Genomic DNA, 57,341 nt, shown 5'->3' with positions numbered 1-57,341 from the left:
TCTTCTTCCTGTATAGGAGCCAAATTCACTAAAGTTCAACTTGGCTTTTCCATTTTTTATATGCCGGGCCATCATCCATCCCGGCGGCTGAATATTTGCATACCAGGGATAGCGGGTGTTGTTGCTGTGACAATCATAGCAGGCAACCTGAAGAGATGTCTGGACATTAACTGGCACAGAATAAATTTTGCCAAAATCCCCCGGCGACACCTGCCCATTTATATTATGGGCAGGTTGTATAAACTGGATGGCAATCAATACCACAGCCACAAATAATATTATTTTTTTATTGCGGGTCATAGTTATTTAATTGTTTCCTTTAGAGTACCGCAGGTGGGCATTTTAGTTCCCAGGTAAGGGTTTTTAATATCCTTTGTTTCACTTACCCAGGTTGCTCCTTTGCCATTATTGTACATAGGACAATAGTCTTTATAAAGCGTCTGCTGCGCTGGAAATGCTTTTACCAGGTCATAGATGTCTTTGCTCAGTGTCTCGAAATGTTCGCGCTGGTGCGCTATCTTATCAGCATTCATACCGATGTGTTCAGCATGTTCTGTAGCATCACCTACAATATCAGCGTAGGTTTTCTTTTGTTCGGGTATAATTGAAGCCTGGTCAAATTTCGCAAAGGCGTCCGCCAATGCTTTACCACCATTGGCAGCGTCTTTTCCATCATCTTTTGTCAATGCGTTTTTTATATGCAGGTAATGTTCAACAATTTCTTTCACAGAAGAACCACCTGTTGCGGGTGCAGGCATTGCTGCCATGTGAGTGGTATCTGCACTTTTCTTTTCTTCTGTCGTGTTATTATTGTTGTTGCATGCGGTAAGTGCAATGGCAATAAATGCCACACCTATGAATATCTTTTTCATAACGAATGATTAGGGATAAATAAATAGTTTTTACAAAGTGGCTTTCACGCTGCCACATGTAAGCATAGAACTGCCGTAATAAGGATTTTTGATTGCCTGCTGGCTACTTAACCAGGATGCTTTTTTCATCGGGCAATATTGCTGGTACACCGGGTCAGCAGAAAGCTTTACAGTTTTCGCAAGCGCAATCATGTTATCAGAAAACGGTGCAAAGTGTACACGTTGCTCTTTGAGATCTTTTGTTTTTGCAATGGCGTCGATGTCTTTCAACAGGGCATCACGATTTGCGTCTCCGATTGTTTTCGCGTCCGCATCATTAATTGCCTTTACAAGATCAGTTGCTTTGTCTGATGCTGCATTTGCGTTACCGGCGACCAACGCATCCTTGATCTCATAATACAAACTAAGTAATTGCGAAGGACCTGTTTTTGGACTGGTTTGACCAAAGGAATAACCCAGTGTTGTTGCGAGGACGGCAACAAGAAATAATATTTTTTTCATTTTCTTTGATTTGATAAGAATAAATCTGTTACACGCATAGGCATAGCTATACGGATCTAACGGATAACATCAAATCAAATCTGGAATGACTGTATGGCAATACGGATATCTTGTATGGGAGGATGGTGACATCGGACAAATTGCTTGATGTTCTTTTCTCTGTCCGAACCGTATTCAGAAATATTAAAATGATAAAATGAAACGGGCAGCGCTGAAGAGTGCAAAGGTACAATAACACCTATAGTGGATGCGGGTCTTGATTTATCAGCCTGCTCCATTTTTACAACTTTATCCTTACAGCAATTGTCTTTACTGTCAGATTTTTCGTGGGCTTGGGCTTTCCTGCTATGGGCATGTCCACCGGTTTTTTTGTGTACATGCTTTTTCCCATCTGCATGCACATGTATAGGGGGAGAAACTGGGGTTTCGTTATGATGTTTGGCATTAAAACCCATATCCACGCCAATTGCACATGCAAAACCAACAGCTGTATTCAAAAAGAATACAGCCAGCAGGAAAGCCGCTCTAAAACGTATGGATATATTTTTTATCATAGGGTCCCCGGAAAGCTTGCAATTTATGTAAGAACATAAAAATGCGAGAACATAAAGTTAAGCTTCTAATCCGGTTACTTTTTACATAATTTTGAGAAATATTTACACAATTCCTGTTTTCTGTCCTAAACACCTCATTTTCACTATAGTTTCAATTAGGTCTTAAGCAAGGTGTTTGAGACAGCCATTCAAAATTTTCAGGTTATTATTATCGCCAGAAGCTGAAGAAACAGGTAAAATCCTATCTATCATTCAATTTTGTTTATCGTCGATTTGAAACAAGCCAGTTGCTCAGTTCTTGGATTTCCTTGGGCTGGGAAGACATTATATTCGTAGCTATCTGTTTAAGCTGTGAGTGATTTCCATGATGCAAATAAGCAGATGCATTGTCTAGGGCACCCTGATGATGTACAATCATTAAGGTAGCAAAATCATTGTCAATATCACCAGTTATAACTTGAATATCGGCAACTTTTGCCCCTTTCATCATGTTTTCTTTTTGCTCTGCAGTAAAAGAGGGATCAGTATTGTCATTGGAAAGGCTGGCAAGTATCAAATTCAATTGTTGAATCTCCATTTGCTGCGCAGTGATAATTTTCTGCGCTGTTTTCTTTAATGTGTCACTTGTTCCGGACTGTAGTTCGATCCCGGCCATGTTTATAGCGCCTTGATGATGCATAATCATCATCTTAACAAAATCAATTTCTGGATCGTTGGTGGGTGTCATCGCATCCATCCGGGCCATCATAGAATGCATACTATCCATCATCCTATTTTCATTATGGGCCTGGAGTTTTAACCCATTCTCGTTTTTACTACATGACAAAGCAAAAAGGGCAAAAATGCTTGCGGCGGTAAAAAAATGTTGTTTTTTCATCTTGAAAGTATTTAAATAATTTAGAGATAAAAAACATGCCTGAGATCGGACACTTATATTGTAGAAATTCATCCACTATAGAAGATGATAAGGTATGAAATAAAGTAAGGGCAGTCGTATCCTATCAATACACAATATATTTGCGCTATGAAACTTTATATCAAAAATATGGTTTGCGACAGGTGTGTGATGGCAGTTCGCAGGCAGCTGGAAGATCTTCATATTGGTTACAACCAGATCCAGTTAGGCGAGGTTGAGCTAAGCGAGGAGATTACTGATGATCTTTTGCCGGTTTTAGGTTCCGCCCTGGAAAAGATGGGTTTTGAACTGCTTGATAACCGGAAAGCAAAAATTGTTGACAAGATCAAAAATACCATCATTCACCTGGTTCACTATGAAGCCGAAGAATTGAACTTGAAATTTTCAGCATTTCTCGCTGATAAACTCAACCTGGAATATCACTATTTATCCTCCTTGTTTTCTTCCATTGAAGGTATTACCATTGAGAAATATATCATTCTGCAAAGGATCGAGAAAGCAAAAGAGCTGCTGATGTATGATGAGCTTACTTTAAGTGAAATTGCCGATCGCCTGGGATATAGCAGTGTACAACATCTTTCACAGCAGTTTAAAAAAACAACCGGCTTGACTCCTTCACATTTCAAACAGCTACGCGAGAATAAAAGAAAACCCATCGACAAGGTTTAGCTGCTATCATACAATCCTATACATCTTAGTGATAATTCTGTAACAATGCGATTACCTGCCTGCATGAGCTTTGCACAAAACAAAGATTATGTCAGAGAATTACATAAAGGAAACCTTTCCTGTTCTTGAAATGACCTGTGCCGCATGTGCGATCAGCGTTGAATCCATGTTGAAGTCTGTTACAGGGGTAAAAGATGCAGGCGTCAATTTCGCCAATCAATCCGCATGGGTTAATTATGACCCTTCCATCCAATCCCCTGAAACCTTACAGAAAACCGTTCAGTCCATCGGGTATGATTTAGTGATTGATAAAGAGAACGGTGATGAAATAAAAGAAAAAGCGCAACAGTCTCACCTTAGAGAGGTCAAGCACAGAACGATCTGGTCATCCTTACTTTCCCTACCAATTGTAATTATCGGGATGTTCTTTATGGACCTGCCTTACGGCAACTGGATCATGATGGCGCTGGCTACCCCAGTGGTTTTTTATTTTGGCAAAACATTTTTTATCAATGCATGGAAGCAGGCAAGGCATAAGAAAGCTAATATGGATACGCTTGTTGCATTAAGCACCGGTATTGCCTATTTGTTTAGTGCCTTCACTACCCTTTATCCGGATTTTTGGCATAACAGGGGATTACATGCGCATGTATATTTTGAAGCGGCGGCTGTTGTAATCGCTTTTATTTCTCTTGGAAAATTGCTTGAAGAAAAAGCAAAATCTAATACATCTTCTTCTATAAAGAAATTGATGGGTTTGCAGCCTAAGACAGTTACGATTGTTATCGGGAATGATCAATTCAAAGAAATTCCTATCAGTGAAGTTTCTGTAGGTGACATCCTGCTGGTTAAACCGGGAGAAAAAATACCGGTTGACGGGATAGTTGTCAGTGGATTTTCATTTATTGATGAAAGCATGATCAGTGGAGAACCCATCCCGGTTGAAAAGAAAAAAGGCGGGCCGCTTTTCACCGGTACGATCAATCAGAAAGGTAGCCTCCAATTCAAGGCAGAAAAAGTTGGGGGAGATACCGTTTTAGCACAGATCATTAAAATGGTACAGGAGGCGCAAGGTAGTAAAGCGCCGGTTCAAAAACTGGTTGACAAAATCGCCGGCATTTTTGTCCCGGTAGTGATCGGTATTTCCATGCTGACCTTTATTGTATGGATGCTATTAGGTGGTGACAATGCGTTTACCCATGCACTACTCTCAGCGGTAACTGTTTTGGTTATCGCATGTCCTTGTGCTTTGGGGCTGGCAACACCCACGGCTATTATGGTGGGCGTTGGTAAAGGAGCAGAAAACCAGATACTGATCAAAGATGCAGAAAGCCTTGAACTGGCGCACAAGGTTACAGATATCATACTTGACAAAACCGGAACGATCACTGAAGGCAAACCTAAGGTGACTGATGTTTATTGGGATGCAGCAGAAAACGAAACCGAATTGAAGGCCCTATTACTCGGAGCCGAAGTATTATCAGAACATCCGTTGGCGGAAGCTGTCACCACTTACCTGGCTGCAGAGAATGTTAAATCGCTTCCTATCAGTGCTTTTGAAAGTATCACGGGCAAAGGTGTTGCGTTTATGTATGGCAGTACACCATTCTTAGTAGGCAATCATAAATTACTTAGCGAAAACAATATACCGATCACAGGCCCATTGTCTGTTCATATCAATCGGTTACAACAGGAAGCAAAGACAGTTATCTTTTTTGCCAGGAATCAAAAACTGGTCGGGGTAATCGCCATCGGCGACAAAATAAAAAACACATCTGCTGAAGCAATCAAGACCTTAAAGGGACTAGGGATCAATGTCTATATGTTAACGGGTGACAATAAACAAACTGCTCAGGCGATTGCAGATGAGGTTGGGATCAATCATTTTAAAGCAGAAGTGATGCCGTCAGAAAAAGCTGAATTTATTAAACTGTTGCAGAACCAGGGAAAGATTGTTGCGATGGTAGGGGACGGAATTAATGACAGCCAGGCGCTGGCACAGGCCAATGTAAGTATTGCCATGGGAAAAGGCTCTGACATTGCCATGGATGTAGCAAAAATGACTTTAATTACCTCTGATCTCAATGTTATTCCAAAGGCAATTACGCTGTCGCGTAAAACGGTTGCAACCATCAAACAAAACCTGTTCTGGGCCTTTATTTACAACCTCATCGGCATACCGATTGCTGCCGGAGTGCTGTATCCAGTCAATGGCTTTTTACTCGATCCCATGATCGCAGGTGCTGCAATGGCGCTAAGTTCGGTAAGTGTAGTAAGTAATAGTTTACGGTTAAAGTTTTCTTCGCTTAAATAAAAAATGACACTCGTTGTATGATTCAAATTTGGAAAACAGAAAAGGTGATACAGGAAACTTCTGATACGAAAACAATTGTTTTCAATCCCGGCAATGAATCGTTCACTTATAAAGCCGGGCAGTTTATTAACCTAAGTGCGAAGATCAATGGGGTTACGCAAAGCCGTTCCTATTCACTTTCTTCCAGTCCCGGCGAAATTTTTCCATCAGTTACGATAAAAAGGATCGAAGGTGGCTTGGTGAGCAACCACATTCACGAATATGCAGATACGATCACGGAATGGAATGTAGCGGGTCCGCAAGGCCTGTTTCATATCAACGCCGAATCTTCAGCCCAATATGTATTTATTGCAGGTGGCAGCGGTATTACCCCTATTTATTCAATGGTTAAGGATGTTTTACGAAACAGCGCAGCGGAAATATTTTTACTATACACAAGTAAGAATATCGAAAGCAAAATCTTTCATTCAGATCTGCAAAAACTTGAACTGCAATACGCCAAGCGATTGCGGATACAGTATATACTTACATCCGGGCAGGCCCAAAATACACCTGGGACTGGATACTTACCGGAAAGATTAAACCGTCTTATGCTAAAGAAGCTATTAAAAACTCATCTTGGGGAAAAGATCAATGAAAGTCAATTTTTTGTTTGTGGCCCCCCTGGATTAATCTCCCTTTCAGAAGAAGTGTTTTCCACTTTACAGATAGATCCCATACAAATACACAAAGAATATTTTCAACCACCTGTTGTTGAAGCGCCCACTATTAAGATACCGGAATCAATTTTGGAAGTTTTATTACATGTCAGGGAGCAAACTACTTTATTAAGTATTCGGCCGGGCACATCTATTCTTGATTCGGCACTTGAAGATAAGATTGAAATGTCCTATTCCTGCAAATCAGGGACATGCGGCAAATGCGTAGGCAAACTGCTGGCAGGAAAGGTTCACATGCATCATAATTATGCGTTGAACGAAGATCAGTTAAATCAAGGGTACATTCTTCTCTGCCAAAGTATTCCCTTAAATGAGTCGGTTGAGATCGAAGTTGGATGAAACATATAATTATATAACAAACACGCTCCATTCTATAACAAAATATATTATGCCTGCTGGTAGCTTTGTATAAATAAATAATTAAAATAAAATTTACATGGAAACGATCAAATTTAAAACAAACATTAAATGTGCGGGTTGTATTGCCAAAAACACTCCATTTTTGAATGAGGCCGTGGGTGAAGACAATTGGGAAGTCGATGTGCAATCGCCTGATAAAATCTTAACCGTGGTGACTGAAGAGAAAATTTCTTCGGAAACCGTGATCAAAGCGGTAAAAGATGCCGGTTATACTGCGGCACTTGCAGATTAATGAATGAATTATAAGGAGCAGGAACTTTATTCTCGAAGGATATCAGGCATTCCCCGAAATAGAAGAACACATCAAGCCCGGATAGAATTGTCACCTGAACAGAAAACCCGCCTTGAGAAGATTATACACCAGACCATTATTCATGCAGGCGACAATAACACTATGAGTATGGGCAATGACAATAGCTTTAGTTCCTAAAGATCATTGATTGACATTGTTCCGGAAATTTTCTATCGCATCAAAGGGACTGGTAATCTTTAATAGCTGCCTCAAGTTCAGGGGTAAAAGTGGAGTTAGTATCTTTTACAGTGAATTCGCCAGTTGCTGACAACCGCCTCTTTAGACTCAAAACATCGGGGAAATTTTTCCCCGTAATAAATTTGGTTTTAGTTAGCTTAATAGTATCCCAGTTACCTTTTTTTGCTATAGCAACGTATTCCCCGAGCGCATGTTTCAGTCCATGATAAAGTGGATTTAATTTCGCATACTTCTCGTTATCCTTATTTTTATTGGATAAGATCGAATCAGCCAGTTTGAGCATTGGCTGCTTCTTTATTGGTATAAAAGTTTCCAGATCCTGGACATTTATATTTTCATCTTTATACGCATCAAGGATAAACTGAACGAAGTTATATCGTTCAATTCCAAAAAATATTTCGAATCAGACTAGGCAGGTGAAACAGGCAATTACAGGCAAATAAGCTATATTTAAGTTGGGCAAATAACCAGCGCCCATCCACTGCTTATGTTGTATCAGATAAGAACCATTCTTGGGGGCGTTATGATCCTTTTAGGAGTGATCCATATTGGATTTGCCTTTCCGATCACAACCTTTGACGAAGGCGTTTTATGGTTCATCGGATCAGGTTTGGCGGTTGTGTTTAGCGGTGCTTTCAACATAGCGGCTGTCGTTAACTGCAGGCAGCGTTGGTTTGCATATGTAACTCTGGCTGTTAATCTGGTTATGCTCGGCCTCATTATTTCGGCATTGAGTCCTATCAGAGAGCCGCAGGTGTATGCAGGGATATTTCTATACCTGACCGCGACTATTATCCTTGCCATTCAAACTTTTCACAGGGAAAATAAAAAGGAAAAGTACATAAATCATACAAAAACAGGTGATGATCACTTGAAAGAAGTTCTCAGCGAAACCGAGGCTATTCCCATGCTTCGCATTTTCGACAAAAAGAAAGCAGAAGAATTTTATATTGACTGGCTTGGATTTAACCTGGAATGGGAGCACAGGTTTGAAGAAAAGCTGCCGGTGTACATGGAAATTACTAAAGCTTGCATCAAGCTTCATTTAACAGAACATCACGGCGATTGCAGCCCAGGTGGAAAGGTGTACATCGTTTGCGCCGGACTTGCAGATTATCACGAACAACTGCTAAGTAAAAACTATTCTGCAACAGACCCGGACTTGGGAAAGCGTCATGGGGATCGCTTGAAATGACCGTCATTGATCCATTCGGTAATCAACTACTCTTTACCGAAAGAAAGGAAGAAGAAGATTAAATATTTTTGTACTCAATTTTTAGAGCAACATGATGCGCCAGCCTGAATCGGTGGGCATTTAACTGTACCATAGCTGCAAAATACGCAGCAATCACCCTGTTTTGGTTTTAAAATCGTTTCGCAATTAGTGCACTTGTAAAAATACATGCAAGCATCTGTTGGCATTGTTTCAGCCTTTGCAAAATTGCATTCTGGACAAGTAATGGTCGAGGTAAGTATGACTGTATTTTCCATGAATTAGTTGATCATTTATTTTTTAGGTTCTTGCGTTACTGCAACGGAGCCGGTAACCACGTAGCCTGTTTTATTGATTGCACTGATAATGGTTTTGTCGCTCACTTTTGAAGGATCATAAGTCACTACACTCGTGCCTTTCCCGTAAGAAGTGCTATAAGCAACAACCCCTTGTAATTTGGATAGCTCGTTATTGATCTCTCCTTCACAACTCTGGCATGACATGCCCCTTATCGAAAAGGTTGTTTGCTTTTTATCTGGTGTTGCAATTCCCGTGGCAATTTTCGCATCAGGATTAGAATAAAAAATTCGTGCATAAAGTGGAAAGGTCATCATCAAAATTGAGAAGACAGTAACAATGAACAATAACAGCCTAGACTGAAAGAATGATTTTTTTCCGGTATCGCAGTGACAATCATCGGGATTATTTTTTACCGGTTTTAATTGCTGATACCACGCAAAGCCAAGAACAGCAATAGATAAACCGATCAGGTAAGGACGCGCTGGTTCGATCCAAGAAAAATTAGCTGCGATGCTGCTGCTACCTGCAAGCAATGCGATAACCGGTGTAATGCAGCAGATGGAAGCGGCCAATGCTGAGAGCACACCTGTGCCGATTACAGTTGCCGACGATTTAGGATTGGTCATGCTGTTTGCAATTTTTCTGTGTGCAGGTTAAGATGCTTGAAAAAAGGTTTCAGGATCTTTATATTCTGTTGCGCCAGTGAATAATAAATTGTCTGACCTTCCTTCCTTGATACAATCAAATTTCCGTCTCTCAACTTACGCAGATGCTGAGATATGGCAGGAACACTCATGAAAAGGATATCGGCAAGATCACATGGACATAATTCCCGTTCTTCCGAGAGTAGGTAAATGATTTTAAGGCGGGCTTCGTTACCTGCTAATGCAAGTATGGAAGACAGTTGCCCAAATGAATTTTTCGCCACAGCAAGTTTTATCCGGCAATCTTTGATTTGTTCCTGGTCAGCGAACAACCGAATGCATGTATCGTTATCCATAAGGCGAAGATAAGGCTCACTTCGTATTTAAGCAAATACTTAAATAAGCCGAAAATTGAACCGGACGTTGAACTGACTGCGACGCAACGATGATCAACACAAGCACAACCGCTGGAGCCACCACTCAGGTTTCCTGTATTTTTTTGTGCTTCTTCGCGTGGCGCTTTGAGATTGGCGAACCATTCAACCCGGCATTATTGTAGCGCTCCAGTTTTATTACCTGTTCCTTTTTTTGGGTTTTACGTTTTTCTTTTTGTTCGTCTTTCTTTGTTTTTGCATTGGAAACATTTTGTTCATCGACAATCGTTGAAAAACCTTGTTTGTTTTTGAGCACACCAAATATTACCCGGAGCAACTTGTGCATTACCACGCCCATTGAACTAAAATGGTTCTTTCCTTTTGCACGCGCATTGCTGTATATATTTCTAAACAATTCGCTGTACCGGATTGCAGTTAATCCGCTCATGTAAAGAACCGCCCTGATTTCAGACCGTCCTTTCTTACTCATGTGGTTGCCCCATTTTCCATCACCACTTTGTTTGAACACCGGATGCAGACCAAAGTAAGCACTTAGTTTTTTCGCGTTTTCAAAACGATGAATGTTTTCTATTTCAATCAGGATCTCGACTGCACTTTGATTTCCAAGAACAGAGATAGATGTCAGGAGTTTTACTTCTGCGGTGTCAATGCACAAACCGATTTCGTTGACCACTTCAGTCCGATTTTGACAAAATCCCCAAAACGATTGAACTTTTAAGTTTTGTTTGATGCATTAAAAAAACAATTCTATGCCCCATCGTTGCTTATAAAGTTGTGTGACTGTTTCGGCATTTACTTTAAGGTTATTCGTTAATAAAACAAAAGTCCTGTCATACTCTGAATCATAAAATTTTATACGGCGTAATCGTTCGGGATATCGGTGGCTACTATTAATTCCGGTTAGTAAAATATCCTGATCACAGAGTATTCCAAATTTTCTGTTTTTGGGTCTTGATTCGATTCGTTTAAATTGAAGATTTTCTTTGGCGCGGACAACAAAATAAGCTTTGTCTTGCTTTAAGTTTTACAGTCTGGCAAAATCGACGTAAGCCTTATCCATTACATCAATTCCGGTACGAGGGGGTCAACGCGATTGGATTTTGCACATTATATCTTTTAACACAAACTTTAAAAATATCCTGAGAAGCAAAATCCATAATTTGAGTAAATACCATTCGTCCTTGGTTCATTATCAATCGTTTACGCAAAGGACGATAAAGAACTAAATTCAAATCAACGCCGACCTAAATTCGGCTCAAACAATGACCCATCAAGTGTTTCAAAGAACTTTTATAATAAACAACGCAACGCTAGTGGAATCTTATCATTAATTATTACTGGTATTGGATATTGAATGATAAAACCGATCAGAAAATTGCCGATCAGTTTCCAGGTAAGACAGTTGAAAAATCATGTTAATAGGCACTTCAATTATTTAAAATTAAGCAAGCTGTTAGGCTCATCTTCTATGTTATCCGAATACATGGCATTTTTTACTCTATGTATATGGATAAAAAACAAATTCTTATCTCCACCAGTTGATTCCTAAGCGGTTACTGACATAAAACTTTATTCAATGACATCAAATTTGGATAAAATTTAATCCCATGTCAAGTATTGTAGTATTAGAAGAGAGCGAGTTGAGAAAACTTGTAAAGGAATCAATGGCCGAAGTCTTGAATTCAGGGCAAAGTAGAACTGCCGAAAACGGGCTAAGTTCAGTAGAAGAACCTCTGCTAAGCAGGCAGCAGATGGCAGCAGAGCTAAACATATCTCTGGTCACTCTAACCGACTGGATGAAAAAAGGACTCCCTTATTTACGAATGAATGGCCGCGTGTATTTCCGACGCTCAGAAGTAATTGCCTCCATGCGACATAATGTTCTGAAGTAAACCCACTACCAAAAGTGTCACCAAAAACAATCAGCGATCATATCGGTGTGACGAAAATCACATCGCATTAAGGTAACACCAAAAGTATTTCAGCACCTAAATGGTCACACGAAAATCACAGTATAAATATCCTATATGGAAACTCGGAAAATTAATTCAGTAATACAGAAATCCGGCAGACCAAGAAAACATGTGAAGAAAGATCAGCGTTTGACACTTGTATGTACAGAAACAGAACGCCAATATATATCCAAGTGGGCAAAGGAACAGGATTTAACAGTCTCAGATTATCTAAGACGAAAGGCTTTTAGTCAAATAGAGCAAAAAACAGATCCAGAGTTCTCGCGGGAAGCAAGACCAATGCTCGTCCAATTAAATTATCTGATCGGAAATCTAAAAGAGATGTTGGAAAAGGAACAGGGGTTATCATTTACAGCCTTGAAACTTGCAGGTGTCAAATCCATTATACAACAAATCAGTCTGCTTCAAGCAACGCTTGTGCCATATACCAACTAAAAGAAAAATTCTATGGAGCGCGATAAATTGTCCATTGCAGAAGTAAAGAAAATCGACATGGTTGAGTACCTGGAGAAACTGGGCCATTCACCCAATAAGATAAGAAATAATGACTACTGGTATCTCTCGCCATTGAGGGATGAAAAAACGCCGTCATTTAAAGTAGACCGGAAGCTGAATGTGTGGTATGATCATGGTCTGCAGAAAGGAGGAAACTTAGTTGATTTTGGTATCCTGTTTTATCAATGCACAGTAAAGGAGTTACTGCAAAAAATAGAACAAAAAAATCACTTTCCTTTTCACACGCAATCCCCCCTTTTTAAAAGCATTTCTTTTTCCGCTGCTGGTGAAAAAGAAAAAATTGTAGTCCGGGATGTGAGGTCAAATATCAAGTTATTATCGTTGAAGCAATACCTGTCATTCAGAAAAATTCCACTGGAAATTGCGAACCGGTTTTGCAAGGAAATTGATTTCGATTTGTATGATAAAAAATACACGGTGATCGGGTTTCAAAACAGCGCCGGTGGATATGAATTGCGCAGCGCTAACTTCAAAGGAAGCAGCAGTCCAAAAGAAGTGACACTAATCGGGAAGAATCTGTCAAATGAAATTCTCGTTTTTGAAGGCTTTATAGATTTTCTTTCTTACCAAACAATGCATCAGCGCAAGTTTATCATGATGACAAAACAGCAGCCAAATTTTCTAGTGTTGAACTCAATTGGCTTCATGGAAAAGATGAAGCCGCAACTTGAAAAATATCCTTCCATTCATTTATACCTCGATCGGGATAACAAAGGATTGACTATCACAAAAGAAGTATTGGCAATCAGCAGAAAGTACCGGGACGAAAGCCTTATTTATAAAAATCACAAAGACTTAAATGAGTTTCTAATGAAAGAGCATTTCGAACAAAGGCAATCACAAAGGAGAGGTAGGCGGCTTTGACTTTTTCGGAGCGAGCTATGTTTCGGGAACCCCGAAACGCTCGCTCCATTCATGCTATCGCATTCATGGAGAGGGTTCGCCACTGGCGAACCCTAAAGATTAGTCAAGCAATGAAGACAACAAAAAAACATAGTAATAGTAAAGGTGGCAGGCCTCCCAAAGAGATCAAGCGGAATAAAACAATCACCGTGCATTGCAGTGCTTTTGAACAAAGATTGCTTAGAGAAAAGGGAAAGGAAGCTGGTATAACTGCCTCTGAATATTTACGGGAGATCGGACTAACCGGAAAAATTGACAGGCCAAAAAGAGAGTTTCCGAAAGATGCTTTGTTGTTGAAAGGAACATTAAATCATATAGCCGCGAACCTAAATCAAATTGCTAAAAAAAGAAATAGTGGAGAAAATCTGGGCGCATTTATGCGAGAGCAATTGGACGAATTATCTGGACAGTTACACACAATTACCATCACTATCAGAAACTACTTTTCATGATCGGAAAAATTACCATTGGAAAATCATTTGGCGGTTGCATCCGATACTGTCTTGAAGATAAGCTGGAACTAACTAATGAAGAGAAGCAGACCATGAGTAAACAAGATGGCTTAAAACATGAGAACAGGGCGGAAGTTTTGGAATACAATATGTGCTTCGGCGAAAAGAAAGAACTGACCCGTCAATTCAATGAAGTGCGGGCACTCAGGCCACAACTTTCAAGTCCTGTCATGCACATTACTTTGAGCCTCGATCAGGAGGATGTTTTTACAACCGAAACTCTGCGGCAGATCGGACAAGATTTTGCAAAGGAGTTTGGTTTTGAAAAGAATCAATACATCGCCATTTATCACCAGGATACTAAACACCCGCATCTGCATATTGTAGTTAACCGGGTAGGTTTTGACGGCAGCAGGATCAGTGACTCCAACAGCTATAGGAAAATAGCTAACCTCTGCCGCAAGCTTGAATTGAAATATGAATTAAAACAAGTCTTAAACCCTGGAAAATTTATGACACAGCAGCAACGTTACGAACATAGCCGGGAACAAAGAATTGATCAGCGCAAAGAACACTTAAAACAAAATATCAGGGACTGTCTTTTAACCGCTACAAACTTTTCTGATTTTGTACACAAAATGGAACAACAAAAAATACAGGTTATTAAAAGTCGGGGTATCAGTTTTATAGACGACAAGAAGATGAAGGTAAAGGGAAGCGAGGTTGGATATTCTTTAAGCACAATTGAGAAGATACTTAGTCATTCAATTGAAAGACGGCAACGGTTGTATCAGCAATTAGAACAAGAGAAAAAACAATCACCAAAGATTGCCTACAAGCAGCAATCAAAATCTTTGTCTTTTAGTATTTCAAAACACCTGGAGCAACAAAAGAACCTGGATTTAAGCAAAGCTTTGGAAATTTTATTCAGACAGGAACGGGATTTCAATCAAACACCCTATGAATTAATACATCAAAAGAAGAAACGAAAAAGTCAATCACAACATTTATCAAGATAAAAAATAGATCATGGAACAGAAAACTATGGAAAAAGTATTGAATCAAATTTCTGAAGAACAGTTACAGAACAACCAGGAATTAAGATCTGTAAAGACGGTTCAGGAAAAACAAAATCAGGCACTTGAAAAAGACCGGGAACAAATCAATTTATTAAACAGGAACATGGAAACAATGAAAACAGAGCAAAAAACACTTTTGCAACGCGTAACTGCGCCAATTCAGCAAATTGAAGCATTTGGCGCTGAAATCAAAGAACACTCTGAACTCCTGAAAAAACCCCTTACACAAGAGATAGTACATGTTCATCATGTGCCCAGGTTATTGATTGCAACAATAGCATTGTTCTGTATTGGTATAGGAATTAGCATGGGCTGGTATCAAACCGGCCAGCGTTTGAATCAATATCTGAAAAATGATACCAAATGGAGAAGGCTGTCACTTGATGCCAATGTTAGTTTGACAAAATATATGCAGGATGTTTCTGATAGCGTTGAACAAAACCCGGACAAAATAAGAGAGGAGGTCAAAGCTGAGGAAGAGCATAACCTGCAGGTTTGGAACTTACAGCAAAAGATGAAAGCTGATAGTGCCGAGATGCGTTCTTTAGTACCAAATATCCCGACTATCACAAATATGGGTAACCATAATACTAAGAAAAAGTAAACCCAATACTCAAAACGGTAATAAATGTCAGTTTGTAGTAATTTTACCTACATGCAAGGGCCAAACCTCCATAAGCGATTATTCTGGGAATATGATTTTGACCGGATCGACTGGCAAAAAGAATCAGTCGGTATCATTGGTCGTGTCATTGAACGGGGTACGGAGCAGGAATGGAAGGAACTCATTCGCTATTATAGTGAGCAGAAGGTGATTAGTACATTGAAAAATGACATTAAGTTTTTGCCGGATTACAGCATTAACGATGTATGTCATTATTTCAAACTAAAACCCGAAGAGTTACTATGTTACATAAGGAAACAGTCGAGGCCGGGACATTGGGACTTATAAAACGCCTGATGAGTGATGAGAATTTAAAAGAATTCACTCTCGTTGGCGGAACTGCATTATCACTTCAAGTAGGCCATAGGATATCAATAGATATTGACCTGTTCAATAAACGGAATTTTGATAGTGAAGCGTTGAAAGAATATCTTATCAAAGAGTACAAGGCCGAAAATATCCGTTGCCACAATAATGCAGTGCTTGGCTTTATTGATGGAATAAAAATTGATATGATCGCTCATCGCGTACCCGACATCAAAGCAATCATAATAGAAGAAGGTATCAGGATGGCATCTCTCGAGGATATAGGAGCCATGAAACTAAATGCCATTACTCGCAATGGAACCAGGTTTAAGGATTTTGTAGATATGTACGTCCTGCTTTCTTATAAGCCTTTGGAGGTATATGGTGCAGCATTTGAAAATAAATACTTTGCAGAAGAGCTTTCCCGCGCCGTTACTTATCTTTCGCTTAAATATCATAAAGAAATTATACCCGCAACGATTCAATTTATGGGTAAAGAGTTAACATTATCTCTTCTTGCTGAACGATTTGAGCAAGCGGTACTTAACCCTTCTCAAATCTTTGGTAAATATGTAACACAGTCACAGGAATTGAAACAGGATATAAGCAAAGAGCAGAAACTGGATAAAGAAATAAAACAGATTAGGCAGAGACCGGATAGTGGTCGCGGTTATCGTATGTAGTCCAAAGCCCATCTTTTGTACTCGACTGCCGCGCTCGGCAACAATTGAACAAAGCCAGGCACCTTATCAGCTTGGCCTTTCGTTTAGCGGGATGATGGCAGCAACTTTCAAATCTTCATTCAGCAGCAGGACGTGCCATCATCCCGCTAAACGAAAAAAAATAATTTCTCATCATCTCCTTAGCCCATTTACTCTTTTCCTATCTTCCATAAAACTCAATAGCTGTTATGGATATCGGTACTGTAATCCGCATCCTCTCTTTACCGCTTATTATTATTCTTTTTGTGGTAGCCCGCAAATCAGAACTGAACAAAAAATATAAGAGATCCTTTGCTCTATATTTACTGATGGCATTAGTATGCCTTTCCTTATTTCTCAGTGGGTGGCTTAAAAACTCTTGATTCAACTTTTTTAGGAAACTTTCTTTGACTGAGGTCTGGGGTATTCTTCAAAAAGAAATGAACTGTCCGAAATATGTCCGAACAGTTCATAACTAATTGATAATCAATACTACTTGTCGGGAAGACAGGATTCGAACCTGCGACCCCCTGGTCCCAAACCAGGTGCGCTACCGGCCTGCGCTACTTCCCGATTGTATGGTTGCCGATTGGTAGATCCGCGGTGAGGGAGGGATTCGAACCCTCGGTACAGTTTGACCCGTACGGCAGTTTAGCAAACTACTGGTTTCAGCCGCTCACCCACCTCACCGTTCCTTTCTTTTCAGAGAGGGCTGCAAAAATAGGGGCTGTGGTGGGAACTGCCAAATAGATTGACAAAAAGTTTAACCGGAAAACGAAACCTTTTATACCCGGGCACGAAATTCTTGCTTCCACGTCTAAGGCAAACGCTGTTTCCGAAAGAACCACGGCCAATCGGATCAATTAACAGCAGCTGCGATTGCCACCGCTATTGCGTAGATTTTATCCTGTTTTCAAAGGGTTGTATTGGCATTCGGCGTGGCAGGTTTGCAAACACCTGGCAATAAGAAAGCCGCTGGTCTCCAGCGGCTTTCTTACATTTTTTTATCCGGTGCGATCTTATTGGATCACATTGCGGCCAACTGCACTTTCTGTGTCAGTTCCATTACGTTTTCGCGGAAGATGGAGTCGGTATCCATCAGGTCCTTTACCGTTTGGCAGGAGTGGATCACCGTGGTATGGTCGCGGCCGCCAAAATGCTCGCCGATGGTTTTCAAAGAATTCTTCGTAAACGCTTTTGCAAGGTACATCGTGATCTGGCGCGCCTGTACGATCTCCCGTTTGCGGGTTTTCTGCAGCAGTTTGTCGTACGAAACATCAAAATACTCACATACCATCTTCTGGATCGCATCGATGGTGATCTCCTTGCTGCTGGTTTTTACAAAATTGCGGAGGACTTTTTTCGCGAGCTCTACGTCGATGTCTTTTTTATTCAGCGATGACTGCGCCAGCAAAGAGATCAATGCCCCTTCCAGTTCGCGCACGTTGGTGTTGATGTTGTAAGCAACGTATTTTACAACTTCCTTCGGCATGTCGAGCCCATCGTTCTTCATTTTCTTTTCCAGGATCTCGATACGCATCTCGTAATCCGGGATCTGCAGATCGGCACTCAATCCCCAACGGAAACGGCTCAACAGTCTTTCCTGCATGCCATCGAGGTCCTTGGGTGGTTTGTCTGAGGTAAGCACCAGCTGTTTCCCACTCTGGTGCAGGTGGTTGAAAATCGCGAAGAAAGCATCCTGGCTTTTTTCTGCCCTGCTGAAAAACTGGACATCGTCGATGATCAATACATCGATCAACTGGTAAAAATGGATGAAATCGTTGATCGCATTGTTGCGGCTATGGTCCTGGAACTGGTTGATGAATTTTTCACTGCTCACATAAAGCACCACTTTGCCCGGGTGCAGCCTTTTTACCTCGTTACCGATCGATTGGGCAAGATGCGTTTTTCCCAATCCAACGCCACCATAAATTACCAGCGGGTTGAATGAATTGGCGCCCGGTTTTTCCGCCACCGTTTTTCCCGCCCTGCGCGCCACCCTGTTGCTGTCGCCCTCAACAAATGAGTCGAACGTGTACATGTGGTTGAGCTGCGGATCGATCTGCATTTTTTTCAGACCGGGAATAACGAACGGATTTTTTACCGGGTTGTCTATCACCAGCGGAAAATTCATCTCGTTGTTATTGTACGTCTTCATGTTGCTGGCAGGAACATCCATTGAGCCATTGCGGCCATTGGTGTTTCCGCTGTCGACCATGATGCGGTATTCCAATCTTGCTTCTTTCCCTAATTCCCTTTTTAGTGTTTTGGCCAGGAGGTTCACATAATGTTCCTCCAGGTACTCGTAGAAGAATTGACTGGGAACCTGGATCATCAAAACATTGCCTTTTAATTCAACCGGGTTGATAGGCTCGAACCATGTTTTAAAATGTTGCCATTCAACAATGTCCTTTATGATCTTTAAGCAGCTACTCCAGACTGACTCCGCGTTTTTTGCCATGTTAAAAAAAAGAATTTATAATGAGTTATTATGTTCTGTTTCTCCTATTTCCGCCCTACACGTTCCCTGCTCATCCCAACCTTCAAGGTATCTTATTTTCTCCACATGTGGATAACTTAGAAAAATAAATTGGGGCTGCGAATATGTAGACTTTATGTTGAAAAAAAAATTTTTTATTCTCTTGTTTTTTTACCGACAACCACAGTATGGGCTTTCGGGAGATTTTTCTTTTTCGGGCCCGAAAAATTATAATCCAGCCTGCCCAGCTGTATCCCTGCCCAACCCACCTGATTCACAAGCACATCGCTTCCGTTCCTGTTCGTGTACTTACGGGGCTCTTCAAAAAAACGATGTGTGTGACCGCCTATGATCAGGTCTATATCATAGGTTTCTTTCGCAAGTATTTCATCGCTCAGCCTGTTGTCGTCGTATTTGTCTCCGAGGTGCGACAAACAGATGATCATGTCACAACCTTTTTTTCGTAATATATCTGCGTTCCTGTTGGCCGCTTCAACCGGGTTTGAATACACCGTTCGGCCGTACAGGTTTTCGGGAACCAATCCGCGGAGTTCTATCCCCACGCCAAGCACGCCTATCTTAAGGTCTCCTTTCTGAAATACCTGGTAAGGCTGCGATCTGCCTTCCATCGGCGTTCCTGTGAAATCATAGTTACATACGACCAGCGGAAAACCCCCGTTTGCCAATTGCTTTGTAAAGTTTTCGAGTCCTGCATCAAAATCGTGGTTACCGATCGTGGCCGCATCGTAGCCCATCATTTTCATGGCTTTCATTTCCGGCTCTCCCTTATACATATTAAAGTAAGGTGTGCCCTGGAAAATATCGCCCGCATCGAGCAGCAACACTTGCCCGCCTTCGTTCCTGATCTCCTGTATCAGCGATGCCCTTGCGGCCACACCGCCCAGTCCCTGGTTGCGGCTGCCATCCATCGGAAACGGATCGAGACGGCTGTGCACATCGTTTGTATGTAATATGGTAAGACGGCGCTCCGGTGCCGCAGCGGCGCCGGCCGCAAACGGCAGCAGCGATGAGGCTGCGATGGCGCCACCGGCGAGGGTGGCCTGTTTTAAAAACCGTCTGCGGTTAATTGTTGACATAGCTAACCCTGTTTTCGATGGTGTAATCAACAGGCTTTCCCTGTTTTGTGTAATTGCCTATGAATTCCATCAGCGCATCCCTGAACAGGTAACCTTTACTGATCATCGGAACTTTGCGCAGCATCTCACAATTATCACCACCACTCGCCACATAGTCGGAATTGGCGATCACATAGGTTGTATTCGGATCAAGGGGTTTGTTATTGATGGATACATCCACCGCTTTTTTATCTTTGATACGGAGCCGTACACCCGCAGATACGGGCCAGCCGCCATCTGCTGCCATCCGGTCGAGGAACTCCTTTAATACATCGCCTTTTATTTCCTGCAGTACAACAAGGTTATCAAAAGGCATGATCTCGAAGATCTTTCCAACCGTAATATCTCCTTTGGCAATGGTGGCGCGTATGCCGAACTGGTTCATAAAAGCAGCATCCACCTTGCGCTCAAATTTTTTCTCCGCCATTGTGCGCATGCAATCTGCCATCAGGTTGCCAAGCTTGCTCTCGGGCTGCTTGTTGCCAAGATCGTCTTTCGCAACAGCGATCACTTTATTCATGGTTTCGTTCAGCGACAAAGAATAGGGCTGCAGCATCTGCACAAGCGCCGGATCCTTTTTGCTGTCTTTCTCTATCCGGTAATCCTTATAAAGAACCGATGTTTCACCCGCAGGCGCCGTTGACGCATGCCTGCCGCTGCCGCAGGAAACGGAGAGGATGGAGAGGATATAAAACGACAGTAATTTCCGCAGCATGGTGAAGCGAGGCTTATTATCGGAAGATACAATAATAATACAGCGGGAAATATGTTTTTTTTCCCGGTACGTGATTTTTAATACTACTTTTGGTTTCTTAAATAAATCAGGATATGTCGTACGAAATCACCGGTAAACTGGTAGCTGTTTTTGATATTGTGCAGCGCACAGAAACTTTCAAAACACGTGAATTTGTAATTGAAAAAACGGAAGATATTGGTGGTAGAGTTATTACCAATTATGTAAAGTTTCAATGTGTGCAGGACAAGACGCTGATGGTTGACCGTTTCAACCTGGGCGATGAGGTGAAAGTGCAATTCAACATCAAGGGCACCAAATGGGTGAAGGATGGCCGCGAGAATTACATCACCAACCTGGATGCCTGGAGAATGGAAACCGTTAAGCTCGATCAGAATTCCGGGAACAGTGATTCGGTGAATTACAATGATATGCCGCCGCCGGCCGATGTGGTGGATGACCTGCCGTTCTAGCCCTGGCTCCGGCAATAAAATCAAAAGCAACACTTTTTAGGATAAAACCCTAACAGTAAGTATGCAAAAACAGATCTCCCTTAAACTTACACCCGCCGAAGCGGCGGATGATGCCGTTGTTGGCAGTTGCATTGCCCGTTCGCTGGGCAGGCCCGAAGAAGACATTACGGGATTTTACCGTGTGCGGCAATCGATAGATGCACGCAGCAGGAGCCAGGTATGGATCAATACCACCGTTCAGGCTTTTGTAGACGAACCTTTTCACCAACGCGAAACCAGTTTCATTTCATTCCGGGAAGTAAGCAATGCAAGAACGCGGGTGGTCATCGTGGGCGCGGGTCCGGCAGGCCTCTTTGCCGCACTGAAGCTGATCGAGGCCGGTATCCAGCCCATCATCCTCGAAAGGGGAAAGGACGTGCGGGCACGCAGGCGCGATCTCGCGGCCATGAACAAAGAGGGCATTGTAAAACCCGAAAGCAATTACTGTTTCGGCGAAGGCGGTGCAGGCACCTACAGCGATGGTAAACTGTATACACGCAGCAGCAAACGCGGCGACATCAACCGCATCCTCAACCTGCTTTGCCAGTTCGGCGCGGAAGAGAAGATATTATACGAGGCACACCCGCACATCGGCACCAATAAACTTCCGCACATCATCACAGCCATGCGTGAACAGGTGAGGGAGAGCGGCGGTTTGTTTTTGTTTGAGAAAAAAGTAACGGGCCTTGTGATAGACAACGATACCATCAAAGCCGTTGTTACCGCCGATGGCGATACGATACACGGAGATGCGGTGATCGTTGCAACCGGGCATTCGGCGCGCGATGTATTCCATCTTTTTCACGACAACAAATTACGCATCGAAGCAAAGCCTTTTGCCCTCGGGGTGCGCATCGAACATCCGCAGGAATTGATCGATTCAATACAGTACCATTGTCCCACGCGCCCGGCGCTGCTCCCGCCCGCCTCTTACGGGGTGGTTGAACAGGTGAATGAACGGGGCGTTTTCAGTTTTTGCATGTGCCCCGGCGGCATCATCGCCCCCGCGGCAACGGCACCCGGCGAAATAGTAGTGAACGGGTGGAGCCCAAGCAAAAGAAACAACCCATTTGCCAACAGCGGCATGGTGGTACAGGTAGAGATCGCAGACGCAATCAGCTACCTGAATAAGAGCAAACAGGCGGATAAACCTGTTTCGGAAAAAGACCCGCTTGCGCTGCTGCATTTCCAGCAATCGATTGAACGCGCTGCGTTTGCCGCAGGTGGTGGTAACCTGCAGGCCCCGGCACAGCGGATGGTTGATTTTTGCCGCAACAAAATTTCAGCAGAACTGCCCGGTTGCAGTTACTTGCCGGGCATCGTATCATCCGATCTGCGTACGGTGTTGCCTCCTTTTATCCACGAACGGCTGCAAAAAGGTTTTGAAGCCTTCGGAAAAAAAATGCGCGGTTACCTTACCAATGATGCGCTGGTGGTGGCAACAGAAAGCAGGACATCGTCACCGGTCCGGATCCCGCGCAACCATGATACACTTGCGCATCCGCAGGTACATAACCTGTATCCCTGCGGTGAAGGTGCGGGCTATGCCGGCGGGATCGTAAGTGCAGCGATGGATGGGGAACGCGTAGCGGACGTGCTCATAAAAAAAGAGAGGTAAAAACCTCTCTTAACCAAAAATTTACTCAACGAGAAAACTGTAACTCTGTCTGTGAAGAGGCAGAAATAGCGGAACCAAATTCCCCCCGGTATTGATCCACTATTCCTGCATAACTGGTAATCTTTTGTAAGCAGTTTACCTTGGTTATTTCTCTTTACGATGTAAAAATAGGATCGTGTATTTTGCCCGCCTACGGGAAAAACCCCGTATTTTATTTTTAGCTATTGGATGTTAGTTTTTTGACAGTACAAACATGCTGGGATGGCGGTTTGGCAAACACCTTCCATGCAGGTTCGATCCCTAAGACAAGCGCATCGATCTTACAGGGAACCTTCAATAATAATAACGGCTTTACTTACCCGTTTTTTTTCTCGCTTCCGTCTGCAGCACGATCAAATGCATTTCAAGTTTGGGCCGGCCGAAGCGAAGCTCTTTCGCCATCTGCTTCAGTTTGTCAACAGCAACACCGTATTTTTCAGAAAGCTGCCGGCAGGCCTCATCGCTGATGGGCGCCGGGTAGTAAATGGATTTTCTTTTAGCGGTAGTCATCTTGCGATCGTTTACGACCGCAAAAATGAAAAGAGTGTACCATGCGGGTAAGGTTATTTTTGTGGAATTTTTCTACACATTGGCCATAATGTGAACTAACCAACCCGGTGCTTTGGAAGCCGGGCGGTCTTATTTTCCGGCTTTTGTAATATTTGTTTACCATCCGCGACAACTGTTTGATACGAAATTGTATTTTTAAGCATATGAGTTATCAACCGGGTTCGCACCTGATCGCATCACTCCAAACCAAAACCGCTGCGGCCATCGAACGTTCCGCGCATTTTGCCGCATGGCTCGATGAAACGATCGCCAGATTCAAGCTCCGTAAACTGGGCGTGGTATTTCACGATTTTGAGCCTGCCGGTTTTACTGCCGTTGTTTGTTTGAGCGAGAGCCATATCTCCATTCATACCTGGCCGGAATACAAACTCATCAATCTCGATATTTACCTGAGCAACCATGAACGTGTGAACGATAATACCGTTCACGCCTTATTCGATGGCATCAAAGCCTATTTTGATGCAGATACCTTAACTGTTCAAACCATTACCCGGTAAATGAGCAGCCCATCCATATTATCCTGCCTGGCCTGCGCAGCGCCCATTGTTCCGGTTCACCCGATGGTCAATTATGTTCATTGCGGTACGTGTTTCCGTGTGTTCAGGCATGAAGACGGCCAACTGCAGGATGGAAGCCCCTGCACCATCATCTTCCAACACACCGAAAGGATGCAGGTTGGCGTAAAAGGGAAATGGCAAAACCAACACTTCACGGTGATCGGGAGATGCCGCCTGTATCTGAACGAATCCGTTTTCAATTACTGGACAATCGTTTTCGAAGACCAATCGCTCGCCTGGCTGGCGGAGGGATATGGATTGTATTTTATTGTACCCGATGTAACGCGCGCCACCATTCTGCGCCCCGGGTTGTACGATGAATTGCAGCACGCGGAAACAGGCGATAAAATCACCTTCCCCGGTGAAAAGGACCAGGCATATATTTTAGAGCAAATACAGTCCTGTCACAAAACGGAAATGGATGGACAGGCATTCTTCCCCGACATCGATTACGCGTATACTGTTTTTGAAGCGGCGAATACGAAAGGGCACAGCAAAACAGCTTTCGCTTACAAAAAGGACCAGCGGGTTTTTCTTTATGATCTATTACCGGCCAGGCCCGAAGAATTGGCCCTGTCGGGATTGCGCGAAGCGGTGGCTTCAAAAAAAGAGTTTGTATGCGGGGTATGTGATGCAAACATCCAGGTAAAAAATTATCCGTACGCACAAAGTTGTATCTGTGATTCCTGCGGAACGGGTTATTACCTTGAAGGAACGGATTACAAAAACAGTCATCAGAAATTTCCACAGAACAGGATAATGGATCTGCCCATCAATATAGGGGGCACGGGTAATTTCAACGGAACAATGTACATCGTTCATGGTTATGCCGAAAAGCAGGAGAAAAATATTTACAAAGCCCGGTGGCGCGAGTATTACCTGCTGCAACCCAACAGCCGTTATGCAGTGCTGAGCGAGTTTGATGGCCACTGGATCTTTGTTCAGGAAGCATCCGATGCGCCGGTACTTACCAACCCGGATATTGCAGGGTTTGATTACAAAGACAAGACGTTCACAAAATACAACCGTTATCAATACACTCTGATCAATGCATCGGGAGCGTTTCCACACAATATTTTAGACAACCAGGAGACGATGTGTTACGAATACGTTCACCCACCACAGGTATGGATCTATGAGAAAGACCGGAACGATGGCATCAGGTGGTTTATTGGCGAACACATAGAGGCATCATCTGTAAAAAAAGCATTCGGACTAACGAAACAGTTGCCTTATAAAAAAGGATTGGGTGCGGTGACGCCCTTGCCTACGGATCATATAAGCGGCCAAAGTTTGTTCACCTGCACGATCGTGGGATTTTTGTTCCTCCTGTTGCTGCATCTTGGTATTGGTGCAGGTAAAACAAACCAGGTGCTGGTCCCCTTCCAGACCATCCCGATGGCCGATACATCAGATGTTGTATCGGTTACCTTCGATAACCTGGTGCTTAACAAAAGTTCATCCAACGTTAATGTCTTTGTAGCCGCTAACGTGCAAAACAGCTGGTTCGAATTAAGCGGCTCGCTGATCAATAAGAACAACGGAAACGAATACAGCTTTTCGCAAGGCGTGGAATATTATGCAGGCGTAGAAGATGGGGAGTCGTGGTCGGAAGGCAGCAAGTCTGAGAACTTTCACGTTGCCAGCATTCCTTCCGGAAACTACATCCTGCAATTGCAGGGTACGCGCGAGCACAGTATATGGAACAACAACAACAACACGAACGAATTCCAGGTAGAAGTGAAATACGATGTTGGGGAGGCCAGTAATATTTTATGGGCCCTGGGTTTTATGTTGATATGGCCCATCGGCATGGCGCTGCTCATCAGGTATAACAACGAACGAAGGAGAAACAACAGCGCATTTTAAAAAACACAAACCGCCTTAAGATGAACAGATACAATCCTTTCAGCAGTGCATCGGTACTTTTTCCGTATCGCTGGTTTATCGTCATCCTGCTTTCGCTGGGTGCATTTATGGGATACAAGGATCTTACCGGCGGTACATTTTTTCAATCATCCAAACAGGAACAATGGACCAGCAATGGCCCGGGTGGTTATCACAAATAAAAACAAAAACTATGGTACAGCCGATCATCAATTCGATCATTTACTCTTTTTTGGGTATTGGTATTTTACTGGTGGCTTTTTTCCTGATAGAGATTCTTACGCCCAAACACAGCCTGCGTAAGGAGATCATGGAAAACCGCAATATGGCGCTGGCAATTGCAGCGGGTGCGTTCATGTTGTCTGTTGCCATCATCATTGCTTCTGCCATCCATTAACACCATGCGAACAGAAAAGAATACGCAATGGTTGTTGCTTGTGGCGGTACTGGTGATTGCAACCTGTGGATTGATCTATGAACTCGTGGCAGGAACACTCGCAAGTTACCTGCTGGGCGACAGCGTTACGCAATTCAGCACCATTATAGGCGTATACCTGTTCTCCATGGGCATCGGTTCTTTTCTTTCCAAATATTTTGATGAGCCATTGCTGCATTGGTTCATACGCATCGAATTACTCGTTGGACTGGTAGGCGGGTTTAGCGCACCATTGCTGCTTGCCGTTTTCCCGCTGGCGTCGTCTTTCAGGATCATCCTGTATGCGATCGTTGCAATAACGGGAATGCTGGTGGGGCTCGAGATCCCGCTGCTGATGCGGATCCTGAAAGACAAAGTGGAGTTCAAAGAACTCGTGAGCCGCATCTTCACTTTTGATTACATCGGTGCGTTGCTGGCCTCACTTGTGTTCCCATTATTGCTGGTTCCGCACCTTGGCCTTATGCGCACCTCGCTTTTCTTTGGCATCATGAACATTGCTGTGGGCTGGTACCTTGCACATTATTTCAAACGTGAAGTAAAACAGGCAACGTCGCTGCGCTTCGCGGCCATCGTTTTGCTGGTGGCCGAATTGGTGGTGTTTGTGTTTGCAGACAGGATACTTACCTGGAGCGAATCGGTTTCTTACAACGACCATGTGATCTATTCCAAATCAACTGCGTACCAACGCATCACCATCACGCGCAACAAAAGAGAAATGCGTTTGTTCCTGAATGGCAACCTGCAGTTCAGCTCTGCCGATGAATACCGTTACCACGAAGCATTGGTTCACCCTGCGATGTCTTCGGTGCAACAGCCAAAACAGGTGTTGGTTCTGGGTGGCGGTGATGGGTTGGCGGTGAGGGAGATCTTAAAATACCCGTCTGTACAACACATCACGCTGGTAGATCTTGATCCTGCCATGACGAAACTGTTCAGCAGCCAGGATGTGCTTACAAGCCTGAACAGTGGATCCTTAAAAAACCCGTTGCTGAAAGTATACAACGAAGATGCTTTTGTATGGCTGCGCAACCACCACGAACGGTTTGATGTCATCATCATCGATTTTCCCGATCCTTCCAATTTTTCCATCGGTAAATTATACAGCACTACTTTTTACAGGCAATTGAAAAACAACCTCGATAGCAAGGGCATCGCTGTGATCCAGAGCACGTCGCCGTTTGCAGCGCCAAGAAGTTTCTGGTGCATCGATGCAACGTTGCGGTATTCAGGATTCAATACGGTTGCCTATCACAATTATGTTCCTTCTTTTGGCGAGTGGGGATACATCATGGCGAAGTTTGGTGATGATACACTTTCGTTCGCCAGCCTGCCCGCAAACCTCAAATACGTAAATAAAATAACCATTGCACAGATGTTGAATTTCCCGGACGATATGCGCGCGCGCAAACCGGTAGAACCCAACCGACTCAACAACCAGGTGCTTGTTCATTATTTTGAAGAAGAATGGTCGAAATACCTTGACTGATGAACAGGAAAGAATTCATATCCCGGTTTGCAGGCATAACAGGTGTTGGCGTGTTGCTTGCAGGTTGCAGGCACAACCCTTCGTGGACGGCCGCCATCACGGGCGCAAATGCGGCAACAGGACATATGCTGCGCAACCCTGTGATCGGAAAGATCGAAAATACGGTTGAGCAGAAAGTAGCGATCATCGGTGGCGGTGTAAGCGGGTTGTCTGCGGCAAGGGCATTGCACAAAGCGGGCATCCGCGATCTCGTTTTGATCGATCTTGACGAACACATCGGCGGCAATGCAAAATGGGGAGAAAACAGCATAGGCGCTTACCCCTGTGGCGCACATTATGTTCCGGCGCCTGATATTTCTCTGAAGGAATACCTTGAATTTTTGCGGGAATCGGAAGTGATCACCGGTTTTGATGAGCAGGGGCTTCCCATCTACGATGAACTTTTCGTTTGCTTTGATCCCGAAGAAAGACTATACATCAACGGCCGCTGGCAGGAAGGGCTTGTGCCGGCTTTTGGCCTGCCCGCAGATGACAAAAAACAAATTGAACGTTTTCTTGCGCAGATGAATACGTTCCGTTACATGAAGGGCACTGATGGAAAAGATGCGTTTGCCATACCGGTTGACCGTTCAAGCAAAGATGGTTCGCTTACAGCGCTCGACCGGCAAACCATGGATCAATGGCTGCAACAGAATGGTTACAGCAGCAGCTACCTGCGTAATTACGTCAACTATTGCTGCCGCGACGATTATGGTACAACGGTGGAACAGGTAAGCGCATGGGCAGGCATTCACTATTATGCATCAAGGAAAGGCAAAGGAAAAAACATCGCATATAGTGATGTGCTTACATGGCCGGAGGGAAATGGTTTTCTCATAAAAAAACTCGCCAAAGACCTGGATGGAGTTGTTCAAACGGGCTGCCTCGCAATGGACGTAAAACTCGAAGACGATAAAGTTCATGTTGTTTACTATGATACCCGGTCAAAAAAATACAACAAGATCATTGCAGACCAATGCATCGTGGCCGTACCGCAATACATCGCTTCAAAAATCATTAAGAACGAGGAGCGTGCGCAAATGGTGAACAGGCATCTGAACTATGTGCCCTGGATGGTTGCAACCTTAACGGTAAAACAAATGGAGGAACGGGATGGCGTTGCGTTGAGTTGGGACAACGTGATCTACGATAGCAGGTCGCTGGGTTTTGTTGATGATACGCACCAGTACACCAACCAGTTTCAGCCGGAAAAAAACCTGACGTATTACCTTCCGCTTACGGATGGTTCTCCTGCCGCAGAAAGGAAAAAGGCCAGGGAGAAGAGCGCAGAAGAGTGGACAAAGATCATCCTCGAAGACCTGAAAAAAGTATATCCCGAGATTGACAGGTCCGTCAAAGAAGTAAAGATCAACATCTGGGGCCATGCAATGGCGCAACCCTTGCCGGGTTTGATCCACGGCGGTATCCGCGAAGAGCTTGGCAGGTCCATCGGTCGGAGAATACATTTTGCCAACAGCGATCTTGCGGGCGTAAGCCTTTTCGAAGAAGCTTTTTACCAGGGGTTGAACGCAGCGTCGGTTGTAACAAACCCATTCAATCAAAATACAAAGGCATGAGCAGGCAACCGTGGATGGGAAAACCGGTCACCGATATTTTATTTATCCAGCTGCCCCCACTGCTGAGCCTGCTTTTTATATTCCTGTTCCCGTCGTTTTTTCACTCCGCTGCGGGTATGTCTGATGCGGGCTGGCTCGTGTTGATCGTGCTTGTTGATGTGTCGCATGTATATACCACATTGTACCGGACCTACTTCGATAAACACATCTACCGGAAACAGAAGGCAATCCTTACCGCTATACCTGCAGCCGGGTTTGTTGCGGGCGTGATCCTGTACGCTATGAACCCTTTGTTTTTCTGGAGGATACTGGCTTATGTTGCCGTGTTTCATTTTGTGCGCCAACAATATGGTTTTGTGCGTGTATACAGCAGGCAAGAAGCTGCGGGTGTTATCAATAAAAGGGTTGATGCGATCGCTGTATATACCGCAACGTTGTATCCCTTGCTGTACTGGCATTTGAGCGGGCCCCGCAATTTCAACTGGTTTTTGAAAGGCGATTTTGTTTATTACCCGTCGCCTGTTCTGTTGGATATTGCAACAGGATTGTATGTTCTTGTAATCGCACTGTATATTGTCAAAGAAACGGTGATGATCACCAGGTCTAAAACGATCAACCTCCCCCGGAATGGAATTATGGCGGGCACGTTTTTGTCGTGGTATTTCGGTATCGTTTATTTTAACGGTGATCTTGTGTTTACCTTGCTTAACGTGATAGGCCACGGCATTCCCTATATGGCGCTGGTTTGGATCCATGGCCGTCGAAACATGCCGCAGCCAGGTAGAAATGGAAGCCTGCTGCAGTGGGTCTACCAGAAAAGGGCCGGGATATTCGTTTTCCTTCTGATCGTCCTTTTTTTTGCGTTGATGGAAGAAAGCCTTTGGGACCTTTTTGTATGGAAAGAACACGACACCGTTTTACTCACAGCATGGATCCCGCATGTGAATGTACCACATGAGCTGCTGGCGTTTATTGTGCCGGCACTTGCATTGCCGCAGATCACGCATTACATACTTGATGGATTCATCTGGAAGATCGGGAAAGACAATTTCAGGTGGTCTAATGAAAAGGGCGAATCTTCTGTAGCGACTGTTTGAAGTTTCCTTACTTGTTAAAATAGGTAAGATTGTTTTTTCGGCATCAATTTTTGATCTTTACCCTATATATTACACCTTGATAACAAGGCGCCGCAACATTCTGAACAATAAGCCACCGTTACTATGCCATACAAAGAGCCGGAGATAAGAACCGTAAATGTGACCCGATATGTAACACCGCTCCGCGAGGGCGGCTCGTTGCCCGCGATCGCGGAAGCGGATGATGATTTTTTGTACGTGCTTAAGTTCCGCGGCGCAGGACAGGGTGTGAAGGCCCTGATCGCCGAACTGATCGGTGGAGAGATTGCAAGGGCGTTGGGGCTAAAAGTGCCTGAAATTGTTTTTGCCGAACTGGATACCGCCTTTGGAAGAACAGAACCGGATGAAGAAATACAGGACCTGCTGAAAGCAAGTGTGGGAACCAACCTGGCGCTTCATTATTTATCGGGGGCGATGACGTTCGATCCCGTTGTAACCAGCCTCGCCGCGAAGCTTGCTTCGCAGATCGTGTGGCTCGATTGCCTGATCACCAATGTAGACAGGACCGCGCGCAATACCAACATGCTGATCTGGAACAAAGAGTTGTGGTTGATAGATCATGGTGCAGCCTTGTATTTTCACCATTCGTGGCAAAACTGGAAAGAACATGCGGCAAAACCTTTTGTGCAGGTAAAGGATCACGTGTTGCTGCCGTTTGCAACTGAACTGGAGCTGGTGAACAGGGAATATGCATCTATGCTCACGGAAGAATTGATCAGCAGGATCGTGGCGCTTGTTCCCGACAGTTGGCTGAACGATCTCCAGGAAGGAACCCCGCAGCAACACCGCGAAGTATATACGCAATACCTGTTAACCCGGATATCACTTTCCGCAACATTTGTAAAAGAAGCGCAAGATGCCAGGAACGCAATTATTTGAATATGCGGTGATACGCATCGTGCCACGCGTGGAACGCGAGGAGTTTCTGAATGTGGGAGTGGTGCTCTATTGCAAGGACGCAGCCTTTCTGCGGGTAAAATATTTTGTAGAAGAAAACAAACTAAAGGCATTGTGCGGTGCAACGGAGATCGCGCAACTCAAACAATACCTCGCCGCTTTTGAAGCGATCTGTAACGGAAACAGCAATGCCGGTCCCATAGCCAGGCTCGATGCCCCCTCCCGTTTCCGCTGGCTCACAGCTACCCGGAGCACGGTGGTACAAACCTCGCGGGTACATCCGGGCCTGTGTAAAGACCCCTCAGAAACGTTGCAGCGGTTGTACGAGCAACTGGTATTGTAAATCACCCGTTTACAAAGCGTTTTGCAACCGTTTATAAACGTTTAAAGTGGAAACGTTTATATATGTTAACCGCCCACACACAATTGTTTCAATTTATCAAATGCGTATTTCTACGCATTTTTAATTTATACGATGTTTAAACCGCGTTTTTCTTGCTCTTTTATTTTAACTTAGATAGCTCGCAAATTACTTTTTAAGGGTAGGAAATTCCCCCGGGTTTCCTGTGATCGTTTACAGATCCTGTAAAGGAAATACTTGTTTACAGGGTATTTTTTTACGGCCGGCAAAAAAGTATTGGTCTACACCAGTATGCCCTTGCAGACACAGATCGGTAGCTGTTTGATTTGTGCCATAAATGTCAGGCGTGCCTTCAAGCATTTATGTGCCCGCGTTCGCGCATGCATATCAAACAATTAAAATGCAGAAGAAGTACTTCCGATATAATATCCTTGCCTCCGATATCGCCTGGGCCGTATTGTTTTTTGTAGTGGTCGTTTTCGTGGCCAACTGGCAAACCAAACACGCCAATCAAACAGCAGCGCAGGTTTCCAACACACTCGAGATCTTATTTCACAAAGAGAAACTCGCTTCCCTGGTAACAGACCATGAAACAGGATCGCGCGCCTATGTGCTTACGGGCCAGCCACAGTTTCTCCAAACCTTCCAGCATTCAAAACGAACCATCCCCGTTGAACTGAAGACACTCAGTCGCCTCACTTCCCCGAGCCCGTTTCAACAATCATTGATCGATTCGCTCGCCATATATTTCAAAGAGCGGGAAAAATATGTAGACAGCCTCGTTGCCGCAGCAAAATACCTCGGCGCACAGCCCGCAGCCACGATGCTCATCACGGGTAAGGGAAAAACATACATGGGGCATATCAGGCGGTTGCTTGCCACCTTTCATGAGCAGGAAAACCGCAACTACCAACAACACCTTGTTGAAAAAGAAAAAGCGCTGGGAACCCAAAAGGCCATCTTTTTCTCCGTTGTGCTGCTTATGCTGGCGGCCCTGGTGTTTTTTTCGGTGCGTGAAAAAAACAGGATCGCTAAAGAAAACCGCGACAGGTCCGCTTCCCTTGAACACAGTGAAAAAAGGTTCCGCGCATTGGTGGAGAACAACGAAAACATCATCGCGCTCATCGATCAGAATTTCACCACAATTTACAGGAGCCCCGCGGCGGAGCGCATCACGGGCTACACGGCCGCCGAGCGCACACACCTGAAAGCTGCAGATCTCACTCACCCGGAAGACATGCAGCGCATGGAAGAAATGATGACCCATATCCTCGCCCATCCCGGCAAGCCTTTCCCCATACGCATGCGTTCGCGTCACAAGCTCGGGCACTGGCTCTGGCTCCAGGGGTTTTTTACCAACATGTTTCACGATCCCGCGGTGAACGGCATCATCGTAAACCTGCGGGATGTAACCGAAGAGAAACGCGTGCAGGAAGAAGTGGTCAAGCTCAATGAGGAGCTGGAAGAAAAGATCGCAAAACGCACCGATCAACTCCAGGCCGCACACAACGATATGGAGGCTTTTACTTATTCGGTATCCCACGACCTGCGTGCACCGCTGCGCATCATCAGCGGGTTTACATCCATTCTTGAAGAAGAATACGCCTCCCGGCTGGATGACGAGGCCAGGCGTCTTACATCCATCATCAAAAACAATACAAAGAAAATGGGCAACCTGATCGATGGCCTGCTTGACTTTTCAAGGATGCGTTTGCAGGATGTTCATCATTCCTACATCGATACCAATAAACTGGTTGAGGAAGTTGTAAAAACAACCAGCGAGCATGCGGCCCATCAAACCGAATGGATCATCGGCAACCTGCCCTCTGCCTGGGGAGATATCAACAGCATCAGGCAGGTGTGGATCAACCTGGTGTCGAATGCGGTTAAATATTCCAGCCGCAGCGAGCACCCGAAGATCGAGATCGGATCTTTTGAAGAGCGGGGGCAAACCGTATATTTTGTAAAAGACAATGGTGTGGGTTTTGATTCGGCTTATAAGGACAAACTATTCAAGGTGTTTCAACGCCTGCATTCCGCAGACGAGTTTGAAGGAACAGGGGTGGGCCTTGCAGTGGTTCACAAAGTGATCTCCAAACACGGCGGAAAAGTTTGGGCAGAAGCAGAAGTTGGCAAAGGTGCGGCGTTCTATTTCAGCCTTCCACAGAACAACTCATAATCGACAAACATCAACCAGTACCTATGAACTATAACGAAGTAGACCTTCTTCTTGCAGAAGACAACGCAAACGATGCGGAGCTCGCTATCCGCGAACTGAAGAAACACAACCTGGCGAACCATCTTTTTCATGTGAAGGATGGAGAAGAGGCGCTGCATTTTATTTTCGGTACGGGGCCGTTCGAAGCCGTGCGCTCCGCAGAACGTGCACCCAAGGTAATACTGCTCGATATCCAGATGCCCAAGGTAAATGGCATCGAAGTATTGCAGCGCATCCGCGCAGACGAACGCACCCGGTCGATCCCTGTTGTGATGCTCACTTCATCACGCCAGGATCCCGATATCAAAAGATGCTATTCGCTCGGCGCAAACAGTTATATCGTAAAGCCGGTAAATTTTGAGGGTTTCGCAGAGTCGATAAAAAACCTTGGCTTTTACTGGTTGCTGATCAATGAACCACCAATCCCACGAAAATGAATTCGCCGTTGAAAATATTGATACTCGAAGACAGTTACGAAGACGCCGAGATGGTAAACCGGGTCCTGAAAAAAGAGGGGCTGGTGTTCGATGCAAAGATCGCGATGAGCCGCATGGAGTACATTTTGTTATTGGATGAATTCAAACCGGATCTCGTGCTCTCAGACAATTCATTGCCGCAATTCAACGCTGCGGAAGCCCTGCATATACTCCGCGAGAAAACGCTGTACCTGCCCTTTATATTGGTAACGGGAACCGTGTCGGAAGAATTTGCGGCAAACATCATCAAGCAGGGTGCGGATGATTACATCCTCAAAGACAGTTTGATCAGGCTCCCCTCGGCCATCGACAACGCTTTGCGGCAAAGAAGATTTGAAAAAGAAAAGATAGAAGCGATCAATGACCTCAGGCTATCAGAAGAAAACCTCAATGCGATCTTCCAGAACACATCCGAAGGGTTTATACTTGCCGACCGGTCGTTTATTGTAAAAACATTCAACAACAATGCCGCATGGTATGTTTACATGAACAGCGGCATTGTATTGACGGAGGGAATGCTGGTCTTTGATTTTCTTGGCGCCGACAGGAAACAACCCGTGCGTGATATACTTGAGAAAGTGCTGACGGGAGAGAAAATAGAGTACGACCGGCTCTATGTGAAAGACAACAATACATCCATCTGGTTTCATTTTTCGATGAACCCCGTGTGGAAAGACAAAAAGGTGGACGGTGTCTGCATCACTGCGCGCGACATTACCGAACAGAAAAACGCAGAGAACATGCGCCAGGCGATGGAGCGGGAGGTTTTCAACCAACGGGTACAGGCACAGAAGGAAGTGACCCGCGCATTGATCAAAGGGCAGGAAGGCGAGCGCAACCGCATCGGGCAGGAGTTGCACGACAACATAAACCAGATACTGGCGGGAACAAAAATGTTTTTGAGCAAAGCGGGTAAAGATGAGCGCCTGCAATCGCTCATCAAATACCCCATGGAACTGCTTGATAAATGTATGGACGAGATCAGGCAGCTGAGCCACAAACACGTAACGCCGCTCAAAGACATCAACCTCTACGACCTGGTGCGGAGTTTATTGAACGATCTTGAGCGCGACACATCCATCACAACAGAATTCATCTATCACCCCGACCGCGACAATGGGGATGATTTGAACCTTAATATTTACCGCATCATACAGGAGCAGATCACCAATATCATGAAACATGCCAACGCAACGCATGTAACCGTAATTGTGGAAGGCGACCAGGCAGGCGTAAAGGTAATGATCGGCGACAACGGCCAGGGGTTTGACGTAACCCAGAAACGCCGCGGCGTAGGCATTGCCAATATGATCAACCGCATCGACCTTTTCAATGGAGAAGTGCTGATCGACAGCTCGCCCGGCATGGGTACCCGGATCAGGATCAGCATTCCGTATTAAAACCGTTGGCAATGGCTGTTTGCAATAAAACCCAACGGCTAACCGCCAACAGCTAACAGCTTTTCCCTACTTTTGCCACTCTCTCACAAACTCAGGCATGTACGATATCTGTTGCATTGGACATATTACGTTGGATAAAGTGGTGACACCCGAACAGGTGGTTTATATGGCAGGGGGCACTTCGTTTTATTTTTCCAATGCGATCAGCAATATGGATATTGGTTACCACCTGGTAACCTCGCTGGCAGAAAAAGAAATGGATACCGTGGAGGAGCTACGGGAAAAAAACATAGGCATCACTGTTTTACCGAGTGTGCATACCGTTTATTTTGAAAACATTTATCCTGAGAACCGCGATCACCGCATACAGAAAGTATCGCAGAAAGCAGATGCATTTGGCCTGGGCGGAATGAAGCATATCCACGCAGCCGTGTACCATCTTGGCCCTTTGCTGGCAGATGATATTCCGGTGGCATTGATCAAAGAACTTGCGGCCAAGGGAAAGGTATCGCTCGATGTACAGGGTTATTTGCGCGAGGTGAGGGGAGAAGATGTTCACCCGGTAGACTGGGCACAGAAAAAGGAGGCATTGCCTTTTATCCATATCCTCAAAGCCAATGAGACCGAAATGGAAAAACTCACCGGCGAGAGCGATGTGCGCGAGGGCGCGAAAACACTGGCCCGCTGGGGTGTGAAGGAAGTGGTGATCACACTCGGCAGCAAGGGTTCCGTAATATATGCAGACGATGTTTTTTACGACATACCCGCCTTCAAACCCACGGCCGTAGTAGATGCCACGGGTTGCGGCGATACCTACATGGCGGGTTATCTTTACAAGCGTAGCAAAGGAAACGCGATCCAGGATGCGGGCGAATTTGCGGCGGCCATGGCAACACTCAACATCCAATCCTTCGGGCCGTTCAAGGGCAACACCGACGATGTGCACCGGCTCCTCTCTGCCAACACGGTGAAAGTATTTCCGGGTTAAAACAGGAAATAAAATACTATCTTGATGCCCTTGTTTTTTGTTCGCTGAACTTATTCAATCACCACCTACATGAAAAAAATCTACACACTGCTTACCTGTTTCGGTTTGCTCTCAACCGCATTCGTTTCTGCCCAGGCGAAACCCGAATGGAACAATATTTTTGCAGGTATCAACCAGGAAGTACAGAACAATTCAAAAGCGTACAGCAGCCTCAAACGCGCCACCGAAACCATCGGGCACCGCCTCACGGGTTCTGAAAATGGTAAAAAAGCAGAGCAGTTTGCTTATGATCTTTTGAAATCCTATGGGTTCAAGGACGTCCGTTTTCAACCCTTTGAAGTGGAAAGCTGGAGCAGGGGTAATTTGTCTGTTACCATCGGCCCAAATGAAAAAGACCAGCAACCGCTGAAAGCCGTTACACTCGCGCACTCACCCGTGTCTTCAGATGTTACACTGGAAGTGGTTGACATGGGCAACGGGCTCGAAGAAGATTATGCAAGCGATGCGCAGAAAGAAAAAGTAAAAGGCAAGATCGCACTGGTATACCTCGGCGTATTGCCGGGTTCAAAGGAAGGAACCAAAACACTTCACCGCTCTGAAAAAACAGCCATCGCAACAAAATACGGTGCAAAAGGGATCATTATCGTGAATACGGCAGACGGCGGCATCCTTTTAACAGGAACCGCTTCCGTAACAGGCAAACTCATTCCCATCCCGGCCGTTTGTATCTCGAAAGAAGAAGGATTGAAATTGCGCGGGCAACTGGCTTCGGGCAAATTGTACAGTCACATTAGCATGACGAATTTTTCCGGCATGATCAAGGCGCGCAATGTGATCGCAACGATCAAAGGAACAACACTGCCAAAAGAAAAAGTAATTGTAGGCGGCCACCTCGATAGCTGGGATCTTGCCACCGGCGCGATCGACAATGGCATCGGCTCCTTCTCCGTGCTCGATATGGCACGCACCTTCAAGGCGCTCAACCTGAAACCGGAAAGAACAGTGGAGTTTGTGATGTTTATGGGAGAAGAAGAAGGCCTGCTCGGATCGAAGGCGTATGTAGAAAAAGCAGTGAAAGACAAAAGCATTGACCAGATCCGTTACATGCTCAACTATGATATGACGAACGATCCGACCGGTTATTCAACCACGGCAAAAGAAAGTGAAGAATTGTTTCAATCCATCGGCGCCATCGCAAAATCAATCGACAACGGGTTTCAGAACAGCTTTCGCAGTGGCGCAGGACTGCACAGCGACCACCAGCCATTTATGCTTCATGGCGTACCAACAGGCGGTGGCGCGGGCGGAAAGCTGCCCAACAATGCAGGCCCTTGCTACCATGCCGACTGCGACGGCTTCAACCTTGTTGATGAGAAAGGAATGAAGAACACAGTCCGCTTCAGCGCCATGCTGCTCTACGGCATTGCCGATTCACACGATCTGAAGGCGAAACATTTCAGCGATGAAGAAACCAGGGATTTCCTTCTCAGGAACAACCTGAAAGAACCTTTGCAGATAGCAGGAGAGTGGAGATGGTAGTTGCGCACTGCACATCAAATGAGAAAATACTTTGAAATCGTAATAAGGCCGGTGATCTTTCATCGGCCTTTCTTTTAAATGTTTCCCGGTTCAGGTTTTCTTGGTCTCTGCCAACTGTTCTGCACCAGCAACGAAAGTAAAATCGTGAGCGCCGCCGCGATCATCCCCCCGCCGAGGTCGAGCGGGAAATGTTGTGCCAGGTACACGCGTGAGTAAGCCACCAGCAACGCTGCAACAAAGCCCGCCGGCAATACCCATCTTTTTTTAACAAGCATACAGGCCAGCAAAAAAATAGTGAAGGCGGTAGCGGTATGTCCTGAAGGAAAACTATACGCTGTATGCAGCTCAACACCGGGCACGGTATGGATCTCAAAACCCGTGATCGCAACCGTGGGCCGTGGCTCTGCCGGAACAAGATAGATCTTGGTTACCTGCGTAATGATGGTTGAAAAAAGCACAGCGGCAATCAGCAACAAGATATTTTTCCTGCGATACATAAAGAACAGGATGGCTACCGGCACCCACATCGCGCCGTCGCCAACATTGGTCCAGTACCTGAAAAAAAGATCAGCCGCGGGGCCAAGGTTGGTGTTGAGAACAAGAAAAAGTTCATTGCGCCCTACGATCAACGACATTACAACAAGAAGCACACCCAACACCGTTGTGAGTATGATACCAGGAAGCAGTGCGTTGTTTCTGCGCATAGGCGTTGGGATGAATCGTGCAATTGCGCAACGCCGGGCGGGTTGACCAATTTGAACGATAGACAAATGTAACCCATCGATCCATATCCGGCATAAAAAACCCTCCGCTTTCACGGAGGGTACTCACAAAACAAAAGTGTATGAAAAAAGTTAACAGGCACCGGTAAATTGATCCATCACCAAAGATCAAACGATCCCCGCCAGTTCGAGGCTTCTTTTTTTCAGGTTGATGATATCAAGATTGTCGATCACTGGCTCCGTGGTAAGTATCAGCGAAACACCGTTCTCCTTCCACCAGGTTCCGTTGGTGAGGTGGTTTACGTGTAAAACACCAACAAGGTATTTCCTGTCGGCATCTGCGTGCCATTCTTCGATCCATTCAAAATTTTCCCTCGGGATGTATTTCCAGTCGTCGAAGCTTACATATACTTTCAAGAAGAAATCATTGGTGAGCTCGTGCGGCGTGTGGTGGTAAAGCTTTTTGTATTCGTATTTGTAATTGTAGCGCAGCGCGGCAATATCACTCAATACCGCAGAAGCGGTAGGGAAACTGCCGGCCCCTTTTCCGTAGAAGAATTGTTTGTCGGCAAAACCGCTTTCAATCACAACGCCATTGTATTCATTTTTTACAAACGACAGGGGTTCGTCCGTTTTAACGAATTGCGGTAATACAAATGCGGCCACTTTTCCGTTCTTTAATTTTTTCGCCTGCGCGATGAGTTTGATGTCGAAGTTTTTTTCTTTCGCAACCACGGCATCGCTCAACTGGATGTTTTGGATACCGGTGAACAAAATATTATCCGGGTGCTCCACAATACCATAAGCATGGTTGAGCAGGATGGTCCATTTGTTCAGGGCATCATATCCTTCAACATCCAGTTTGGGATTGCTTTCGGCGAAACCGAGTTGTTGGGCAAGGATCAATGCATCCTGGAAACTCAGTTTGTCTTCAAACATCTTGGTGAGAATAAAATTGGTTGACCCGTTCACGATCGCTTTGATAGAATGCAGCAGGTCGTTGTCGTAATACTCTTCCAGGTTCCTGATCACAGGGATAGACGCGCAGGCGGCCGACTCACAGAGAAAAGGAAGCCCTGTTTCCTGCTGCAGCTGCAGGATCTCTGGCAAATGCTCCGCGATCATTTTTTTACTCGCGCTCACCACCGCTTTCCCGTTGCGCAAAGCGATGGACACGATCTCAAAGGCGGCATTGGCATCATCGATCACTTCAACGATCACGTTGATGTCGTTGTCGAACAGCAGTTCCTCCTTGTTGGTGGTAAACAAAGAAGCCGGCGCTTCCCTTTTCTTGCCCGGGTTTTTGATACAAACTTTTTTAATGCTTGCTTTCAACGAAGGTGTTTGCTGGAGTACCTTGTACAAACCCTCGCCTACTACGCCAAATCCAAATAATCCGATTGTTAACTGCTTGTGTGCGTCCATATTGAGCTCTGGTTGGAATGTTTTATTGTTATGAATTGCTGGTTGCTTTTTATCTTGATGATCGATGTTCGAACCTGTTCCTACGACCGCGTCAGGATGTTTTCTTTTTTACCTGCGCTTGTTTTTTCCAGGGCCTGTTCAAGGTCAACAACAAGGTCCTCTGCATCTTCCAGTCCTACAGACAACCGGATCAGGCTATCCGCCACCCCTGCCGCTTTTCTTTTTTCCGCGGGGATGGATTTGTGTGTCATGTTCGCCGGGTGCGATACCAGGCTTTTGATGCCGCCCAGGCTTTCTGCGAGCTTGAACAGTTTTGTCTGTGTTACAAATTCAATGGCTGCTTCTTCCGTATCGTTTTTCAACGTGAAAGAAACGATGCCGCCGAAACCTTTTGCTTGTTTTTTTGCGGTGATGTGGTTGGGATGTGATTTCAACCCGGGGTAAAACACTTTGTCAACAGCAGGATGGTTTTCTAAAAATGCTGCAATGGTGAGTGCGCTTGCGCAATGTTGTTTTACACGAAGGTGAAGTGTTTCAATCCCACGGATTACCAGCCAGCTGTCGAACGGCGCGAGAATGGCCCCGCATGCATTCTGGATGTATTTTATTTTTTCACCAAGCTCTTTTTCTTTCGTTACAACCACACCGGCAATCAGGTCGCTGTGCCCGCCGAGGTATTTGGTGGCGCTGTGGATCACGAGATCCGCGCCCAGTGCAATCGGCTGCTGCAATACGGGCGATGCGAAGGTATTGTCTACACAAAGCAGGCAGTTGTGCGCCTTTGCTACCCTGGCGATGGCTTCGATGTCTGAGATCTTCAGGGTTGGATTGGTTGGTGTTTCGAGCCAGATCAGCTTTGTTTTTGGCGTGATGGCATTGAATACATTCTCAACAGCGGAAGTATCTACATAGTTCACGCTGATGCCGAATTTTTCGTAGATATTGGTGAAGAGCCTGAAGGCGCCGCCGTAAATATCATCCACCGCTAAAATTTCATCACCGCTCTGCAACAGTTTTACCACCGCATCAATTGCGGCAAGACCGCTGCTGAATGCGGCGCCAACCGCGCCTTTTTCAAGCTGTGCGATCAGCTGCTCCAATGTTGCCCGCGTAGGGTTGCCGCTGCGCGCATAGTCGTAACCTTTGTTCACACCAGGCGCTTCCTGCACAAAAGTGGAAGTCTGGTAAATAGGCACAGAAACCGCGCCTGTCAATGGATCTACCGGGATGCTGTGAATCAACTGTGTTGCTGTACTCATGGTTGTTAAGTTTTTATCTCCCTGCCCGCCGGCAAAAAGAAGGTTCAGAATGTTGTAAAAATTCCAGGCATACTTAACAAGGGAGGCCGAGTACAAAAACTTACAGGGAGCCTGCCCCGTGGGGCAAAAAAAAAGCTCATCTGTAAGTCAGATGAGCTTGGTATTTTATTTCCGCGGAGCGGAACAATTTGCAAACTTTTACTCTGACTTATCTTTCCATGTTTGCACACGGAAGGAGTTGGCACCTTCATACAATTGAGTGAATTGTATGGGTTGCCAAGGCTTCATCGGGCCTTAATCCCTCTGCCTTTCTTGATAAGTATGATAAAGAACTGGAACAAAGATACAGGCAGAGTTCTGATATTTCCAAAATAAAAATCTACCAAATTGGTAGGAATATTCGTGAAACTCAATGCCAGAAAGGGTTTGGGCCGAAAAAATATTTTCAGAACGACCGCCGGCCGCCAAACCCGGACGCCACAGCATCATCTGCAATCAACCCGCTTTTGCAGATCGCAAGAGCGTGGCATAGAATTATAAGGAGGTATAGTATGTGCCGCCGGCGAATGCCTTTGCAAGTTGAAAGTCGGCCGCAACAGATGCAGACAGTTTTTCAAGCGGTAATATGTAATTTATGGTAATGTGTTTTCAATAAAAAACTAAATTTTTTAGGAAAAAAACCAAAAAAGGTTAGTATTGTTACTAACTTTGGAACTTATCTCCAATCGGCATGGCAAAGCAAGCAAGCAAGAAAAAAGAACCGGCAGAACCCGTAGCGGCGGAAGAATACATCGAGGTGTTTGGCGCGCGTGAGCACAACCTGAAGAACATTGACATCTCTGTTCCCAAGAACAAACTGGTGGTGTTTACGGGTGTGAGCGGCAGCGGAAAATCTTCGCTTGCATTTGATACCATTTACAACGAGGGCCAGCGCCGGTACATGGAAAGCTTCAGCGCCTATGCGCGGCAATTTATGGGCGATATGGAGCGGCCAGATGTTGACAAGATCACCGGTCTCTCCCCGGTTATCTCCATCGAACAGAAAACAACGAATAAAAACCCGCGGTCAACTGTTGGAACAGTTACCGAAGTATATGATTTTCTCCGTTTGCTTTTTGCAAGGATCGGCGAAGCGTACAGCTACAACACCGGCAAAAAAATGGTGAAGTTCAGCGAAGAGGAGATCGTGGAGAACATCTTTGCCAAATTCAGGAACAAAAAGATCACCTTGCTCGCACCCCTGATCCGCGGGCGCAAAGGGCACTACCGCGAGTTGTTTGAGGACATCCGCAAAAAAGGCTTTTTAAAAGTGCGCGTTGACGGTGAGGTGCTCGATCTTACGCCAAAACTCCAGGTTGACCGTTACAAGATCCATGATATTGAAGTGGTAGTGGACCGGTTGCAGGTTACAGATGATATGAGGGTGCGCCTGAGCCAAAGCGTTCAGCAAACATTGAAAATGGGAAAAGAACTCATGTTCCTGCTCATCAATGACCTTAACAAAACGGTCCAGTATTCAAAACAGCTGATGTGCGAGGATACGGGCATCAGTTACGAAGAGCCATCGCCCAATGCATTTTCTTTCAACTCTCCTTATGGTGCGTGCCCAACCTGTAAGGGGCTCGGCAATGTATACAGCATCAGTATGGAAGCCGTGCTGCCCGATAAGAACTTAAGCGTGAAGGAAGGTGGTATCGCACCGCTTGGTGAACAGCGTGATGCATACCTTTTCAGGAACGTAGAAACGATCGCGAAGAAAAACAAGATCAATCTCGATAAACCGATCAAGGATCTTTCGCCTGCGGCGATGAATATTTTACTCTACGGAAACGCGGATGGCGGCGCTTCGCTCGATATTGAGGATGATCCGGATGCTGTGGTTGAGCCTTACGAAGGAGAATTCGAAGGCATCATTCCCATGTTGAAAAGATGGTTCGGCGGAAGCAACAGTACCGATGTGCTGCGCGAGTGGGTGGAAAAATACATGGAACTGAAGGATTGTCCCACCTGCAAAGGCGACCGCCTGAAACTCGAGAGCCTCTGGTTCAAAGTTGATGAAAAGAACATAGCCGAGTTGAGCAACATGAACCTCGATAAGCTGTTCAACTGGTTTGATGGTGTTGAAAAAAAGCTGAGCAACAAACAAAACACCATCGCAAAAGATATTCTCAAAGAGATCCGCGAGCGCGTCGGGTTTTTGCTGGATGTGGGACTGACCTATCTCTCGCTCAACCGTCCCTCGCGAAGCCTCAGTGGCGGCGAGTCGCAACGCATCCGCCTGGCAACGCAGATCGGGTCGCAGCTGCAGGGCATCACTTATATACTCGATGAACCTTCCATTGGCCTGCACCAGCGCGACAACCACCAGTTGATCGTTGCCCTGCAAAACCTGCGCGACATCGGCAACAGTGTGCTGGTGGTTGAACACGATAAGGACATTATGATGGCTGCCGATCACCTGGTAGACATTGGCCCCAAAGCCGGCGTTTACGGTGGAAACATTGTTGCCGCAGGCACGCCGAAGGAGGTTTTGAAAAGCAACTCAGACACTGCGCAGTACCTCAATGGCAAAAAGAGCATCGCGGTTCCTGCAGAGAGAAGGGAAGGCAATGGGAAACAACTGGAGCTGAAAGGCGCGCAGGGCAACAACCTGAAGAATGTTGATGTGAAGTTCCCGTTGGGCAAACTCATCGTGGTGAGTGGTGTGAGCGGAAGCGGAAAATCAACATTGATCAATGAAACATTGTACCCCATCCTTTCCAAACATTGTTACGGTAGCCGTGTTACGCCGATGCCTTTTAAAAGCATCAAGGGATTGGAGAACATAGATAAGGTGATCGAGATCGACCAGTCGCCCATCGGGAGAACACCGCGCAGCAACCCCGCCACTTATTGTGGTTTTTTTACAGAGATCAGAACGCTGTTCGCATCTATTCCCGAGGCTAAGATCCGCGGGTATGCGGCGGGCCGTTTTTCGTTCAATGTAAAAGGCGGGCGTTGCGATGTTTGCGAAGGCGGCGGTATGCGCGTGATCGAAATGAATTTTCTCCCCGATGTGTATGTTCACTGTGAAAAATGCAATGGCAAAAGATACAACCGCGAAACACTGGAGATCCGTTACAAAGGGAAATCGATCAGTGATGTATTAAACATGACCGTTGACGAAGCGTGTGAATTCTTTCAACCGATCAATTACCTCTACCGTAAAATAAAAGTGCTGCAGGATGTGGGCCTTGGCTACATTACACTCGGCCAGTCTGCCGTAACCCTTAGCGGCGGAGAGGCGCAACGGGTGAAGCTCGCAACGGAGCTGAGCAAAAAAGACACCGGCAAAACATTTTATATTCTTGATGAACCAACTACCGGTTTGCATTTCCAGGATATCCAGCACCTGCTCGATGTGTTGAACAAACTTGTGGACCGTGGCAATTCGGTGCTTGTGATCGAGCACAACCTCGATGTGATCAAAGTGGCAGACCACATCATCGATCTCGGCCCCGAGGGGGGCGATGGAGGCGGAACCATTTTATTTGAGGGCGTGCCTGAAAAAATGGTCAATGTAACAAAGAGCCATACGGCGCGGTTTGTGAAGCTGGAGCTTGGGATGTAGGCAGTTACATCAAACGCGATCACACAGAAAACTGCTCCCTGATCATCTCGATATGTGGAATATCATCTTCCAGGTATTCTTCGCTGCTTTGCACGAACCCGAACGATTCATAAAATTTTTTCAGGTACAATTGCGCGCCAATGCGGATGGGGCCATCGCCAAAGAGCTGGTGGCAATAGGTTATGGAAAGACCGATCAAAAGTTTACCCGCGCCGGTGTTGCGGTATGCCGGTGAACTGATCACGCGGCCAATGGACATCTGCTCGTAGGAAAGTCCCTTGGGAAGTAAACGCGAATAAGCCACCAGCGTATCGTTCTCCCATACCGTAAGGTGGTGACAGTGTGGGTCTTTGCCATCGGCATCCTGGTAAACGCATTTCTGTTCAACCACAAAAACTTCATTGCGCATGCGCAGGATGGCGTACAACTCGTATGGGGTAAGGTCGGCAAAGGGCTTACAGTGTATGGTATAAGAGGGCTGCGTCATGATACAAAGTAAGGGGTTTTTGATTTTTTGCCGCGGATCACGCAGATTTTTGCGTGATCACAGTGGGTTGCGGGGCGCAGCAATCTGGTTCCTTTGCAGATCGCTGTAAACTGTGGCAAAACGAAAACCGAAATCCCCAATTACCAATTCCAAAATCCTGAAAAACCATAATTATTCCCCACCTTTGCCCCATGCCAAAGAAAGTAGCCATCATAGGCGCAGGGCCGGCCGGGTTAACGGCGGCTTATTTATTGGGAAAAGGGGGCCAGGAAGTAATGGTTTTTGAAAAAGACCCTGAATACGTAGGCGGGATCTCGCGCACAGAATCATACAAAGGATATCATTTTGATATTGGCGGCCACCGTTTCTTTTCCAAATCGAAGGAAGTGGAAGATTTCTGGACCGAGATCCTCGGCGATGAAATGCTTGAACGCCCGCGCAGCTCGCGTATTTATTACAATGGTAAGTTCTTTTCTTACCCGCTTGCCGCATTCGAAGCCTTGCGTAAACTCGGGATCATCGAAAGCACGCTTTGCGTTTTGAGTTATGCGAAAGCAAAATTATTCCCTGTAAAAAACCCGACCAATTTTGAAGATTGGGTGGTGAACCAGTTTGGAAGAAGACTCTTCAATATTTTTTTCAAGACCTATACCGAAAAAGTATGGGGCATTCCCTGTAAAGAAATTTCTGCAGACTGGGCAGCGCAGCGCATCAAGGGATTATCGCTCAGCAGCGCCATCTGGAACGCCTTGTTCAAACCGAAAGCAAAGAGCAAAGACAAGGTGATCAAAACATTGATCGATTCTTTCCGTTACCCGAAATACGGCCCGGGTATGATGTGGGAAACCTGCGCAGCAAAAAGCAAAGCAATGGGTGTGCGTATAGAAATGAACTGCGGCGTAAAAGACATCACCCTCGAAAACGGCCAATGGAAAGTTGACACTACCTGCGGCAATTTTGAGGGGTTTGATTATGTACTTTCTTCAGCGCCGATGCGCGAGATGATCGCTCACGTGCACCCCAAATTTCCCGAACATGCGTTCACTTCATCGCAACATCTTGGGTACAGGGATTTCTTGACCGTTGTACTGATCTGTAAAGACGAAGATGCCTTTACCGATAACTGGATCTATATCCACGACCCCAGCGTGAAAGTGGGACGCATCCAGAACTTTAAATCGTGGAGCCCTTATATGGTGCCTGATCCGGCAATGGCGTGCTACGGACTGGAATATTTCTGCTTTGAAGGCGATGGTTTGTGGACGAGCTCCAACGAGGAACTGATCGCACTGGCAAAAAAAGAAATTCAAAAGATTGGCCTCACGCAGGAAAGTGCTGTTGTAGACGGGTACGTGGTGCGCCAGCCCAAAGCCTATCCCGTTTACGACCAGGATTACAAAGGCAACGTAGAAGCGGTGCGCGACGCATTGAAAAACTACCCCGGCCTTTACCTCGTTGGCCGCAATGGCATGCACAAATACAACAACCAGGACCACAGCATGATGACCGCCATGCTCGCTGCCAAAAACATCATAGCCGGACAAGAACTGTTTGATCTCTGGGATGTGAACGAAGACGCAGAATACCACGAAGGCGGCGACAGAGGGGAGAGGGTGGTGGGAAGACTAATACCGGAGAAAATTAGGAATTAGTAATTAGGAATTAGGAATTTTGATTGGTTTCTTTCTGTAAGACAAATAATACAAAAGGCAGACTCCTGTGTCTGCCTTTTGTATTATTTGTCGAGGTGCCTTAATTACTAATTACTAATTACTAATTCCTAATTAATATTATCTTCCAATTCCGGGTACAACCGCAATACTCTCATTCCCTGTTTCACTTACCGATTGCACGGCAAAGAAGTAGTTGTCTTTTGAGAAGGGCAAACGGTATTCAAGGTCTGTTGTGAAAAATTTCTTTTGCCAAACGGGGCTGGTTGTTTCGCGCATCATCACATAGTAGCCCTTTACTTTTCCTGATTTTGGGGCCTTCCAGTTGAGGTAGGTGTAATTGGTGAGTCGCCTTACCTCCACTGTTACGTCTTCCGGTTTTGACGGGCCCTTTGCAAGGTTGGCAAGGCTCGCCAGGTTCATGCCGGTGTTTTTGCGGAGGTATTCAAAGTCCATGAACTCTACCAGGTCTCCGTACTGTATGTTGTTCTCAACGCGCACATTCTGGTGCTGGTGGTAGTAATTTTCATTCATTTCGGTGATGCGCACTGCGGCAAATCCATTCTGTACATAGGGCGAATGATCGCCGCCCCGTAAGAAGCGGTCGTTGCGGTAAACCATTACCACTTCCAGGTTCTCTACATAACGCTCGCCGGTTTCTTTTACATAACGGGCCAGCTGCCTTGCGCGGCCATCGTTTTCCAGGCCAAGGTTCCTGATGTTGGTGGCAACGCGGCCCGTATCGAGCACCGACAACCCTTCACTGAAAACACGGATGCGTGTGTTGTCGATGATGTTTGTTTCGCTGCTGTTGTTGCTGCCCATGATGTCGTTGTTGAGCACGCCCTCAATGTGCCAGTTTTCTTTTCTTGCCTTGCCTGCCATATAATTTGCGCCGAGCAATCCCTGCTCCTCACCGCTTACGGTCACGAAAATGATGGTCGCAGGAAAGCTGTGTTTGCTCATGATGCGTGCACATTCGATTACGGCGGCACATCCGCTCGCATCATCATTTGCACCGGGTGCATCGCCCGTGCGGTCCATTACGTTGGTGCGCATGTTGTCAAGATGCCCGCTGATGATGAATACGCGGTTATCGTTCGGATCGGTTCCTTTTAATGTGGCCACCACATTTCCAAGCAGGAGAACCGTATCTACTCTTCTCTTATCCGGTTGAAGCGTGGTGGTATCGATAAAAGCAGTGAGCCTTCCATTCGATTCTTTTGCGAAAGAATTGAATTTGGCCAGTACCCAGTTGCGCGCCGCGCCGATGCCGCGTTTGGGATCAGACTGCGTACTGAGCGAATTGCGGGTGCCCAGTGCAACAAGGCTGGTAATGTACGACTTCAATGAATCGGGTGAAATTTCCTTGACCATCCTGTCGATCTCCGGGTCACGGTTGATGATGGTCTGCGCAAAACCCGCCGTGCAACTCAATGCAAACAAGGCGGAAAGAATCTGTTTTCTCATGGTTATGGTTGAAAACGGAAGTTAAGCAACAAGGGGCAAGTAATCAAGCACGAAAAAAGGCCACGCGAAAGGTTGATGAATGCCACAGGGCGATCGTTCTGCCGTCTGCTATTCGTAGAGGTCGCCCGCGAGGTACTTCATTCCCGAATCCGACGCTACGGTAACAACGGTATGTCCCGGCCCAAGCATTTTGGCTAATTCGATGGCGGCATAAACGTTTAAACCGCTTGAAGTGCCGGCGAAGATGCCTTCTTCTTTGGCCATCCGCCGGGCCATTTCGCGGCCTTTTTCTTCTTCAACGGCGAGGGCCGAATCGAAGCGGTATTTTTTCAAGAGGTCGGGTAAACGACCGGTAGCGGTGCCTTCCACACGGTGACTCCCCTTTTCTCCCTTCGTAAGAAAGGGCGATGAAGCGGGCTCGAGCGCGATCACCTTCGTGTTGGGGCAGGCCGCTTTTATTTCGTTTCCTGTTCCGATCAGCATGCCCGCGGTTCCTACACATCCGCAGAAAACATCGATGGGTTTGTTTACCTGTGCAACGATCTCTCTCCCAAGACGGCCGTAGCCGATCAGGGCGTCTTCGTTGAGAAACTGCTGCGTCCAGTAAGCGCCTTCTTCCTGCAAGGCAAGCACGCGGGCTTCCATCCTCACAAAGAGATCGGGCGTGATCTTTCCGTCGATACAGGGCACGATCTCCAATTCAGCGCCAAACAAACGGATCGTCTGCAGTTTTTCCTTCGCAAATGCATCGGAGGTAATGGCTTTGAACTGATAGCCCTTCACTGCACAAACAAATGCGAGAGAGGTGCCGGTGCTTCCACCGGTGTATTCAACGATCCTGGTGCCGGCCTTGATCTCGCCGCGTTTTTCGGCCTCTTCAACAATGGCCAATGCCATGCGGTCTTTGTAGGAACCGGTAGGATTAAAATATTCCAGTTTCACATAAACATCGGCGCAGCCCGGCGGCACGATCTTGCATAAATGCACCATCGGCGTATTGCCAATGGTTTGCAGGATGTTGGCATTAACGGTTAACGACATAAGGCAAGTTTAAGAAAACAAAGTAAGTGAAAGAAGCAACAGGAAAGCAGGTCCGGGAAAACAAGATCCCGAAAAGGCCTGTGCCTGCAGAACTTGTTCCCTGTTTTCCTGTACCTTGTTCCTTTATTACCGTAATTTACTTTTACAATCCACTTCATGAAACGATCCGCCGTTGTTTTATTTTTTGGGATGATGGCCCTTGTGGGCAAACTCTCTGCGCAAGGTGCTGTGCGTGATACCGTTAAAACCGGGATCTATATCACCAGCATCCACGATATCGATTTCAAACAGAACGAGTATACCGTGAACCTCTGGCTGTGGATGAAATACAAGCGAAAAGAATTTGATTTTGTGCAGAACCTCGAGATACCCCAGGCCAAATCTTTCACCAAACTGTATTCAACCGTTGATACCTCCCATGGCCGTGTTTATCTGCTTATGAAATTGCAATGCGTGATGAAGGATTCGTGGAAGATCAACAATTTTCCTTTCGACAGGCAGCGGCTTCGTCTCAGCCTCGAGAACTCGCAGTACGATTCAAAGTCACTCATTTTTTCACCGGATACCGTGGGCAAACACTTCGACCCCCGTTTCACCCTGCGAGGATGGAACATCGATAGTTTTGATGTGACCGCCGGTATCAAATTATACGAAACGGCTTTCGGTGACGAAAGCCTTGTAAAACCCCATACCGAATACAGCTCTTACAGGGTCAAGATCGGCATCCGGCGGGATGCGCATGAATTGTTCTGGAAAATGTTCCTGGGCATGTATGTGGCGTTCCTTATTTCGTATATCTGTTTTTACATCCATGCAGATAATATTGATTCGCGCTTTGGTTTGAGCGTGGGATCGCTGTTCGCTGCCATAGGTAACAAGTACATCATCGATTCATCACTGCCGGAATCTACCACGTTTACTTTGGTTGACCTGCTGCATGGCATTACGCTGTTCTTTATTTCGGTGATCGTGGCCTCATCGGTTTATTCGCTGCGGCTGGTGAAAAAGAACAAACTGCGCGAGGCAAACCGTTTCGATTTTGTGATGGCGCAGGTACTGCTGGTGTTGTATCTGGGGCTGAATATCTATTTTATCTCAAAGGCGGTTGCTGCAGGGTAGATCCTTTTTTCTGTTCGAGTGCGATCACTGTAACGATGCCGCAGGTGTAGGCGAGCAGGTCCCACAACGAAAACCCCGTGCCGATCACGATCCGTGCGATCTCGATCTTTTCCAGGCCCAGTATTTCCACGATATTGAAATACTGTAAGGTTTCTATCAGAAAAGAAAAAACAAGAACGGCAAGCGCCGTGGGCAATACGGGCATTTTTACAAAGCTGCGGATGAAGCAATAGATCAGGATCACAACAAGGTAATCGCCAACGTAAGGGCGCACAAACCGGTCGTGCACATACAACGCAATGAGCACCTCGGTTATGAACAAGAGAACGGTGCAGAGAAAATATTTTTTATAGAAACCGAGTTGCATCCAGGATTTTTTTGCTGATCAATAACCGTATTTTCCCTTCCATCTTTCCCTCAAAAACTTCCGCAGCTCATTTTCACGTGCGTTGTTTTGCGGATCGTAAAAAGTAGTGCCTGCAATTTTTTCGGGAAGGTATTCCTGGTCCAGAAAATTGCCTTCGCCCTCGTGGGAGTATTTGTAGCCCTTGCCGTAATTCATTTCCTTCATCAGTTTTGTTGGCGCATTCCTGATGTGCAGCGGAACGGGCAGGTCGCCATGTTGCTGCACGGCGGCCCCTGCTGCGCCGATTGCCATATAAGATGCATTGCTTTTGACCGACGATGCGAGATAGGTGGCGCATTGCGATAAAATGATCCTGCTCTCGGGGTAACCGATCTTTGAAACGGCATCGAATGTTGCATTTGCCAACAAGAGTGCATTCGGGTTTGCGTTGCCGATGTCCTCGCTCGCAAAAATGAGCATGCGCCGCGCAATGAACTTTACATCTTCTCCTCCCTCGATCATCCGCGCCAGCCAGTATACGGCGCCATTCGGATCGCTGCCGCGCATGCTTTTGATGAAGGCTGAAATGATATCGTAGTGCTGCTCGCCCTGTTTATCGTACAACGCAATTTTTTTCTGCGCCACCTGCATTACCATCTCATCTGTAATGACAAGGCTTTTACCCGGCTTCGCTTTTTCGAGCAGTTGTGTCTGAACAACGAGCTCGAAAAGATTGAGCAGTTTTCTTCCGTCGCCACCGGAAATTGAAAGCAGCGCCTCGGTCTCTTTCAGTTGGATGTCTTTGCTTTTTAACAGCTCGTCTTTTTCTATGGCCTGCTGCATCAAACGTATGAGATCGTTGTGCTGCAGCGCTTTCAAAACATACACCTGGCAGCGGCTGAGCAGGGCGCTGTTCACTTCGAAGGAAGGGTTTTCGGTTGTGGCGCCGATGAGTGTGATGGTGCCTTTTTCTACCGCACCCAGCAATGCATCCTGCTGCCCCTTGTTGAAACGGTGGATCTCATCGATGAATAAAATGGTATTCGGTTGTTGTTTCGCCTGCTCAATCACTTCGCGAACTTCCTTTACACCACTGCTGATGGCACTCAATTGAAAATAAGGAACCTGCAAGGTGTGCGCGATGATGTTGGCGATGGTTGTTTTGCCCACGCCCGGCGGGCCCCAAAGGATCATCGAAGGCACACGCCCCTGTTCGATGGACCTGCGTAAAATACTTGCTTTGCCGGTAAGGTGTTCCTGCCCCACAAGATCGTCCAGCGTTTCCGGGCGCATCCTTTCTGCCAATGGTATATTGCTGTTCACAACTTAAAATTACTGAACAAGCGGGAGAACCGGGTAAATTTATGGAGTACAATCGCGCAGGTCTATCCCTTGTTCTCTTTGGCAATGCTGAACAGGTAACCGTATTTTTTCAGGATCGGTATAGACATAAGGATGTGTACCAGGAGAAGGATGCCAAACGCGAGCGACAGGTACGCGGCAAACTTCATCACCGAACTGTACAGTTCAAATGTGATGGTGCTGAAAGCAGGTTGCGATTCTTTCATTTCTTCGAAGACCTTCCGGGTGTCTGCGGGGTCCATAGCAATGGCCCGGATAAAACTGTAGATAGAGTTAAGGGCCAGGAACCCAGCCACAAACCCGTTTACCCTGATCCATTCGCGCATCGAAGTTCTTGCTGGGCGCTCGGGATCGATGTGTTTTGAAAGAAAGCGGAGGCTGCTGAAGAGATAGAACACAAATCCCGCAGTGATAAAAACCTGCAGCAACAACTGCGGCCTTGCAAGCGCGGCCAGCAGCATCAGCAGGCCGGCACCGCCCAGCAATACTGCAAAAGGCAATAAAAGGAAGGTGAGAACGCGGAAGATGGTTAATTGCTTCATGGGGCAAAGGTAATGGAAACAGGGAACAAGCAGCATGGGCCGGCCAAGACAACCGGGCTGTGGATATTATACGATAAGTTGGAAATGCATTACTAAATAATGTATATCAACCGCCAATAAAAAAGCGGACCGTAAGATCCGCTTTGATTTATTGGAAAGTATGTTGACCGGAAGTATGTCTTTTATTTCAGGTTCAACTTTATCTGCAGTTCATCAAACTGCTTCTCGTCTATCGTGCTTGGTGCATCGAGCATAACATCTCTTCCCGCGTTGTTTTTAGGGAAGGCGATGAAATCGCGGATGCTTTCGCTGCCGCCGAGGATGGAACACAAGCGGTCGAAACCGAATGCGATACCGCCATGCGGTGGTGCGCCGTATTCGAATGCGCCGAGCAGGAATCCGAATTTGTGCAAGGCCTCTTCTTCAGACATGCCCAGCGCCGCAAACATTTTCTCCTGCAGTTCTCTCTGAAAGATACGGATGGATCCACCACCGATCTCATTTCCATTCAGCACCATGTCATAGGCATTGGCCTTGATGTTGGAGTAAGGGTGCTCCAGGTATTTTTCCGCATTTTCGATCACCGGGTTGTTGTTGATCATGATCGCGATATGATCCGGCTTGGGTGAGGTAAAAGGATGGTGCCGCGCCACCCAGCGGTTGTCTTCTTCCGCGTATTCAAACAACGGGAAATCGAGTACCCATAACAATTTGAACTCATCTTCCTTCCGCAGCCCGAGCCGTTTGCCCATTTCGAGGCGAAGCTCGCTGGTTGCCTTACGCGTTCTTTCTTCGCGGCCGGCGAGCACCAGCACCAGGTCGCCCGCTTCTGCATCGGCTGCATCAGCGATGGCTTTCAGTTTGTCTTCGCTGAAGAACTTGTCTACGCTGCTTTTATAAGTGCCGTCTGCATTGCATTTGATGTATATCAGTCCCTGCATGCCTATCTGCGGGCGTTTCACCCATTCCGTCAATTCATCCAGTTGCTTTCTCGTGTATTCGCTGCAACCCTTTGCTGCAATGGCAAGAACGGTTTCGGCATTATCGAAAACCGGGAAGCCTGAGCTGCCTACGCCGATCAGGCTGTTTTGCAGGTGTGCGATCCTTGAAGGGAAAGTATGTGCAGGAAATTTAAGGTTACCGATCTTCATGCCGAAACGGATATCGGGCTTGTCGTTACCGTAGGTCCACATTGCGTCTTCCCATGTCATCCGCTCTACCGCTTCCGTATAATCAATGTTCTTTACATCCTTGAAGATCCGTTTGATCAGGCTCTCAAACATGTTCAGGATATCTTCCTGTTCCACAAACGCCATTTCGCAATCGATCTGGGTAAACTCCGGTTGCCTGTCGGCGCGCAGGTCCTCATCCCTGAAACATTTTACGATCTGGTAGTAGCGGTCGTAGCCGCTCACCATCAGCAATTGCTTGAAGGTTTGTGGCGATTGCGGCAGTGCATAGAACTGGCCGGGATTCATTCTTGATGGAACCACAAAATCCCTCGCACCTTCGGGTGTTGATTTGATGAGGAACGGTGTTTCTATGTCCATGAAGTTGTTTTCATGCAGGTAATTTCTCGCCGAGCGGTTAACTGCATAGCGCAATTCGAGATTTCTTTTTACAGCATTTCTGCGCAGGTCAAGAAAACGGTATTTCATGCGGAGGTCATCGCCGCCATCGGTATCGTCCTGTATCGTAAAAGGAGGCACCGCGGACCTGTTCAGTATTTTAAAAGAAGAAACGGCCAGTTCTATATCGCCCGTAGGGATGTTCGGGTTTTTGTTGCTGCGTTCAGAAACGATGCCGCTTGCCTGTAACACAAATTCGCGGCCCAAGGGCTGAGCATCGAGTTGGGTATTCAGCTCTTCGCCAAATAACAATTGGGTGATGCCATACCGGTCGCGCAGATCCACGAATGTGATCGCGCCAAATTTGCGAACGGTCTGAACCCATCCGGCCAGGGTCACTTCCTGTTTTACTTCATTGATGGTTAATTCACCACATGTGTGAGAACGGTACATAATTTATTTTTTTCGATTGCTTGTTTGGACAAAATGATGGATCGCCGATGATCTTATGATAATTTCCTCGTTCCTCATTAATCATTTCTCCGGACGGCAAATATAGCCTCAAAATCTTCCCCGATTGTGATTTTGAGGGCATCTTTGCAGTCATGAACCAACCGGAAGTCTCAAACAGAACGAAGCGTATGGCTGTGGCGGCGTTCTTTTTTATTGCGGGTTTGTGTTTTGCAAGCTGGGCGAGCAGGATTCCCGATATCAAAACAAAATTTCAATTCAATGATGCCGAGCTCGGCGCCTTGTTACTCGCCCTGCCGGTGGGGTCGATGCTTTGTCTTCCATTTTCCGGTTGGCTGGTCAATAAATTCGTTAGCCGCAGGATCGTAACCATTGCGGCTGCATCTTATCCCTGCATCCTCGTGCTGATCGGCTTTGCCGGGTCCGTATGGCAACTGGCACCCGCTGCGCTGCTGTTCGGTTTTCTCGGAAATCTTTGCAACATATCTGTAAACACACAGGCCGTTGGTGTTGAATCTTTGTATGGCCGGTCGATCATGGCCTCCTTTCACGGTATCTGGAGTTTCGCGGGGTTTGCCGGTGGCGCCATCGGTTCTGTTATGGTTTCGGAAAGCATTGCACCGCAATGGCATTTTGTGGTGATCTGTTCCTGCTCACTGGTCATGGTGTTCCTGTTCAGGCGGTTTATCCTGCGCAAAGATGCGAGCCATCCCAACCAACCCTTTTTTGCCAGGCCCGATGGCATGTTGCTTAAACTCGGGATGATCGCATTCAGTTGCATGGTTTGTGAAGGAAGCATGTTCGACTGGAGCGGTGTATATTTTCAGAAAGTGGTGGAAGCGCCGGTTGCCTTAACCACGCTTGGTTACACGGCCTTTATGGCAACAATGGCCGGTGGGAGGTTTGTGGGCGACAAGATCGTAACGCGTTTTGGTAAACAGAAAGTATTACAGGCCAGCGGTATGGTGATTGCCGCGGGATTGCTTACTGCAGTTGTTTTTCCAACGATCATCGCTGCAACGGCTGGTTTTTTGCTCGTGGGGTTTGGCGTGTCTTCCGTAATTCCGCTCGTATACAGTGCCGCAGGAAAATCAAAGACCTTATCGCCCGGGGCCGCACTTACGGCGGTTTCGAGTATCGGCTTCCTGGGTTTCTTGCTCGGGCCACCTATTATAGGATTTATCGCCCAGGCATCGAGCCTGCGCTGGTCGCTCACCCTGATCGCGGCGCTCGGGTTTTGTACAACCGTTCTTGCATCGGTAATTGATTTTCGCGATGATCGCGCGTAGCGGGCACCATTCACGCGCCACCACCATCCTTTCACCGACACATTGTTAAAGATTTTCTAAAAGCGCGCCTTTTTTTATTTCAATGTAATTGTGGTAAAGGAATTGAATAGAGTAGGGTGAACAAAACTCAGTTGTATGAAAAAAAGTTTACGCTACATTCCTTTCCTCCTAATCATTTTATTCGTGGCACAGGGTTGCACGAAGTCAGTGATCGTTGCCGATGTTCCTGTAGCGGGATCGTGGACACTGAACGAAGCCTATCAAAGCACCGGTAA

The 57,341-nt window shown here is 46.0% G+C and carries 57 protein-coding genes, 2 tRNA genes, 2 pseudogenes and 1 riboswitch (2 of these 62 cut by a window edge); of the genes and pseudogenes, 34 read left to right on the top strand and 27 right to left on the bottom strand.

All coding sequences use genetic code 11. The annotated features are described in order from the left end of the window. The 5 genes from GWC95_RS05360 to GWC95_RS05340 form a co-directional block, all read right to left on the bottom strand. A protein-coding gene (locus tag GWC95_RS05360) for a heme-binding domain-containing protein (RefSeq protein ID WP_161817668.1) crosses the window boundary here: on the bottom strand, positions 1-300 show its 5' portion. The gene continues 168 nt to the left of window position 1, outside the view; 300 of the gene's 468 nt are visible here — the first part of the coding sequence; its start codon is at positions 298-300; its stop codon lies beyond the left edge, outside the window. A gap of 2 nt (positions 301-302) precedes the next feature. Further along, positions 303-872 carry a DUF3347 domain-containing protein gene (locus tag GWC95_RS05355; RefSeq protein WP_161817667.1) on the bottom strand — a complete coding sequence of 190 codons (570 nt, stop codon included), beginning with the start codon at positions 870-872 and terminating at the stop codon, positions 303-305. A gap of 30 nt (positions 873-902) precedes the next feature. Continuing rightward, positions 903-1,373, bottom strand: a complete 471-nt coding sequence (locus GWC95_RS05350) for a DUF3347 domain-containing protein (protein ID WP_161817666.1) — start codon at positions 1,371-1,373, stop codon at positions 903-905. A gap of 74 nt (positions 1,374-1,447) precedes the next feature. Next, the gene (locus GWC95_RS05345; protein ID WP_161817665.1) at positions 1,448-1,927 is read right to left on the bottom strand and encodes a hypothetical protein; all 480 of its coding nucleotides are present in this window, start codon (positions 1,925-1,927) and stop codon (positions 1,448-1,450) included. A gap of 262 nt (positions 1,928-2,189) precedes the next feature. Then, positions 2,190-2,804, bottom strand: a complete 615-nt coding sequence (locus GWC95_RS05340; RefSeq protein ID WP_161817664.1) for a DUF305 domain-containing protein — start codon at positions 2,802-2,804, stop codon at positions 2,190-2,192. 147 nt (positions 2,805-2,951) lie between these two features. On the opposite strand from GWC95_RS05340, the gene GWC95_RS05335 reads away from it, so the two are divergent. From GWC95_RS05335 to GWC95_RS05320, 4 genes are all read left to right on the top strand, one after another. Next, on the top strand, positions 2,952-3,512 hold the full coding sequence (locus GWC95_RS05335; protein WP_161817663.1) for a helix-turn-helix domain-containing protein: 561 nt from the start codon (positions 2,952-2,954) through the stop codon (positions 3,510-3,512). A gap of 88 nt (positions 3,513-3,600) precedes the next feature. Further along, positions 3,601-5,826: a heavy metal translocating P-type ATPase gene (locus GWC95_RS05330; RefSeq protein ID WP_161817662.1), complete on the top strand. Its 2,226-nt coding sequence runs from the start codon at positions 3,601-3,603 to the stop codon at positions 5,824-5,826. A 17-nt stretch (positions 5,827-5,843) separates the two neighbouring features. After that, the gene (locus tag GWC95_RS05325; RefSeq protein WP_161817661.1) at positions 5,844-6,884 is read left to right on the top strand and encodes a flavin reductase family protein; all 1,041 of its coding nucleotides are present in this window, start codon (positions 5,844-5,846) and stop codon (positions 6,882-6,884) included. 97 nt (positions 6,885-6,981) lie between these two features. Beyond that, the gene (locus tag GWC95_RS05320; RefSeq protein ID WP_161817660.1) at positions 6,982-7,197 is read left to right on the top strand and encodes a heavy-metal-associated domain-containing protein; all 216 of its coding nucleotides are present in this window, start codon (positions 6,982-6,984) and stop codon (positions 7,195-7,197) included. Between the two features lie 238 nt (positions 7,198-7,435). Here the strand turns inward: GWC95_RS05320 and GWC95_RS05315 are convergent, their stop codons facing one another. Beyond that, positions 7,436-7,738 (bottom strand): hypothetical protein, encoded by a 303-nt coding sequence (locus GWC95_RS05315; protein WP_161817659.1) that lies wholly within the window; start codon positions 7,736-7,738, stop codon positions 7,436-7,438. 204 nt (positions 7,739-7,942) lie between these two features. On the opposite strand from GWC95_RS05315, the pseudogene GWC95_RS19720 reads away from it, so the two are divergent. Then, positions 7,943-8,712, top strand: a pseudogene (locus tag GWC95_RS19720) (glyoxalase superfamily protein). 12 nt (positions 8,713-8,724) lie between these two features. Here GWC95_RS19720 and GWC95_RS19965 read toward each other — a convergent pair. The 5 genes and pseudogenes from GWC95_RS19965 to GWC95_RS20055 form a co-directional block, all read right to left on the bottom strand. Further along, on the bottom strand, positions 8,725-8,946 hold the full coding sequence (locus GWC95_RS19965; RefSeq protein ID WP_317164093.1) for a GDCCVxC domain-containing (seleno)protein: 222 nt from the start codon (positions 8,944-8,946) through the stop codon (positions 8,725-8,727). 15 nt (positions 8,947-8,961) lie between these two features. Next, positions 8,962-9,594, bottom strand: a complete 633-nt coding sequence (gene merTP / locus GWC95_RS05305; RefSeq protein ID WP_161817658.1) for a mercuric transport protein MerTP — start codon at positions 9,592-9,594, stop codon at positions 8,962-8,964. After that, positions 9,591-9,968, bottom strand: a complete 378-nt coding sequence (locus GWC95_RS05300) for an ArsR/SmtB family transcription factor (RefSeq protein ID WP_161817657.1) — start codon at positions 9,966-9,968, stop codon at positions 9,591-9,593. Before GWC95_RS05300 ends, merTP begins: the two co-directional genes overlap by 4 nt. A 124-nt stretch (positions 9,969-10,092) precedes the next feature. Beyond that, positions 10,093-10,680, bottom strand: coding sequence for a transposase (locus GWC95_RS05295; protein ID WP_161817656.1), 588 nt, complete (start codon positions 10,678-10,680; stop codon positions 10,093-10,095). A 60-nt stretch (positions 10,681-10,740) separates the two neighbouring features. Beyond that, positions 10,741-11,016 (bottom strand): annotated as a pseudogene (locus GWC95_RS20055) (transposase); the annotation flags it as partial. A gap of 598 nt (positions 11,017-11,614) precedes the next feature. Between GWC95_RS20055 and GWC95_RS05285 the strand changes: the two are divergent. From GWC95_RS05285 to GWC95_RS05255, 8 genes are all read left to right on the top strand, one after another. Beyond that, positions 11,615-11,899: a helix-turn-helix domain-containing protein gene (locus GWC95_RS05285; RefSeq protein WP_161817655.1), complete on the top strand. Its 285-nt coding sequence runs from the start codon at positions 11,615-11,617 to the stop codon at positions 11,897-11,899. Between the two features lie 135 nt (positions 11,900-12,034). Then, positions 12,035-12,415: a plasmid mobilization protein gene (locus tag GWC95_RS05280; protein WP_161817654.1), complete on the top strand. Its 381-nt coding sequence runs from the start codon at positions 12,035-12,037 to the stop codon at positions 12,413-12,415. Between the two features lie 12 nt (positions 12,416-12,427). After that, a complete protein-coding gene (locus GWC95_RS05275; protein WP_161817653.1) occupies positions 12,428-13,360 on the top strand; it encodes a toprim domain-containing protein in 933 nt (310 codons plus the stop codon). Between the two features lie 110 nt (positions 13,361-13,470). Then, positions 13,471-13,851: a plasmid mobilization protein gene (locus GWC95_RS05270; RefSeq protein ID WP_161817652.1), complete on the top strand. Its 381-nt coding sequence runs from the start codon at positions 13,471-13,473 to the stop codon at positions 13,849-13,851. Then, positions 13,848-14,870 (top strand): relaxase/mobilization nuclease domain-containing protein, encoded by a 1,023-nt coding sequence (locus tag GWC95_RS05265; protein WP_161817651.1) that lies wholly within the window; start codon positions 13,848-13,850, stop codon positions 14,868-14,870. Before GWC95_RS05270 ends, GWC95_RS05265 begins: the two co-directional genes overlap by 4 nt. Before the next feature lie 10 nt (positions 14,871-14,880). Continuing rightward, positions 14,881-15,534 carry a hypothetical protein gene (locus GWC95_RS05260; RefSeq protein ID WP_161817650.1) on the top strand — a complete coding sequence of 218 codons (654 nt, stop codon included), beginning with the start codon at positions 14,881-14,883 and terminating at the stop codon, positions 15,532-15,534. Between the two features lie 24 nt (positions 15,535-15,558). After that, positions 15,559-15,882: a DUF6922 domain-containing protein gene (locus GWC95_RS20050; protein ID WP_394351248.1), complete on the top strand. Its 324-nt coding sequence runs from the start codon at positions 15,559-15,561 to the stop codon at positions 15,880-15,882. After that, positions 15,837-16,583 (top strand): nucleotidyl transferase AbiEii/AbiGii toxin family protein, encoded by a 747-nt coding sequence (locus GWC95_RS05255; protein WP_161817649.1) that lies wholly within the window; start codon positions 15,837-15,839, stop codon positions 16,581-16,583. The genes GWC95_RS20050 and GWC95_RS05255 overlap by 46 nt, the downstream gene beginning before the upstream one ends. Before the next feature lie 517 nt (positions 16,584-17,100). Here the strand turns inward: GWC95_RS05255 and GWC95_RS05250 are convergent. The 5 genes from GWC95_RS05250 to GWC95_RS05230 all read right to left on the bottom strand — a co-directional run bounded on the left by GWC95_RS05250 (position 17,101) and on the right by GWC95_RS05230 (position 20,931). Next, a tRNA-Pro gene (locus tag GWC95_RS05250) sits at positions 17,101-17,174 on the bottom strand. 28 nt (positions 17,175-17,202) lie between these two features. Further along, positions 17,203-17,291, bottom strand: a tRNA-Ser gene (locus GWC95_RS05245). 337 nt (positions 17,292-17,628) lie between these two features. Beyond that, entirely contained in the window at positions 17,629-19,062 is a 1,434-nt protein-coding gene (dnaA, locus tag GWC95_RS05240) for a chromosomal replication initiator protein DnaA (RefSeq protein WP_161817648.1), read from the bottom strand. Between the two features lie 173 nt (positions 19,063-19,235). Next, positions 19,236-20,177: a metallophosphoesterase gene (locus tag GWC95_RS05235; RefSeq protein WP_161817647.1), complete on the bottom strand. Its 942-nt coding sequence runs from the start codon at positions 20,175-20,177 to the stop codon at positions 19,236-19,238. Then, on the bottom strand, positions 20,164-20,931 hold the full coding sequence (locus GWC95_RS05230) for a 5'-nucleotidase C-terminal domain-containing protein (protein WP_161817646.1): 768 nt from the start codon (positions 20,929-20,931) through the stop codon (positions 20,164-20,166). The genes GWC95_RS05235 and GWC95_RS05230 overlap by 14 nt, the downstream gene beginning before the upstream one ends. A gap of 113 nt (positions 20,932-21,044) precedes the next feature. Between GWC95_RS05230 and GWC95_RS05225 the strand changes: the two genes are divergently transcribed. Both GWC95_RS05225 and GWC95_RS05220 read left to right on the top strand, forming a co-directional pair. Then, on the top strand, positions 21,045-21,422 hold the full coding sequence (locus tag GWC95_RS05225; protein ID WP_161817645.1) for a DUF3127 domain-containing protein: 378 nt from the start codon (positions 21,045-21,047) through the stop codon (positions 21,420-21,422). A 61-nt stretch (positions 21,423-21,483) separates the two neighbouring features. After that, positions 21,484-23,079: an NAD(P)/FAD-dependent oxidoreductase gene (locus GWC95_RS05220; protein ID WP_161817644.1), complete on the top strand. Its 1,596-nt coding sequence runs from the start codon at positions 21,484-21,486 to the stop codon at positions 23,077-23,079. Positions 23,080-23,430: 351 nt separating this feature from the next. Here the strand turns inward: GWC95_RS05220 and GWC95_RS05215 are convergent, their stop codons facing one another. Beyond that, on the bottom strand, positions 23,431-23,628 hold the full coding sequence (locus tag GWC95_RS05215) for a hypothetical protein (RefSeq protein ID WP_161817643.1): 198 nt from the start codon (positions 23,626-23,628) through the stop codon (positions 23,431-23,433). A 203-nt stretch (positions 23,629-23,831) separates the two neighbouring features. On the opposite strand from GWC95_RS05215, the gene GWC95_RS05210 reads away from it, so the two are divergent. The 14 genes from GWC95_RS05210 to GWC95_RS05145 all read left to right on the top strand — a co-directional run bounded on the left by GWC95_RS05210 (position 23,832) and on the right by GWC95_RS05145 (position 38,685). After that, positions 23,832-24,185, top strand: a complete 354-nt coding sequence (locus GWC95_RS05210) for an S-adenosylmethionine decarboxylase family protein (protein WP_161817642.1) — start codon at positions 23,832-23,834, stop codon at positions 24,183-24,185. Continuing rightward, complete coding sequence (locus GWC95_RS05205) at positions 24,186-26,114, top strand: DUF4178 domain-containing protein (RefSeq protein ID WP_161817641.1); 1,929 nt, start codon at positions 24,186-24,188, stop codon at positions 26,112-26,114. A 20-nt stretch (positions 26,115-26,134) separates the two neighbouring features. After that, complete coding sequence (locus tag GWC95_RS05200) at positions 26,135-26,314, top strand: hypothetical protein (RefSeq protein ID WP_161817640.1); 180 nt, start codon at positions 26,135-26,137, stop codon at positions 26,312-26,314. An 11-nt stretch (positions 26,315-26,325) separates the two neighbouring features. Continuing rightward, positions 26,326-26,529: a DUF350 domain-containing protein gene (locus GWC95_RS05195; protein WP_161817639.1), complete on the top strand. Its 204-nt coding sequence runs from the start codon at positions 26,326-26,328 to the stop codon at positions 26,527-26,529. 4 nt (positions 26,530-26,533) lie between these two features. Next, the gene (locus GWC95_RS05190; RefSeq protein WP_161817638.1) at positions 26,534-28,054 is read left to right on the top strand and encodes a polyamine aminopropyltransferase; all 1,521 of its coding nucleotides are present in this window, start codon (positions 26,534-26,536) and stop codon (positions 28,052-28,054) included. Beyond that, positions 28,054-29,670: a flavin monoamine oxidase family protein gene (locus GWC95_RS05185; RefSeq protein WP_161817637.1), complete on the top strand. Its 1,617-nt coding sequence runs from the start codon at positions 28,054-28,056 to the stop codon at positions 29,668-29,670. Before GWC95_RS05190 ends, GWC95_RS05185 begins: the two co-directional genes overlap by 1 nt. Further along, on the top strand, positions 29,667-30,767 hold the full coding sequence (locus tag GWC95_RS05180; protein WP_161817636.1) for a hypothetical protein: 1,101 nt from the start codon (positions 29,667-29,669) through the stop codon (positions 30,765-30,767). The genes GWC95_RS05185 and GWC95_RS05180 overlap by 4 nt, the downstream gene beginning before the upstream one ends. Positions 30,768-30,890: 123 nt before the next feature. After that, the gene (locus tag GWC95_RS05175) at positions 30,891-31,685 is read left to right on the top strand and encodes a HipA family kinase (RefSeq protein ID WP_161817635.1); all 795 of its coding nucleotides are present in this window, start codon (positions 30,891-30,893) and stop codon (positions 31,683-31,685) included. Next, complete coding sequence (locus tag GWC95_RS05170; protein ID WP_161817634.1) at positions 31,663-32,046, top strand: DUF3037 domain-containing protein; 384 nt, start codon at positions 31,663-31,665, stop codon at positions 32,044-32,046. Before GWC95_RS05175 ends, GWC95_RS05170 begins: the two co-directional genes overlap by 23 nt. Before the next feature lie 418 nt (positions 32,047-32,464). After that, entirely contained in the window at positions 32,465-34,243 is a 1,779-nt protein-coding gene (locus tag GWC95_RS05165) for a sensor histidine kinase (RefSeq protein ID WP_161817633.1), read from the top strand. A 23-nt stretch (positions 34,244-34,266) separates the two neighbouring features. Further along, positions 34,267-34,719: a response regulator gene (locus GWC95_RS05160; protein WP_161817632.1), complete on the top strand. Its 453-nt coding sequence runs from the start codon at positions 34,267-34,269 to the stop codon at positions 34,717-34,719. Then, positions 34,716-36,158, top strand: a complete 1,443-nt coding sequence (locus tag GWC95_RS05155) for a hybrid sensor histidine kinase/response regulator (RefSeq protein WP_161817631.1) — start codon at positions 34,716-34,718, stop codon at positions 36,156-36,158. Before GWC95_RS05160 ends, GWC95_RS05155 begins: the two co-directional genes overlap by 4 nt. Before the next feature lie 97 nt (positions 36,159-36,255). Then, positions 36,256-37,146: a PfkB family carbohydrate kinase gene (locus tag GWC95_RS05150; RefSeq protein ID WP_161817630.1), complete on the top strand. Its 891-nt coding sequence runs from the start codon at positions 36,256-36,258 to the stop codon at positions 37,144-37,146. Between the two features lie 69 nt (positions 37,147-37,215). Continuing rightward, positions 37,216-38,685: a M20/M25/M40 family metallo-hydrolase gene (locus GWC95_RS05145; RefSeq protein WP_161817629.1), complete on the top strand. Its 1,470-nt coding sequence runs from the start codon at positions 37,216-37,218 to the stop codon at positions 38,683-38,685. Between the two features lie 74 nt (positions 38,686-38,759). Here GWC95_RS05145 and GWC95_RS05140 read toward each other — a convergent pair whose 3' ends face one another. The 3 genes from GWC95_RS05140 to GWC95_RS05130 form a co-directional block, all read right to left on the bottom strand. Then, positions 38,760-39,389, bottom strand: a complete 630-nt coding sequence (locus GWC95_RS05140) for a phosphatase PAP2 family protein (RefSeq protein WP_161817628.1) — start codon at positions 39,387-39,389, stop codon at positions 38,760-38,762. A gap of 186 nt (positions 39,390-39,575) precedes the next feature. Beyond that, positions 39,576-40,832, bottom strand: coding sequence for a homoserine dehydrogenase (locus GWC95_RS05135; protein ID WP_161817627.1), 1,257 nt, complete (start codon positions 40,830-40,832; stop codon positions 39,576-39,578). Between the two features lie 80 nt (positions 40,833-40,912). After that, on the bottom strand, positions 40,913-42,091 hold the full coding sequence (locus GWC95_RS05130) for a trans-sulfuration enzyme family protein (RefSeq protein ID WP_161817626.1): 1,179 nt from the start codon (positions 42,089-42,091) through the stop codon (positions 40,913-40,915). Positions 42,092-42,296: 205 nt separating this feature from the next. Further along, positions 42,297-42,413, bottom strand: a riboswitch (SAM riboswitch). 408 nt (positions 42,414-42,821) lie between these two features. Here GWC95_RS05130 and uvrA point away from each other — a divergent pair. Continuing rightward, entirely contained in the window at positions 42,822-45,701 is a 2,880-nt protein-coding gene (gene uvrA, locus GWC95_RS05125; protein WP_161817625.1) for an excinuclease ABC subunit UvrA, read from the top strand. A gap of 19 nt (positions 45,702-45,720) precedes the next feature. Here uvrA and GWC95_RS05120 read toward each other — a convergent pair whose 3' ends face one another. Then, the gene (locus tag GWC95_RS05120; protein ID WP_161817624.1) at positions 45,721-46,188 is read right to left on the bottom strand and encodes a GNAT family N-acetyltransferase; all 468 of its coding nucleotides are present in this window, start codon (positions 46,186-46,188) and stop codon (positions 45,721-45,723) included. 191 nt (positions 46,189-46,379) lie between these two features. Here GWC95_RS05120 and GWC95_RS05115 point away from each other — a divergent pair, with 191 nt between their 5' ends. Further along, a complete protein-coding gene (locus GWC95_RS05115; protein ID WP_161817623.1) occupies positions 46,380-47,840 on the top strand; it encodes an NAD(P)/FAD-dependent oxidoreductase in 1,461 nt (486 codons plus the stop codon). A 138-nt stretch (positions 47,841-47,978) separates the two neighbouring features. On the opposite strand, the gene GWC95_RS05110 is transcribed toward GWC95_RS05115, so the two are convergent. Both GWC95_RS05110 and GWC95_RS05105 read right to left on the bottom strand, forming a co-directional pair. Further along, a complete protein-coding gene (locus tag GWC95_RS05110) occupies positions 47,979-49,328 on the bottom strand; it encodes a M28 family metallopeptidase (protein ID WP_161817622.1) in 1,350 nt (449 codons plus the stop codon). A 108-nt stretch (positions 49,329-49,436) separates the two neighbouring features. After that, on the bottom strand, positions 49,437-50,369 hold the full coding sequence (locus GWC95_RS05105; RefSeq protein WP_161817621.1) for a PLP-dependent cysteine synthase family protein: 933 nt from the start codon (positions 50,367-50,369) through the stop codon (positions 49,437-49,439). A 156-nt stretch (positions 50,370-50,525) separates the two neighbouring features. Here GWC95_RS05105 and GWC95_RS05100 point away from each other — a divergent pair, with 156 nt between their 5' ends. Further along, complete coding sequence (locus GWC95_RS05100; protein WP_161817620.1) at positions 50,526-51,488, top strand: ligand-gated ion channel; 963 nt, start codon at positions 50,526-50,528, stop codon at positions 51,486-51,488. Here GWC95_RS05100 and GWC95_RS05095 read toward each other — a convergent pair. The 4 genes from GWC95_RS05095 to aspS form a co-directional block, all read right to left on the bottom strand. Then, positions 51,460-51,855, bottom strand: a complete 396-nt coding sequence (locus tag GWC95_RS05095) for a ribosomal maturation YjgA family protein (protein ID WP_161817619.1) — start codon at positions 51,853-51,855, stop codon at positions 51,460-51,462. The two genes, GWC95_RS05100 and GWC95_RS05095, sit on opposite strands and share 29 nt — an antisense overlap. An 18-nt stretch (positions 51,856-51,873) precedes the next feature. Then, on the bottom strand, positions 51,874-53,157 hold the full coding sequence (locus GWC95_RS05090) for a replication-associated recombination protein A (RefSeq protein WP_161817618.1): 1,284 nt from the start codon (positions 53,155-53,157) through the stop codon (positions 51,874-51,876). A 62-nt stretch (positions 53,158-53,219) separates the two neighbouring features. Continuing rightward, positions 53,220-53,738 (bottom strand): hypothetical protein, encoded by a 519-nt coding sequence (locus GWC95_RS05085; RefSeq protein ID WP_161817617.1) that lies wholly within the window; start codon positions 53,736-53,738, stop codon positions 53,220-53,222. A 182-nt stretch (positions 53,739-53,920) separates the two neighbouring features. Next, entirely contained in the window at positions 53,921-55,759 is a 1,839-nt protein-coding gene (gene aspS, locus GWC95_RS05080) for an aspartate--tRNA ligase (protein ID WP_161817616.1), read from the bottom strand. Positions 55,760-55,947: 188 nt separating this feature from the next. On the opposite strand from aspS, the gene GWC95_RS05075 reads away from it, so the two are divergent. Then, positions 55,948-57,066, top strand: a complete 1,119-nt coding sequence (locus GWC95_RS05075) for an MFS transporter (RefSeq protein ID WP_237722082.1) — start codon at positions 55,948-55,950, stop codon at positions 57,064-57,066. Positions 57,067-57,201: 135 nt separating this feature from the next. Further along, positions 57,202-57,341: the beginning of a hypothetical protein gene (locus GWC95_RS05070; RefSeq protein WP_161817614.1), read on the top strand. It continues 316 nt past the right edge of the window; 140 of the gene's 456 nt are visible here — the first part of the coding sequence; it begins with the start codon at positions 57,202-57,204; its stop codon lies off the right edge, out of view.

It is taken from the genome of Sediminibacterium roseum (assembly GCF_009939005.1).
Classification (GTDB): domain Bacteria; phylum Bacteroidota; class Bacteroidia; order Chitinophagales; family Chitinophagaceae; genus Sediminibacterium; species Sediminibacterium roseum.
Note: the sequence above shows the minus strand (reverse complement) of the source record. Positions and strands in the feature narration are given on the sequence as shown.

Excerpts from the sequence above, each read along its gene's own strand:
- GWC95_RS05190 (WP_161817638.1), top strand. The coding sequence starts at position 26,534 with ATGCGAACAGAAAAGAATACGCAATGGTTGTTGCTTGTGGCGGTACTG.
- GWC95_RS05215 (WP_161817643.1), bottom strand. The coding sequence starts at position 23,628 with ATGACTACCGCTAAAAGAAAATCCATTTACTACCCGGCGCCCATCAGC.
- GWC95_RS05235 (WP_161817647.1), bottom strand. The coding sequence starts at position 20,177 with ATGTCAACAATTAACCGCAGACGGTTTTTAAAACAGGCCACCCTCGCC.
- GWC95_RS05085 (WP_161817617.1), bottom strand. The coding sequence starts at position 53,738 with ATGAAGCAATTAACCATCTTCCGCGTTCTCACCTTCCTTTTATTGCCT.
- GWC95_RS19965 (WP_317164093.1), bottom strand. The coding sequence starts at position 8,946 with ATGGAAAATACAGTCATACTTACCTCGACCATTACTTGTCCAGAATGC.
- GWC95_RS05355 (WP_161817667.1), bottom strand. The coding sequence starts at position 872 with ATGAAAAAGATATTCATAGGTGTGGCATTTATTGCCATTGCACTTACC.
- GWC95_RS05220 (WP_161817644.1), top strand. The coding sequence starts at position 21,484 with ATGCAAAAACAGATCTCCCTTAAACTTACACCCGCCGAAGCGGCGGAT.
- GWC95_RS20050 (WP_394351248.1), top strand. The coding sequence starts at position 15,559 with ATGTCAGTTTGTAGTAATTTTACCTACATGCAAGGGCCAAACCTCCAT.
- GWC95_RS05275 (WP_161817653.1), top strand. The coding sequence starts at position 12,428 with ATGGAGCGCGATAAATTGTCCATTGCAGAAGTAAAGAAAATCGACATG.
- GWC95_RS05150 (WP_161817630.1), top strand. The coding sequence starts at position 36,256 with ATGTACGATATCTGTTGCATTGGACATATTACGTTGGATAAAGTGGTG.
- GWC95_RS05210 (WP_161817642.1), top strand. The coding sequence starts at position 23,832 with ATGAGTTATCAACCGGGTTCGCACCTGATCGCATCACTCCAAACCAAA.
- GWC95_RS05135 (WP_161817627.1), bottom strand. The coding sequence starts at position 40,832 with ATGGACGCACACAAGCAGTTAACAATCGGATTATTTGGATTTGGCGTA.
- GWC95_RS05330 (WP_161817662.1), top strand. The coding sequence starts at position 3,601 with ATGTCAGAGAATTACATAAAGGAAACCTTTCCTGTTCTTGAAATGACC.
- GWC95_RS05075 (WP_237722082.1), top strand. The coding sequence starts at position 55,948 with ATGGCTGTGGCGGCGTTCTTTTTTATTGCGGGTTTGTGTTTTGCAAGC.
- GWC95_RS05155 (WP_161817631.1), top strand. The coding sequence starts at position 34,716 with ATGAATTCGCCGTTGAAAATATTGATACTCGAAGACAGTTACGAAGAC.
- GWC95_RS05120 (WP_161817624.1), bottom strand. The coding sequence starts at position 46,188 with ATGACGCAGCCCTCTTATACCATACACTGTAAGCCCTTTGCCGACCTT.
- GWC95_RS05350 (WP_161817666.1), bottom strand. The coding sequence starts at position 1,373 with ATGAAAAAAATATTATTTCTTGTTGCCGTCCTCGCAACAACACTGGGT.
- GWC95_RS05130 (WP_161817626.1), bottom strand. The coding sequence starts at position 42,091 with ATGAGTACAGCAACACAGTTGATTCACAGCATCCCGGTAGATCCATTG.
- GWC95_RS05185 (WP_161817637.1), top strand. The coding sequence starts at position 28,054 with ATGAACAGGAAAGAATTCATATCCCGGTTTGCAGGCATAACAGGTGTT.
- GWC95_RS05260 (WP_161817650.1), top strand. The coding sequence starts at position 14,881 with ATGGAACAGAAAACTATGGAAAAAGTATTGAATCAAATTTCTGAAGAA.
- GWC95_RS05095 (WP_161817619.1), bottom strand. The coding sequence starts at position 51,855 with ATGCAACTCGGTTTCTATAAAAAATATTTTCTCTGCACCGTTCTCTTG.
- GWC95_RS05205 (WP_161817641.1), top strand. The coding sequence starts at position 24,186 with ATGAGCAGCCCATCCATATTATCCTGCCTGGCCTGCGCAGCGCCCATT.
- GWC95_RS05255 (WP_161817649.1), top strand. The coding sequence starts at position 15,837 with ATGTTACATAAGGAAACAGTCGAGGCCGGGACATTGGGACTTATAAAA.
- GWC95_RS05200 (WP_161817640.1), top strand. The coding sequence starts at position 26,135 with ATGAACAGATACAATCCTTTCAGCAGTGCATCGGTACTTTTTCCGTAT.
- GWC95_RS05175 (WP_161817635.1), top strand. The coding sequence starts at position 30,891 with ATGCCATACAAAGAGCCGGAGATAAGAACCGTAAATGTGACCCGATAT.
- GWC95_RS05115 (WP_161817623.1), top strand. The coding sequence starts at position 46,380 with ATGCCAAAGAAAGTAGCCATCATAGGCGCAGGGCCGGCCGGGTTAACG.
- GWC95_RS05140 (WP_161817628.1), bottom strand. The coding sequence starts at position 39,389 with ATGCGCAGAAACAACGCACTGCTTCCTGGTATCATACTCACAACGGTG.
- GWC95_RS05280 (WP_161817654.1), top strand. The coding sequence starts at position 12,035 with ATGGAAACTCGGAAAATTAATTCAGTAATACAGAAATCCGGCAGACCA.
- GWC95_RS05105 (WP_161817621.1), bottom strand. The coding sequence starts at position 50,369 with ATGTCGTTAACCGTTAATGCCAACATCCTGCAAACCATTGGCAATACG.
- GWC95_RS05230 (WP_161817646.1), bottom strand. The coding sequence starts at position 20,931 with ATGCTGCGGAAATTACTGTCGTTTTATATCCTCTCCATCCTCTCCGTT.
- dnaA (WP_161817648.1), bottom strand. The coding sequence starts at position 19,062 with ATGGCAAAAAACGCGGAGTCAGTCTGGAGTAGCTGCTTAAAGATCATA.
- GWC95_RS05100 (WP_161817620.1), top strand. The coding sequence starts at position 50,526 with ATGAAACGATCCGCCGTTGTTTTATTTTTTGGGATGATGGCCCTTGTG.
- GWC95_RS05170 (WP_161817634.1), top strand. The coding sequence starts at position 31,663 with ATGCCAGGAACGCAATTATTTGAATATGCGGTGATACGCATCGTGCCA.
- GWC95_RS05345 (WP_161817665.1), bottom strand. The coding sequence starts at position 1,927 with ATGATAAAAAATATATCCATACGTTTTAGAGCGGCTTTCCTGCTGGCT.
- merTP (WP_161817658.1), bottom strand. The coding sequence starts at position 9,594 with ATGACCAATCCTAAATCGTCGGCAACTGTAATCGGCACAGGTGTGCTC.
- GWC95_RS05270 (WP_161817652.1), top strand. The coding sequence starts at position 13,471 with ATGAAGACAACAAAAAAACATAGTAATAGTAAAGGTGGCAGGCCTCCC.
- GWC95_RS05160 (WP_161817632.1), top strand. The coding sequence starts at position 34,267 with ATGAACTATAACGAAGTAGACCTTCTTCTTGCAGAAGACAACGCAAAC.
- GWC95_RS05225 (WP_161817645.1), top strand. The coding sequence starts at position 21,045 with ATGTCGTACGAAATCACCGGTAAACTGGTAGCTGTTTTTGATATTGTG.
- uvrA (WP_161817625.1), top strand. The coding sequence starts at position 42,822 with ATGGCAAAGCAAGCAAGCAAGAAAAAAGAACCGGCAGAACCCGTAGCG.
- GWC95_RS05300 (WP_161817657.1), bottom strand. The coding sequence starts at position 9,968 with ATGGATAACGATACATGCATTCGGTTGTTCGCTGACCAGGAACAAATC.
- GWC95_RS05165 (WP_161817633.1), top strand. The coding sequence starts at position 32,465 with ATGCAGAAGAAGTACTTCCGATATAATATCCTTGCCTCCGATATCGCC.
- GWC95_RS05110 (WP_161817622.1), bottom strand. The coding sequence starts at position 49,328 with ATGAGAAAACAGATTCTTTCCGCCTTGTTTGCATTGAGTTGCACGGCG.
- GWC95_RS05285 (WP_161817655.1), top strand. The coding sequence starts at position 11,615 with ATGTCAAGTATTGTAGTATTAGAAGAGAGCGAGTTGAGAAAACTTGTA.
- aspS (WP_161817616.1), bottom strand. The coding sequence starts at position 55,759 with ATGTACCGTTCTCACACATGTGGTGAATTAACCATCAATGAAGTAAAA.
- GWC95_RS05340 (WP_161817664.1), bottom strand. The coding sequence starts at position 2,804 with ATGAAAAAACAACATTTTTTTACCGCCGCAAGCATTTTTGCCCTTTTT.
- GWC95_RS05315 (WP_161817659.1), bottom strand. The coding sequence starts at position 7,738 with ATGCTCAAACTGGCTGATTCGATCTTATCCAATAAAAATAAGGATAAC.
- GWC95_RS05180 (WP_161817636.1), top strand. The coding sequence starts at position 29,667 with ATGAGCAGGCAACCGTGGATGGGAAAACCGGTCACCGATATTTTATTT.
- GWC95_RS05335 (WP_161817663.1), top strand. The coding sequence starts at position 2,952 with ATGAAACTTTATATCAAAAATATGGTTTGCGACAGGTGTGTGATGGCA.
- GWC95_RS05145 (WP_161817629.1), top strand. The coding sequence starts at position 37,216 with ATGAAAAAAATCTACACACTGCTTACCTGTTTCGGTTTGCTCTCAACC.
- GWC95_RS05195 (WP_161817639.1), top strand. The coding sequence starts at position 26,326 with ATGGTACAGCCGATCATCAATTCGATCATTTACTCTTTTTTGGGTATT.
- GWC95_RS05325 (WP_161817661.1), top strand. The coding sequence starts at position 5,844 with ATGATTCAAATTTGGAAAACAGAAAAGGTGATACAGGAAACTTCTGAT.
- GWC95_RS05320 (WP_161817660.1), top strand. The coding sequence starts at position 6,982 with ATGGAAACGATCAAATTTAAAACAAACATTAAATGTGCGGGTTGTATT.
- GWC95_RS05265 (WP_161817651.1), top strand. The coding sequence starts at position 13,848 with ATGATCGGAAAAATTACCATTGGAAAATCATTTGGCGGTTGCATCCGA.